Origin of the sequence: Pedobacter panaciterrae, from assembly GCF_013204795.1 — a bacterium.
In the GTDB taxonomy this organism is placed as follows: domain Bacteria; phylum Bacteroidota; class Bacteroidia; order Sphingobacteriales; family Sphingobacteriaceae; genus Pedobacter; species Pedobacter panaciterrae.
Genome location: NZ_JABMKW010000020.1, coordinates 980418 through 1038088 on the forward strand (window position 1 = coordinate 980418; position 57671 = coordinate 1038088).

The window sequence follows — 57671 nt, forward strand, 5'->3', positions numbered from 1 at the left end:
AATGTCTTCGTTCGGGGCATTGAGCAACACAGATCTTAAAAAATCCTCAGTTACCCTAATTTGATTAAAATTTACAGTAATTATGGTAATTCGACTCATTTTGCCTCTATAAAAATTGGGGTCTCTGTTACTTCCACTTCCAACAGCCCATTTTTAGTCGCTACCTCCTTGGTTATCATCTTATCAGAACCAGGATTCAACTGATGTATTAAAGCTTTTTTTGCCCGATTTAAATCTAACAAATATTTCTCCTTTCTATCTATTTCATCAGGAACAACCAAAACATACATTCTTTTTTGCCCATTCTGGTAAATATCAACTACTGGATCCTCATTAATAGAATTGAAATAATAGTAGTCGCCCATTAGGTTAGTAACCTGATGAATATAATCTGCAGCAGGCCTCCTTTTTTTACTTTTTTCTACAAGTCCTGAATATCCAAATGAAGTTCCGGGATCGGTCCCTGGATCATTGTTATCATATAATTGGTAATAAAACACCTTATCAATTCCTAATCTGGCATACAATAAACCTAAACGGAGCAACCAATCTGCCTGGGTAATAAGATTAGACTTTGATCCTATCGGAATAGCTCTTTGAACACTTTTTTCACTTATGTCATATCCGGTTTCAGTAGACCATACTGGCATGTTTCCTAGTTTTGACGATAAATCAGTGAAACTTTTCGCAATTTTAGTCATTTCATTAGTTTCAGGAGCAACTCCTCTCTTTTTACTTTTGAACCTTGCAAACCATCCTGTATAATCATTAGAATACATATGATAATTTATAACATCAAAACATAAATCAACCTCACCATTCTTTTTATATCCCCTATTCTTTTTACACCACTCAACCATCCGCTCTACAAACTCTACATTTGGTTTTGCTAACCCTCCCATAACAACATTCATAGTAGAATCGGCTGTTTTAACTCCTACACCTTTTCCTAATTTGCCTTTGTGGCCATCGTAAAATGCTGAAAGCTGAGCTGCATATTCTTCAGGACTTTGTTCACAATCTTTACCTTTCCACCATTTATCAGGCTCGTTACTACTTTCTATGTATTTTATATAGCCTAAACCTATAATTGGTTCATGAGATTCCTTAGGAACTTTTATCAGGTTTTTATTGATTTTCTTATTTTGTCCGTATCTGGCGGCAAACTGAAAGCCGGCCTTTCCAATTTCTATGTATGATAATGGTGCATCTCTTTTGTCTCCGAATTTTATTGGCATCAAATCTCGCTGACGCCTGTGTTCAGGGTACGTATTTATTAGCCAGCTGGGTGTAACCTGTAAATCTACTACCACCAACATACTATCTTTAAAACACTTTTGATAAATTTCATCATAACTCCATCCGCCCTCGGGCTTATGGTTAAATCTAAAAACATCTTTTTCAGGTTCAATCCTTTCCCAATCCAAAAAATGTCTAAATCCATTAAAATTGGTTATCAGATTATATTTTGTGGTATCAAAATTATATTGCAGATCATAAAAATCCCATTCAAAGCCATTAATACCAAACATATCCTTAATCTTGATATGCTTATCCCTAAGCGGGCCAACTTCTACATACTCCTTCCTATCGGGGGTACAGCAAGTAAAAAAAACGATAAATGTTATTAAAATGCTATTAATAATTTGGTTTGTTTTTTTCATCTTTTTAATATAAAATTCATTAACAATATAATCATTTCGGCAGGGCCATAAACGCAAAACCATACGGCCTTAATTTTTACCTTCTAATTAGCTTTTTAATTACTTTTCTTAATAAAAATTTAGATTTCCCCATACTATTCGGGAAAACCATTTTTCTTTCATCGGTACAATAAACAGGCTTACCTGAAAGGTCAGCTATCTGTTTTGCTTGCCAAATTGAGCTTTCAATAAATAAATAGCAATCATATTTCACATATACAGATGCTTTAAAACCGCCATGATTATTAGCCTTTAATCTTGCTGCCTTATCAGGAAGATCTAACATAATCAGATGATTGTATTTTACGTTGTGCTTCGCTAACCAAGCCTCTGTTAACGCTCTGTACTTTTCTAACCTATTGGTAACTAAATAACCTATGGTTTTACTTGGTCTAAAAAATGGTTCTACATTTTCTAAAAAATGTTCATACTTAGGTCCATCATCATTTTCTTCTTCTGTTGGATCTATGCACAATACGCCGTCGATGTCAAAACAACAATTTTCAAGTAGATCATGATGCATCATATTCCATTCAAAAATTCTTGGTCCTGGGCATATTTCAAAGTAAAAGTCAATATTATCTTTGGTCTCTTCTACAGCATATACAGCTGTATATAGCACTTTCTTTTCCGGATAAAGTCCTTTAAGCTTATTTTTAACGTTAATTATGGAGCTGCCAGACCAAATACTATCCTCAACAATAAGTACATTTTTATATTCACTAAAAGGCTTGATATACGATTTTAATCGCTCCCCTGATTGAAGGATTCTTCCATTAACATATCCTTCTACGTCAGTAAAGGGAAGATTTAAATGCAGGGCCAGCAAATTAGCCGCAAGCAATCCACTTCTGGGAACCCCCACAATTAAATCTATCTCCAAAGGTACTTTAGAAAGATTAGTAGTAATTGCATGATTTAAATCTTCAATTGATCTGTAGTTCATTTTTTAGATTATTTAAGCTTTTAATTTATTCTTATTAATTAGGAACTGACCAATCTCAAGAATCCTATTCATTTTATTTCTCGTAAACTTTGTCAGAAACCATAGTCCTATATAAATAATGGCTCCTGCAAGAAAACCAATTATACAAATCAGAAACGAATTGGTCCCCGCTAGGTTTGCTCTTACAAAAAACATACCTGCACCACTAATTAGCGCAAACACCGCAGGCAGGCAAATTTCCTCTAGAAATTGTAAAATTGAAAGATGCGAATCCTTTAAACTATAAAGCAGCAAGGGAATAAACAACGCGTAAGTTACAATTGCATACGATATGGCAATACCTGTGGTGCCCCAATTTATTCCAATACAGAATCCGGCTACAACTAAAGTAGAGTTAATAATACCTAAGTAAAAGTATTTTTTTGCTTTCCCGGTAGTTATCAATAGTAATCCCTGAGTACTCGCAACAGGCTGGATAAATGCAGATATAGCTAGCAATTTAAATATAGAAGATGCTGCGATCCATTTATCTCCTAAAACAATAAAGATAATTTCGTGCGAAAAAATTGCAAAATAAATCACAATAGGCATAGAGAAAAATGCTAATGTAAACAGGTACCTGCAAAAAAAATGATTGTATTTCCACTTATCGTTTTGAAGGTTACTTAAAGCCGGCAGCGCAACAGCATTTAGTGGATCCCGTAATTGAGTAATCGGCAAAAGCAACAACTGATAGGCTTTTGAGTACATTCCCAATGCACTTGGCCCCGAGAACTTTCCGATTAAAACATTATCCATGTTTCTGGAAAAATAATTTACCAGATCAAATCCTGTTAAACCAGCGCCAAAAGATACCAATGTTTTTATCCCCTTTGAATTAAAACCAAGTCGAGGCCGCCAATCGCATAAAAACCAGAGTGATATAGTTGAATATATTGGGCTGGAGACTGAGATAGCTACAATTGACCAGTAACCAAATCCTTTCCAAGCTAAAAACATACCAGTAAGTAAACTACCTACAGTGCTTAAAATCTGAATTCTCGACAAAGTTTTAAACTTCATCTGCCTCTTCATTAACGCATTATGCTGAAGAGAAAATCCTGTAATAAAAATACTTGCGGCAAACACAAGAGTCATATTCAGAAGTCGCTCTTCCTTATAAAAGGCAACTAAAAGTGGTGCTAAAAGCGACACAATTAGTGCTATAACAAAACTAACACCGATGCTTATCCAAAAGATGGAGTTCACCTGGTCATCTTTTAGTTCCTTTGTTTGAATAACTGCCGAGGATAAACCTAAGTCTTTAAATACAGTGATAAACCCAGTTATTGTAGTTACCATAGCTACCAGACCATAATCACCCGGCACCAATAATCTGGCTAGGATAATGGTAGACAGCATATTTATTCCAAAAGACAATACCTGGCCGGCAACAGTATTAAAACCACCTGAAATAGAATGCGACTTTAAATCTTGCGTCAGATGGGACGTTTCTAGCCATTTATTATACTGTTTGTCTCGGTTCATCTATGAGCGTAGTAGTTTAGGGTGCTGATTAAAATATAGTAAATCAATATTTATGCTAACATTTAGATCAGCGTTGGATTATTGGTAGTACAAGATCTTATTGATTCATTTAATAATGAAACAACCTTATCCCAACTAAAGCCCTTTGCAAAAGAAATCCTTTCTGAATGCAAGGCAGAATTATCTTCAGACAAGGCCTTAGTTATTAGATCTGCGAACTCTGGCGCATCATTAGCAAGATAAGTATGTTCTGAAAATACTTCTTTCATTGTATTAGTCGACTTTGCAACTACAGGTTTCCCCATCGCAAGATATTCTACTATTTTTAAAGGAAAGTTACCAATAGTAATTTCATTAAGTAACTGTGGATTTATACAAACGGAAAAATATTGCACATAAGAAGGAATATTTTTCTTATCTATTTTACCAAAAAAATGAACATTTTTCATTTCATGTAAAATACTCTTACTAAATTCCTTGTCCTCTTCACCAATTAAAACGAAGTTATATTCTGGTTTTGCAGTTGCTATATTGATGATTAAATCCAGGTCAAGTCTTAAAGAGCTTAGCGCCCCAACATAACCTATTATTGGTTTATCCAGATTTTTTAGCCGCGCCGGGATATCATGCAATATATCATTATTAAAAAGCTCAAGATCTACGCCGTTTCCAATGTAAAAACTATTTGGGTTATATTTTTTGGCGCTTCTAACGAAGTCATTGGAGTTACAAATCACAAGATCCGACTTTTTTATCAATTTAGGTTCTAGAGCCTCACCATGTCTTTTCCAATAATCAACACCAAGCGTATAATCCCTATCAAGATATATATATAGGTCTGGCTTCAATAATTCCTTTAAGTAAAAGCTCCTGAATATATCTTTATCATTGATAAGAATAAAGGAGTCAAAGTTTAGCGCCGACAATGCTTGTTTAATGTCCCTGGCAAACCGCCTGTTATTTACATAATTGAAAAGAGAAAATACTTTTGTTGAGGGGATCCAATTAATTGACTCTAACAAGCTATTCGTATTTAATACGTATAGATTATCAGTTAAACTCCTTGTTCCGGTGCCTCCATTTTTTATAAGCTTAATATGCTCTTTTACATAACGGTCGTTGTCCTTTGACAGTAATGTTTTTCTATCAATAGGAGGATTTACGAATAATACTCTGTGCTTTTTTGCCAATTCTTTAGCTAAGCTTGTGGAAGTTGACTCCCGATCTGTATTTATTCGCTGCAAACTGACAAAAACAAAATTCATTAAAATACGCTTTTATATCTATTAATAACTGGTAGATCGATAAGATACAATTAAATTCAAAACAATAAGCTATCCAAAACAAGTCTGTTTTCCACGATTGTTTTTAATATCCATTAAAGATAACCTAAACTAAGTAATACCGCAACTCTTTCTAATAGATAAAGCTTTCACAATTAACAACTTAAATTAGACCCGACAATAATTCATTGCCGCGTTTAATTAATGATATAAGTTCAAGGAAAGTTGAATTTAGGAGAAAGAAATAATAAAAATTGGGGAAAATTTTCCACACAAAACACATATTATTACTGCTCCAAACTATCAAATCAAGTGCTAAATGCTTTTAAGCGTAGAAAAAAAATAAAAAAACTTTCTTTCTCAATAAAAAAAACTATTTTTATTGAGAAAAACATTCCCCATTACAAATATTACGCCACTTATTATAGGATAGGGATTTATAATTAGACAGTGTCGCAATGGTAAATGTTATTTGTTTAGAACGAAAATCAACAGTAATTAAAAATTATTTTACATGTAAATTATGACAGTGAAAACAAGGAGTTACCTATTCTTATTTACAATTATCATTTTATTAGCCTGTAAAAAAAGTACAATTCCTGTAGAGGAAGTTCCACTCCCCAAAACCGAAAAACCTGTCCCTCCACCAAAGGATACGGTTGCTGCCCCCGAAAATGCAACTGTCTTAAATTTAGGAACCGGCTCAGGTAATCTATCTATCGATGGAAAAACACTGGGAATAACATCAAATACTATAATAAAAATAAAAGGTGGTTCATATAATGGTATACAAATAAGTAATATCAATGGTACTAATAAACCTGTAATAGTTCAAAACGACGGACTTGTTCAACTAATTGGAAACAAACAAATAAAACTCTCCAATTTAAACAACGTTACTATAAGTGGAAATGGAACCCCCGGAATTTCAAGAGGATTTCTCTTTAAAGACAGAACTGTAGATGGAGCCCCATTCCAATTAACAGATAACATCAACAACTTCACAATACAAAATGTATCATTTCAAAATCTTGTGACCTATGGTTGTATTCAATATACCCCGCAAAACATCTACAATGGGTCAGAAAGTTCTTATAGCAAAAATTTAAAATTCCTGAACATTGATTGCGACAACACAGGTACCTTAATCAGGTTTAGAGGATCTGCTCAAGACAATATCATAAAGGGGCTGATAAAGGATATTGAAATTGCTTATGTTACATTTAAAAACTCCACAAAAGTAGGAAGTGCGGTGGTATTAGAGAGCGTAGATTCCTATAATATTCACCATAATGTTATAAAAGACATCAATCAGGAGAGCAGCAATCATAACGGAATTTTCTATCTGATTGGTAATGGTAAATTTTATAATAATTACGTAAAAGATCACCAGGGAAATGCAATAAGAGCGTGGTGCTTTAGCTTAGGAGATAGTCCTAAAGAGGTTTTAATTTTTAATAATATTGTTGCCAATTCAAGAGAGTATAGTGCCTTTGAACTCCAAACGTTCAAAAGAAACATTATGCCGGGAAAAACAACATATGTAAATGCGAAAGTCTTTAATAATACATGTGGAAATTTACTGCCAAAATCAGGTACCTTCCCTGCTCAGATTTTAGACTTGTATACACAGGAAGGTGGAAAATGCGAAGTTTTTAATAACCTCGGATATCAATTCCCTTTGGTTGGCCAATATAACACAAACCCAATTTGGAACCAGCTGGGTAACACAAAACCTTCCTCTTATTCCAACAAATATTTCAAAACCTATGCGGATGCCGGAATAACAGATAACGTAAAATTCAGTTTAGCTTCCAATTCAGCAACCAAAAGTTCAGGAGGAGCAATTTCGCTGCAAAATTTCGATCCTTCTTTAATCAAACTAATAAGCGTAGACTATTACGGTAAAGCCAGATCAACAAGCAATCCTTCAATTGGGGCAGTAGAATAAAAGATTTTCTTATTTAAGTTGATATTTCTTACCAAAAAACTTTGAGTAATATCTTTTTAACAATAAAACTATCTCTCTATACCCGTTTATAAACATATCAAAGAAAGTAAATTTTTGATAATAATAATTTAAGGCAAAATAACCTACTATAAGTCCTGTAAGTGTAGAAAAAACAGAAGCTGCAGCAACTACATAAACATTTCCTGTAATCACTATTGCAAGCCAATCGGTTAAAACTGTTACAAACAGCATAAGTATAATCTTCAGTAAATTAACCTTAGGCATATGAATTACATCTAATGTAACAGCAAAAAAACGTTCAGCTGGATAAAGAAATGCGATAACCATAAATATCCTCAATATATTTGGTGCCTCGGTTGCAACATACTTAGGCCCACTAAATATCAATATGGCTACATCTGCAAAAATGATGACCAACACACTAACCGACATCAGTGCTACCGTTATCATTCCAATGTACTTTTTCATCACAAGAATAACCTTCGCCTTTTCATTTGAATTAAAGCAAGCCGATAAGGTTGGCATAGCTGTATAAACAAAGCTTCTTAAAGGAATCTCAATAATCTGCACCAATTTAGTTCCTGCATTATATACCGCCAGAACCGATGGACCAAGAAAAAATTTGATGATAAACGAGTCAACAGAACCTAACAGATTTGCACTCAGGTTTGTTCCCACGCTGTATTTCCCAAAATTATAGATTTCGGATATAGCGGATCTGGTTTTATATTTCAACATGCTTATATCGGTCCATCTAAAAAACAAAGCTATTGAGCTCGACACAAAATTTGCAGACAAATAGCAATACAAAACCGTGTGTATGGTAATTCCTTTTAAATTCAGAAGAATCAACAACAAGAAGCAACCTTGATTAGCAAAGTTTAAAAATAATAAGCGGTCATATCTTTGTTTTCCCTGCAAAATGCAATTTGAAACAAAAAATGGTAGTGATAAGATGTAATTAATACTAAAGAATTGGAGAAAAAGCTTAAAGCTAGGATCCGCGATATAACCCGAAGCAAAATAAGCAGGAACATTCAGTATCGCAAAAAACAGCGTTATCATAATCGCGATAAACCACGTTGAACCTATTATTTCCTTTTTCCTGTCCTCAGTTGATCCCGAAAAGAACTTTACAAAAGCGGTAGATAAAAAGCCAGACCTAAAGGTATCCACTAATAACAAAATCGTTAAAAAGAAACCCCAATTACCCATATCTTCCCTTGTTAAATGTCTAAAAAGAATAGACAGGGTAACAACCCCAATTACAGCGTTTATGCCGTTGCTGGTCAGAGATAAGATATGTTTACTTTTAGCTAAACTTAATAAGAAGGCAATCTTCGATTTCATTGTATTGATCTACTTTAGTAAGCTAAAATTTAAATATTCCCCTTTTTCATTTCACTAACAGCATAATCACATGCACGGGCAGTTAACGCCATATAAGTCAATGAAGGATTTTGGCATGCAGATGAAGTCATACAACTTCCATCTGTAACAAACACATTTCTTACAGCATGTATTTGGTTATGTTTATTTAATACAGATGTTTTAGGATCATTACCCATTCTGGCAGTTCCCATTTCATGCACTGTCGCTCCACCTGGTGTGTTATAAGAGAAAGTATTAACATCTTTAAATCCAGCCTTTTCAAGCATAATCGCTCCTGTATTCTGAATGTCTTTCATCATCAGGTGCTCATTTTCTCTAAATGAGAAATCTATCTCAATCAATGGTAATCCCCATTTATCTTTCTTATTCTCCGAAAGCACTATTTTGTTGTCAAAATACGGAAGGCATTCACCCCATCCCCCCATCCATACAGACCATGAGCCTGGTTTAGTTAATTGATCTTTAAATGTGGCTCCAAACCCCTTTAAATTGTTTTTTTTCTCCTGCCATCCCTCTCTTTCGCCTCTTCCCTGAAAATTGTATCCTCTTAAAAAGTCTACTTTTTCTCCCTTTCCTATATTCCTAAATCTTGGGATAAGAAAACCACAGGGTCTCCTCCCCTTGTAATATTCATCTTTAAAGCCCTCATGTGTTCCCGAGGCACCTGAAGAAGAGTGATGATCCATCAAGTTATGCCCCAATTGCTCACTATCATTACCAATTCCATTTGGAAATCTCGATGATTTAGAATTTAATAGAATCGAAGTGGTATTAATTGTCGAAGCATTAACAAAAATAATCCTCGCATTAAATTCAAACTCCTCACGTGTGTTCAAATCTATTATCCTTACCCCTGTGGCCTTTTGAAGTTTTTCATCATAAATAATTTCCTTAACAACTGAAAAAGGCCTGATTGTCAAATTTCCTGTTGCAGCTGCTGCTGGTATTGTAGCGCTATTACTGCTAAAATATCCGCCATAAGGGCATCCCCTGGTGCATAAATTTCTATTCTGGCAAGGTCCTCTATCAGTCAGTCCCCTTGTTAAATTTGCAACACGGGCAATAGTTAGCAACCTATGCTCCTCATTCTTTTTTATAGATGCAGCAAGATGTTTTTCTATACAATTAAGCTCCATCGGAGGCTGATAGCAACCATCAGGTAAATACGGAAGGTTTTCATGCTTACCACTAACACCAATAAACCTTTCCACATAGTCATACCACCCAGAAACATCTTTATATCTTATTGGCCAATCGATGGAAACACCATCTTTAATATTTGCTTCAAAATCAAGATCACTTAACCGATAACATTGTCTTCCCCAGATTAGAGATTTACCGCCAACCTGATAACCTCTTATCCAATTAAATGGTTTATGCTGAATATAAGGATGCTCCTTATCGCTCACATAAAACATCCGGTCACTTTCGTCAGATGTTCCACTTCGTATCGGATTCTCTGTTGACTCCTTATTTGTATTATTTAATCTATATTCAAAATCCCATGGATTCAAATTGGCAGTTGGATAATCTTTAATATGACGTACATCTCTTCCTCGTTCCAGCATGAGTGTTTTAAGACCCTTCTCACACAATTCCTTAGCTGCCCACCCACCGGTAATTCCTGATCCGATTACTATGGCATCATAAGAAACAGACTTTTCAAAAGTGTTTACCATTTATAAATTATTTTGTTGCCCAAGATTTTTGTTTATCCCCAATTGTAATACATGCCTCAAAAGTTGAGGGTAAATAGTCATATGATAATCCTTTGGTAGCGCCCAGCTCCGAAGTACAATAGCCAGTCACCGTGTAAGACTTAAACATATGAAAGAAATTGTCTCCCAATATTTTCTGTTTTAGTTTACGAATCAGGTAATGTGATTCTTCTAAATTCTCAAAATGAGTTAGTACAGCTTCCCGTTCTTTCACAGTACATGCTACATACGTCTTATTGTAATTCTCTTCGGTATACGTTTCTAAATCAGCTAATCCTTTTATAAAGTTATTTTGGGATTTTGTTGCTGTACAATCTCTTACCATCTTAATAATAAAATCTTCAACCTTTGCTATTTTAGCCCCGGGGGTATCCGTAGTTGGTATAATAGTCTCAGCTATTTCTGCTATAAGCGATTTTTTACTCGTTAGATATAAAAGATCTGGTTTCTTATAAATATTCCAATACTTCCAAAAACCGGCTCCACTTACAGCAATTGCTGAAATTCCTAATATCCTATATATGACCTGTCTCCGATTCATAGCATTCTTTTATTACAAGCTAAAGGATAAATGAATTATAAATAGAGAGCAATTGCTCCGCTGCAGATTTCCATGTAAAGCTCGCAGCTCTTTTCAATCCCAATTCCCTCATTTCCGACCGTAAAGCAGTATCGGCAAAAAAACGAATCATTGCGTCTTTTATCTCATTATGATCAAAAGGGTTTACGAACAATGCTGCATTCGAAGCGACCTCTGGCATAGACGAAGTATTTGAAGTAATAACCGGTACCCCGCAAGCCATAGCTTCTAAAATAGGCAGTCCAAAACTTTCACGCAAAGACGGATATAAAAATAGGCTGGAGCAATTATAAAGCAGAGGCATCTCGTCAGACGGAATGTATCCCGGAAAAATAAAGTGCTCAATAAATTGTTCTTTACCCAATTCCTTCAGGGTATCTTCAACTAATTTCTTATCGTAATCTAAAATAACCAGAGGTAAGCCCTCGCTTATAGCAGAACGGTATTCAGTATATGCCTTAATTACATTTAAAGTGTTTTTTTTAGGGGCAGTATTCCCTAAAAAGAGGATAAATTCTTCTGGTAACCGATTAGCATTTCTAAAAGCAAGGAGCTTTTCTTTAGAATAGGCCGCATTAAATTTAGGATTCACAGCATTATAGATCACTTTAACCTTATCCTCCGGCAATTTCAGTTTGTTCAGAATCACCTCCTTCTCAAAATTCGAAACGGTGATGATCAACTTACTCTTATCAACAATTTTAGGTACTATAAACCTTCTGTACAGATTACCAAAATTTTGGTATGAAGTCCCCTTAAAGTCCGTTTTCTCAAGATAAATAATATCGTGTAAAGTAAGCATTAATGGAACCGAAAGGCTAAGCGCAGAAGTATTGCATGTTGAATGAAGAAAATCCAGGTTGTCTTTCTTTACAGCATTTGGTAAAGCAAATTGCTCCCATGTTGGGTACGAACTTGAAGAAAGCGTCCTGATTTTAAAATTGTCCTGCTCTTTAACGCAGGTATTATCTACATCGTTTCTTGCATATAGAATATATTCATTGTACTTATCTAACTTCTGGATTTCATTTATCAGTTCTAATGCAACAACCTCCATCCCGTGTTTTTTCGCTCTGAAAATACGTTGAACTTCTATTCCAATACGCAACTTCTTTTTCATCTATCGATTCTTTACTTTATAGTCTATTTCTTTATCTCTTCTTTATAATAGTGTTCTGTAGCTACCGAAATTTTATTGGCTTTTCGAACTTTCAAAAGTGCTAAAACCTGATAATACATAAATTTGTGCACGTTTTTTAAAGAACTATAGATTCTTTTATCCGCCTTGAAATATTTCAGCGCCGAAAACACAGAAACAATAAATACGATTGCTCCAAGTATCCAATAAATTGAGAATAGCGGGATAAAAAACAAGTCCAGCACAAAAAAAGTAGCTGAGAGAATGAGCAATATAAATAGTGGCGGTCTAAGCAGCATAAGGCTAAACAACCCCTGATTCAGATTAAAATTCACAATAGATTTACCAAATAGATTCAGGCCGAGAAAAAAATACTTAAACCAGGTATTCAGCCATCTTGATCGCTGATTTACCAACTGACCGGTTTTACTTGTTTTTTCGTCATACACAATCGCCTTCTCAGCAAATGCTATTTTGTAACCCCTATTTAAAATTTCATATTGCAATATTTTATCAAAACCTGCACCGGTAATTAGCGTATGTTCCAGGCAATCTCTGTAAACAGTTGTCGTAAAAGCCATCCCAGATCCAGAAAGCGCTGCAGATGATCCAGCTTCAAATAAAAGTTTTCGATCAATCAGCCTGTAAAATATATCTCCTGCCTCATCAAGGCACGCATATGGGGTATTTAAATTTTTAGCTGCCCTTACCCCTTGAACTGAGGTATAACCCGCTGAAAAGAACTTGTTCAATTCAATAAAATATTCGGGATGAACTAAGTTGTCACTATCAATTATGGTTATTATTTCATGATCTCTTTGAAACCTGTCTATTGCATAAAAATGGGATTTGGTATTACTGGCCAATACTTCTTCCGGTTTCAAAACAACAACCTTATTGTCTGTAAAATTCAAATGACTAACATCACAGTTATCTGCCACAACATAAATAATGTAATTGGTATAATTCGCCTTCAAAATAGAATCTACCACCATTGGAATTAAAGTGGTCTGCTGGTATGCGGTAACAATAACAGCATAATCAAAATCGGTTCCGGTTAACTTATTAGTTATGCTTTGCTTATTAAAAAACTTAAAAAAACACAAAATTAAGGGGGTAAATAAATGTATCCCAATTAGAACTTGAATAACAATAAAGAGAGTATAAATTATATCCATTAAGATTCTTTTGTTTTTAAAGATTTAAAAATAGCTTTATAGATTTCATTGGCACAATTTTCCCAACTATGACTTGAGGCAAAAGCTCTTCTCGCCACCTGCAACTCTTCAGTATTTTCGTCGATAGCTCTTTGTATAAGCAGCGCAAAACTTTCTTTATTCTCTGCTAAATATACGTACGAAGAGAAAATTTCCATTGCTCTTGTTTGTGTTGCAACTATTGGCTTACCCATTGCCAAATATTCATCCACCTTTCTCGGATAATTACCAATTGTTACCATATTCACTAATTGAGGATTAATACATACATCAAAAAAGCTCATATACAAGGGAAGCTCTTCCGGTTTCTTTATTCCTGTAAAAATCACGTTTTCCAGATCATGTAAATTACTAAACGCAAAATCATCATCTTCTGGCCCTACCAAAACAAAAGTCAAATCCTTCCTTTCATTTGCAATATGGTATAATAGCGATATATCTAATCGTATGCTATTTAAAGCGCCAACATAACCAACAACCGGGGTACTAATATTTGCGAACTCCTTAGGTTTATCACTTACATCCGCATTCTTGAACATCTCAATATCACAACCCTGGCCAACATAATAAGAATTCTCATTATAGCTTTTGCAATAGTCAGTCAGGTACAGAGAATTTGCCAAACACAAATCATTTTGAGCAATAATTAAAGGTTCAAGTCTTTTCCCATGTTTTTTCCAGTAGTCAACAGCCAGAATATAATCCCGGGAATAATAAATACTTAGTGAAGGATGTAATAGATCTTTTAAATAAAAGCCTTTTAATAATTCATTGTCATTAAACAACAGAAAATCTTTAAAACCCAATTCCTCTAAAGCCCTTTTTATCGAATTAGAGAACTTTTTATTGTTTCTCTTGTTCAAATAATTAAATATGGATGGATTTGCAATCCAGTTTATTGATTCAACCATGCAATCCGGATACAGATTCCAAAGGTTATCCTTAATTTTTATTAATCCTTTCTCTTTTCCCTCAATTACCCGCAAACGTTTTTTAACTTTTAAATTGTCATGATCTTTATAACGGGTAATTCTATCAAGCGGGGAATTCACATATAATACAGTATTATTTTTTGAAAGTTCGAGTGCAATATTTTTGCAATTACTGCCAATTTCAGTATCCCAGGGTTGCTGTCCAATAATAATTACATTTCTATTGATCATCTTTAATTAATTACTTGCTCCTGTTTAGAAAAACTAAACAGACATCCAAGATTTAGTATCTTCAGAATACTTTTTTATTATTCTTGCCGGGTTACCTACTGCTACACAATAATCTGGAATATCCTTAGTTACTATACTGCCTGCCCCAATAACAACGTGTTTCCCTATTTTTACGCCAGCAGTAATCACACTGTTTGCCCCAATCCAAACATCATCACAAATCGTAATTTTCTTCCTGATCTCCTTCTGCTTACTTGGCGGAAGGTCAATATCCTCATAACCATGGTTCAGTCCCGAAACAACTATATTCTGTGCCAACATCACATTATTCCCTATCTCAACCGGACCAATTACCACACTGCCAATTCCAATAATCGTATTATTCCCTATTAACACATTACCTACTCCATTATTGATGGTTACAAAATCCTCGATTATAGATTTCTCACCTAAACTGAATTCATTAAATGGAAAAACATCCATTCTATTTCGACGCCTGATAATGCTCCCTGCTCCTTTTTTATGTATAAAAGGATTCACAAAAAGCCTAACCCAAAGTCGTGGCTTATGATCATTTTCAGGTATCAACATCTTATGCAACAGCTTTTTTAGCCTTGGATTTGATTTTATTTTATTGACTATCGACATAAATATTAAATTCTATTGCATTAGGACATGAAAATTAGCCCTTGTTCTTAATTTCTAAAAAAAAGGCAATCGCAAAACATATTACACCAGGAATAACAAAGATTTCAAATGGCATTAGCTGTAAATTATTTTAAGATCATTATCATTACTTCCTTCAGTATCCTTACTTGGTTCACTATTATTATTTGATGGCAAGGGCTCCCTTTCATCAAAATTCACACTCTGAAAAATAAGTGCAAAAGATAAAGCAGCTACAATAGCCGATGGCATCGAATTAATCACTTCATTACCATAGCTGCATAAAAAAATACCCGCTGTAGCCGAAAGCATTGCAATACACTTATACCTCAGTCCCACATTCCTGATCTTCCAGATTATTCCACTACATTTACCCAGAATATACATCATCATAGAAAACCATATTGTTAACCCAACAACACCATACATGGCCCAGACCTTAACCCAGTAGCTATCCGGTTCAATTGTTGAAAGAAACTTATCCTTATTATAGAGTTTACCCCAGGTACCAATTACGCCTAGTCCTCCACCAAAAGGTTTGTTCTGCAAACGCTCACTAAGAACCTTTTGGTTGTTAAACCTAACATTTAATGAGGCTTCTTTAAAGTTCAATGCGCTTCGCAATCTATACAAACCATAATTACCATTACCAATGGTGGTGAACTTTAAAAACCCAAAAAACAACACAGCTACAACTACCCCAAGAATGATTACTTTCAAATTTTTGGTCAGAAAGAAAACACATAATGCACCTACTGCCAAAGCAAAAAATGCACCTCTGGTTCCCGAAATCAGCATTCCGTAAAAAGATAATCCGGCAGCAATCAGGGCAAGTACCCTTTTCCATGATTTGAACGGAGCTATTGCAAGCACAATAGCAATCATTACAAACGAAGCCTGGGAAACACCAAACTGTCCCGAATCACCATAAAAAGAAAAGACCCTTAATCTTCCCCATAATAAGTGGGTAACTGCTCCAACTTCATCTAAAAATTTTTGCTCACCAGATGAAACACCTATATGCTGTTGCTTCATACCGTTCAAAGTTGCCAGTAACGACAAAGCAATTAACAATATCAACACCCAGTTTAGTTTCTTCTCAGAGTCAATCAACAGAAATACCAGGGGGATGATCAGCATAGGAAACAGCGCAGTACTTCTTATCTCCTGCAACCACCCTATCACACTGGCTCCTTCAGGGTTTATAATTTCAACTACACTAATGATAAACCACATCAGCATTAGTTTGGTAAGCGGATTATTTAAGCGCGTCCAGTCATATCGCTTGTGCTGAATAATCACAATTACCCAAATCAGCAACAAAAGAGCCTCTATTCCTATACCATAGGCTATACCACCAACCTCACGTGATAAGATCCCAAATAGAAAGCAATAAGCCGTTAAGGCGTATAGACCTATATAAGGTTCTTTAAAAAGAAAGATCATAAAAACAACAAACAACGCCGCTAAAATCAAAAGCACCGCGCCCATTGGATTAATATATGTTATCAAACTAACTCCAAAAGCAACCAATATCCCTAAAACCGACAAAATAATTGTACGCCATGTTTGTGATAATGAGGATAAAAACTGGTACATAGGTTGTTATTATTTCACTTTGTTAAGAACCCAACCAATAAATCCAGGTTGCCCCTTAATATATGTCAACAGCTCTTTTTGAGGATCAGATATAGATCTGCCAGATTCAAAAACAGCTAAGTTCAGCTCTGTAAAAAGCAACCACTCTTTCGCTTTGTTAATGTCCTTAAGCCCGTCTACATCTATAATGATCACATCAAACTCGTCTTTTAAAACCTGAAAGCCTTTTCTTAAACTTGTGGTACTCTGGCTCTCCAGTAAAGATGAATTCGCATCATTCTTATTCAAAATTGTAATCAGGTCTTCTGTCTGAATTTCACGTTTCACTAAAAAGGTCTCAAAATCCTGGTTTATAGCCAACGCTTTTGAATCCGACATCACCTTTTTTGTCTCCCCGCCAATTAGCAGCACTTTTTCTCCCATCATCGCAAAACCATAGGCCAAACTGCCCGACAGAAAGGATTTGCCCTCATTGCTGTCAAGACTTGTAATCCCCAATATTTTGGCATTGTTCTTTTTCAAGGCGTCAGAAATCTCAAAACGTAATGACCGTAAAAGGTTTTTAAAAGATAAAAACTCAGGATCATTCTCTTTGCTCTTCCATAACTCCCTGATGTTAATATCTGAATATGACAGGTATGGAACCGAACCTAAAACCGCTGACTGGGTTGCCTGCGCAAGTTGTTTTGAATCCATTATACTGCGGTCCAAAAGGAACATCGTTAAAATCCAGGTAAAGCACAGGAACAAACTAGCTATGTAAGAAAGCGCTATATATACTATGCCTTTAGAGGCAAGAGGTAAACCAGGCAATCCTAACTGTGCCAATTGCAGTTTCAAGGCAACATTCTGCCCAGTCCTGTTTTGGTTATAGGTATCCAAAGAGTTCATGTAATCTTTGGTAGCCAGTTCCGCATCACGTTCATAATTCTGAATCCCTGCATCAAAAGGAACCATGGTATTGTATTTGGCCTTCAAAACAGACAGCTCATTGTCAATAGACCTTAAGCTTCCTTTGGCCTGGCTAACAGTCGTTTCAAGTGCTAATTTCCTTTCAATCAGTCCTTGTCTTGAAGCCTGCGGATTGGTCACATTCTCATCAGATATCTTTGAACTTACGCGGTCTATCAACCTGGTCAAAGAATCTATTCTGTTTTTATCTGCTGCTTTAAAATTACCATCAATATAGGCACTGTTCGCAGATTTCAATTGGTTTTTAAGATTTATGATCGTCCTGTTGTCCGCTGTAGAATTTCCCGAACTTACATTATCTATCCCTCCTCTTAGCCTCGCATCAATATCTGCTATCGCTCTCTGGTTTGCCTGAATATCCCTTATCGCCTGCGCTTTACGTTCTTCATTTTGTGAGATCTGCGAGTAAACCATTTCCGACTGCTTGTCCAGGTTTAGCACACCGTTCTTCATCTTAAACGATTTCAAAGCCGCATTCTTCTGGTTCATGGCAGCCTCTTTTTTCTTCATCAACGAATCCAAAAGCTCTATAGAGTTATTCTGATTCAGATTAACATCCTCGCCATAGTTGTTAATAAAATTTGTCGCCAGCGTATTTACAACAAAAGTAGATAGCAAGGGGTTCTCCGAAACATAGTATACGTTTACAAAATCACTGTTATCAGGGCGGTATATTTTTAAATTATTGTTAATGCTTTCATCATCATAGCCCATAGAACTAATGATGTCATATAACGGATATTTACCAGAATTATCACTAATGGTAATCACCTGTTTATTCAGCAACCGTTCTCTGTAAAGTCTTACCACTTCATCAATACCGGCCTGCCTTAATGAAGCTACTTGTTTGCTGTAAGGCCTGAATGAAGCTTTCGGACTTTCCAGATCATGGAGTATCAGGTTATAAGAAAGGATACTCATGATCCGCCTCATTTTCATCCGCTCAATGATGTTCGAAAACTGCTGGTTGATCTTAAAAATATCCGCATTCCTATTAGAGTTAACCACAACCTGCTTAGATTGATCCACTAAACCAGTAGCAATCTGAGCCTCAGAACTGTATTGTCTGGGAAGGTTCTTTACCAGAAAATAAGTAATCACCCCCGTTAGTAGAGGTACTAATATCAAAACCCATTTATACTTGCCTAGAAGTCGTAAAAATGCTTTTATGTCCATTATAACTGTTAAATTATATTTCCTATTTAATCTTTCACAAGATATTACTTAATTGAGTCCAATACAAGTTCGTAATTAGACCAAAGCAAAATTTATTTTTTGTCTTTTATCTCCAAAAAAAAGGCGATTATAAAACATATTACACCCGGAATAACAAAAATTTCAAATGGCATTAGCTGGTTAGTTTAGGTTCGTTATTTATTGATGGTAATGGATCTTTTTTATCAAAATACACGCTCTGAAATATAAATGCCAACGATACAGAGGCTACCACTGCCGATGGCATTGAATTGATTACTTCGTTACCATAGCTACAGAAAAAAATACCCGCTGTTGCCGAAAGCAGTGCAATACACTTATACCTAAGCTTTACATTATTAAGTTTCCAGATTATCCCACAGCATTTACCCAGAATATACATCATCATAGAAAACCAAATTGTTAGCCCAACAATGCCATACATTGCCCAAACTTTAACCCAGTAGCTATCAGGTGCTATTGTTGATAAAAATTTATCCTTATTATATTCCCTGCCCCAGGTACCAATTACCCCCAAACCTCCTCCAAAAGGATTATGTTTAAGGTATTCGCCAAGGATCATTTGATTATTAAACCTAACATTCAGTGAGGCTTCCTTAGGATTTACAGCACTTCGTAGCCTGTAAATTTCATAACTGCCATTACCTATGGTGGTAAACTTTAAAAACCCGACAAACAATAAAGTGATGATCAAACCATACATTAATACTTTCACGTTCTTTGTCAGAAAAATCAGAAACAACACCCCTACCACCAAAGCAAAAAATGCACCTCTGGTTCCCGAAATCAACATTCCGTAAAAAGATAATCCGGCAGCAATCAGGGCAAGTACCCTTTTCCATGATTTGAACGGAGCTATTGCAAGCACAATAGCAATCAGCACAAAAGATGCCTGCGAAGCACCAAACTGTCCGGAATCACTATAAAAAGAAAACGCTCTTAATCTTCCCCACAACAAATGGGTAACCGCCCCTCCTTCATTTAAAAACCTTTGTTCACCTGGCGACAAGCCAATATGTATCTGCTTAATACCATTCAAAGTTGCCATTAACGACAAGGCAATCAACAATATCAACACCCTGTTTAATTTCTTTTCAGAATCAAACAATAGAAATACCAGGGGGATGATCAGTATAGGAAACAGCGCAGTACTTCTTATCTCCTGTAACCAACCCATCACACTGGCACCGGCAGGATTTATGATCTCAACTACACTAATGATAAACCACATCAGCATTAGTTTGGTCAGCGGGTTATTTAAACGTGTCCAGTCATACCGTTTGTGCTGAATGATCACAGTTATCCAGGTTAGCAATAAAAAAATCTCTATTCCTATACCATAGGCAATGCCACCAACTTCACGCGATAAGATCCCAAATAGAAAGCAATAAACTATCAACACAAGAAGCCCTACAGAGGGCTCCTTAAAAAGACAGATCATAAAAACAACAAATAGTGCTGCCACAATTACCAGTACCGGCCCTATGGGCCCCAGATACGTCAGCAAACTAACTCCTAAAGCAACCAATATCCCCAAAACCGACAAAATAATTGTACGTCGTGTTTGTGATAAGGATGATAAATACTGGTACATAGGTTGTTATTATTTCACTTTGTTAAGAACCCAACCAATAAATCCAGGTTGCCCCTTAATATACGTCAACAGCTCTTTTTGAGGGTCTGATATAGATCTGCCAGATTCAAAAACAGCTAAGTTTAGCTCAGTAAAAAGCAACCACTCTTTCGCTTTGTTAATGTCCTTAAGCCCGTTAACATCTATAATAATCACATCAAACTCGTCTTTTAAAACCTGAAAGCCTTTTCTTAAACTTGTGGTACTCTGGCTCTCCAGTAAAGAAGAATTCGCATCATTCTTATTCAAAATTGTTATCAGATCTTCTGTCTGAATTTCACGTTTCACTAAAAAGGTCTCAAAATCCTGGTTTATGGCCAACGCTTTTGAATCCGATATTATTTTTTTTGTCTCCCCGCCAATTAGCAGCACTTTTTCTCCCATCATCGCAAAACCATAGGCCAAACTGCCCGACAGAAAGGATTTGCCCTCATTGCTGTCAAGACTTGTGATCCCCAATATCTTGGCATTGTTCTTTTTCAAGGCGTCAGAAATCTCAAAACGTAATGACCGTAAAAGGTTTTTAAAAGATAAAAACTCAGGATCATTCTCTTTGCTCTTCCATAATTCCCTGATGTTAATATCTGAATATGACAGGTATGGAACCGAACCTAAAACTGCTGACTGTGTTGCCTGCGCAAGTTGTTTTGAATCCAATATGCTACGGTCCAAAAGGAACATAATTAAGATCCAGGTAAAGCACAGGAACAAAGTCACTATGTAAGAAAGTGCAATATATATAATGCCTTTAGAGGCAAGAGGTAAACCCGGCAATCCTAACTGTGCCAGCTGGAGTTTCAAGGCAACATTCTGCCCAGTCCTGTTTTGGTTATAGGTATCCAAAGAGTTCATGTAATCTTTGGTAGCCAGTTCCGCATCACGTTCATAATTCTGAATCCCTGCATCAAAAGGAACCATGGTATTGTATTTGGCTTTCAAAACAGACAGCTCATTATCAATAGACCTTAAGCTTCCTTTGGCCTGGCTAACAGTGGTTTCAAGTGCTAATTTCCTTTCAATCAGTCCTTGTCTTGAAGCCTGCGGATTGGTCACATTCTCATCAGATATCTTTGAACTTACGCGATCTATCAACCTGGTCAAAGAATCTATTCTGTTTTTATCTGCTGCTTTAAAATTACCATCAATATAGGCACTGTTCGCAGATTTCAATTGGTTTTTAAGATTTATGATCGTCCTGTTGTCCGCAGTAGAATTCCCTGAACTTACATTATCTATCCCACCTTTAAGTCTGGCGTCAATATCTGCTATCGCTCTCTGGTTTGCCTGAATATCCCTTATCGCCTGCGCTTTACGTTCTTCATTTTGTGAGATCTGTGCATAAACCATTTCCGACTGCTTGTCCAGGTTTAGCACACCATTCTTCATCTTAAACGATTTCAAAGCCGCATTCTTCTGGTTCATGGCAGCCTCTTTTTTCTTCATCAACGAATCCAAAAGCTCTATAGAGTTATTTTGGTTCATATTAACATCCTGACCGTAATTGTTAATAAAATCAGTCGACAGCGTGTTCACCACGAATGTAGATAACAACGGGTTCTCCGAAACATAGTATACGTTTACAAAATCACTGTTGTCAGGGCGGTATACTTTTAAGTTATTGTTAATGCTTTCATTATCATAGCCCATAGAGCTAATGATGTCATACAGAGGGTATTTACCAGCGTTATCACTAATGGTAATCACCTGCTTGTTCAGCAGACGTTCTCTGTAAAGCCTTACCACTTCATCAATGCCGGCTTGTCCCAATCCCGATACCTGTTTGCTGTAAGGCCTGAACGAAGCTTTCGGACTTTCCAGATCATGAAGTATCAGGTTATAAGAAAGGATACTCATGATCCGCCTCATTTTCATCCGCTCAATGATGTTCGAAAACTGCTGGTTGATCTTAAAAATATCCGAATTCTGGTTAGAGTTAACTACCACCTGTTTAGATTGATCAATTAAACCAGTAGCAATCTGGGCCTCAGAACTGTATTGCCTGGGAAGGTTCTTTACCAGAAAATAAGTAATCACTCCAATTACTAAGGGTACTAATATCAAAACCCATTTGTACTTGCCTAGAAGTCGTAAAAATGCTTTTATGTCCATTTATAACTATGTAAATATATCTTATTTAACCTCTGATAATTTCATTCCTATTATCTCTTCCAATGCATCTTTTGCACTTAACAAGTTAACTTCAGTTTGAATTTTAGAGGTACTGGCAATTGTAAGATTTATTCTCGATTGATTATAAGTATCTAAAGCTACTTCGCCCTTTTCAAACTTGTTTTTTAAATTGTCGGCTACGTTTTGATTATCCTGTACACTTTGGGTATAAATTTTCAATTGGTTAATTTGTTGAATGTACGCATAATATCTTTTCTTTACTTCTGTGGCAAGTGTTAATCTGAAATCTTCTGCCTCTAGTTTTGCAATTTTATAATCTGCCTTGGCTTTTTTTCCTGCTAAAGGTTTTTGAAGGAAGTTCCCAAGATTCAAATTAACACTAAATTGGAAACCGTTTACCGCATAAGGGTTAATTACATCAATAGCTGTCTTATTATTCGGTCTGTAAAAGTATGAAGCATTAAATATGTCAAGATATGATATTGCGTTCATTGAAATGTCTGTTTTCGCTTTTTCAACATTTATGTCAGTAATCTTTAACCTGGGATAGTTTTGTACCGCCAGATCAATGTACTTTTCAAGATCAGAATATTTAATTTCGCCAATTATTGACTCTTGTGAAAAACTATCCAGACTTAGAAACATCAGGACAATTAAAGTGAATTTTGATAGATTTTTCATTTAATTTTATATTTTGTTGTTAATATTAGATGATTTAAAAAAATAGAAGGGTTTAAACATTCTCCTTTTGGATCAATGCAGGTATAGTTTTAAGTATTATTTTCATATCAAGGAAAATCGAATAATTCGAGGCATAATAATTATCCAGCTCCTTACGCTCACGTTCCGACATATCATCCTGACCTCTTTTACTGATTTGCCATAATCCGGTTAATCCGGCAGGGCCCAGGAATCTGGTCGACCATTCGTTTGTAGTCAATTGTTCAGCTTCATACAATGGCAACGGTCTGTTACCTACTAATGACATATCGCCAATTAGCACATTTATCAACTGAGGTAACTCATCAATACTTGTTTTTCTTAAGAACGATCCAACCCTGGTTATTCTAGGATCATTTTTAAATTTCACAAAGGCCGATTTATTATCTTTATTCTCCTCAGAATTAGCATATTGGTTAAGGTTAGCCATCGATGCAAGCATTTTATCAGCATCGCTTCTCATAGATCTGAACTTGTAAAAATCAAAGATTTTATATCCGGCGCCAACCCTTTTGCTCTTGTATATAATTTTGCCTTTAGATTCAAGTCTTACCAGTATTGCCACAATTACAAACAATGGTAGCAAGCACAATAAAGCAAATCCCGATGCAACTATGTCAAATACCCTTTTGGTTCTTGGAATCTTATATTCCACTTCCATTTGCTGGGCAATGTCCATCAACTTTGGCTTAATCAGCTTAAACTTCACCAAAAAGTTCATGCGTTCGCAGAAATCTTCATATGGAAAAGGATAAGTATAGTAGTCGTTAACTTTCAGCTCCAGTGCTTTTTTCCTCCAAGCTTTATCTTCTTTAACACCAAGCAATACAATGATAAGTCCTTGCAATAAAGGGTTCTTTTTTATGTATTTTACCTGATCAAAACACTGATTGTTTTCATCAACCTCTATCAATACAATATCAGGCACGCTCAAAAAAGATTGATTGTCTAAATACCTTTTAAAATCAGCAGGATCTTCAAGGTAAGTGATATCGCCATCAAGTTCTTCAGATATCACTTCTTTCAGTAGCTTACCAAAATACACGATTTTGGCACTTACTTTATGAAATTCAATGGTTGGGGATGTCATATTTTAGTTGGTTTGGCTTCAGTTATTTGATTTTAGTTTATTAGTTGCGCTATTTTCGATTTTAAAATAGCAGGATTAAATGGTTTTTCAAGGTAGCTATCTATTTTAAAAGGCATATTTTTCACTTTATCTTCTAAATCTTCTGCACCCGATAATAAAATAACGGGAGTATCTCTGTAAAGGCCGCTAATTTTCAGATTTCTAATCAATGTGCTGCCATCAAAATAAGGCATCATCAAATCAGATATAATTAAATTAGGATCATTCCCTTCCTCTAACCAGCTTATTGCCTCTATACCACTCTTCTTAATCACAAGATCATAGTCGGCAGACAATATAAATGTTAATAGTCTAAGAATACTTAGCTCATCATCAACAACCAGTATCTGTTTTCTATTTGTTGTATTACTTTCCATAATCTTGTCTCCTTTCTTAAAATCTTTAGTTAATTATCTCAATCACTTTCCAATTTCTACACTTTAATCCTTATTACTTTGTTTTAATAGCAAACTCCATTTTACTAACTTCCCCTTTTCCTCTTGTGTTCAATTCATTTGAAACCACACGTCCAAAAGAATCAATAACCAGTACTCTTATATTTTGATCTTCGTTTGATACTACTTCTGTTTTTAATTTAAAGTCACTCGTATAATAAAATGGGATATCATTACTTCCGTTAGAAACACTAACATTAAAATCCTTGTTATTAATGTGATAGTTCACATCACAGTTCTCACATTCAATTCTCAGTATTCCTTCATTACTTATAGCGATTTCAGGATTGCTAAATGTCGAATTTTTTGTGCAACTGCTCAAAGAGATGAAAATTAATACTAATAAACTGATGTTAAGCCTCATTTTTTTTACTGTTTTTAATTACCTAATTGAAAAAATCAAGCCAGCAATAATTTTTCACAGTAAAATCAGCCTTTATTGGTGTTTTTCGGCTGTATACACACTAAATATAAGTTTCACACTTATTACACACTTTTGTGTACACAGTATAAATTAAATCAAAAACACCCTTATTGTAGAATATATTCCACAGTCCTTAATTAAAAATAAATACCACGAAAATTTAAACAAAAAAAAACGGCTGTTATATAAATAACAGCCGTTTTTTTTAAAAGATAGTAAAATCTTAACCTGTATTAATTTTTAGGTTGTACTCTTCCAGATTTTCTGTCTTTATCCCTTCCTATTAAATATCCTGCACCCGCACCAACAACACCACCAATAATGGCACCTCTTCCTTTTTTCTTGTCAATTAGCGCTCCGCCAAGTGCTCCTGCTCCGGCACCAATTGCGGTACCTTTAGCAGCTTCACTCCATCCTTTTTTCTTTGAAGCAGCCGGCTCTTCATAATTTCGGTTTCCGGAAGATTGAGAAGCAGCTTCATTTCTTTCAGCTAATAGTAAAGTTCTTTTTTCTTCTTTCACCTGAGCAGCAATTTTTGCATCCTCTTTTTTCTTCACTTCTGCTTTTTTAAAGCTATCTAGTTTCAAGCTGTCTTTTACTGCGGCAATTGCCTGTTGCTTAATTAGTGCTTGTTCTTTTTCATTGTTATTCGAGCATGCCGATAATAACATTGTCCCTGCTATTACTATTGAAAATAAATATTTCATGACTATAAAATTTAGTTTACTACCCATATCTAGAGAAAATGGTGCCAAAAACGTTATTTATCATCTAACGGACTGTAAACTACGCTACTATAATTTTCATCAACATCATTTTCTCCATCCCTATTTCCTGAAATCCGGTCATTATCGTCGTCTAATCTTGTCATTAACGATGGTGGGTCCGACGAATGGTCAGCATCCAATCCTAAATTATCATCATCCAAATTATTCTTCTTCGGTTTCAGATCAGCCTTCTTTTTCATTTTAGCAGCCATAAAAGTTCATTTAAGTCATTACATATAACAAAAGTTGAACTTTTAAGTTTCAAAAATTCAACAAAGCAACTCCAAATGCAACATTTTGATTTTAATATTCAATTGATTACTTTCACATCGAAATAACATTAATACTATGCGTACAACAGGAAAAGTTAAATGGTTTAATTCTGCAAAAGGATTTGGATTTATAACTCCAGAAGATGGAGGAAAAGATATTTTCGTACATTTTTCTGCAATAGCAGGAGATTCATTCAGAGAACTAAATGAAGGTGACAGTGTAGAATTCGAATTGAACGACGGAAAAAAAGGCCCGGAGGCTCAGAATGTAAAAGTTCTTTAATAATCCTCTTTCAATCAAAAAAGAGCCTGTATCATAAATCCTGATCAGGCTTTTTTCGTATAAAACAATGTCGTGTCATACTGCACCCTCCCCGTCATCTCGACGATAGGAGAGATCTCCTGGTTATATCAATTCAAGAGATCTCTCCTATCGTCGAGATGACGAAAGCTTTAGGGTAGCGACGGCAGCTTTAAATTAAAATATATAAACATGCAAAAAACAATCAGCATACTAGGATGTGGCTGGTACGGCCTCGCATTAGCAAAACACCTACTCGCCAATGGCTACAACGTAAAAGGATCAACAACCAGTGCCGATAAACTACCAACCCTTCAAACAGAAGGAATAGAACCATATTTAGTCAGTTTTAACGAACAAAGCATAAACTACAACCCTGCATTCTTTAATAGCCACACATTAGTCATCTGTATCCCGCCTAAAAGAAGCAGTGCTGAGCAGGCCAGCTTTCCAGATAAAATAGCCGAAATCTGCAAGGCAGCAGACAACAGTGTCAAAAACATACTATTTATAAGCTCAACCTCAGTATATGGCGATCGCAATACCGAATTATCAGAAACTGATGAACCAGATCCCGATACCCCATCCGGTAAAGCAATGAAACAAGCCGAGACCATCCTCAAAAACCATCCATCTTTCAAAACAACTATACTCAGGTTCGGTGGGCTCATTGGCCCTGGTCGGGATCCGGGCAAGTTCTTCGCAGGCAAAATAAATTCCCCAAATGGGCAATCCCCAATAAATCTAATTCATTTAACAGATTGCGTTGGCATCAGCACCCATATCATAGAAACAGAAAGTTTCGGGTACACATTCAATGCCTGCACAGCCCACCATCCAGAAAAGCAAGCGTTTTATACACAAGCAGCCATCAACTCCAGGCTGGTGCCACCAACATTCATAAACGAACTTACCAGTTGGAAAATAATTAACTCCAATCAATCATCAACAGTATTAAAATATAATTACCAGATAACCAATTGGGTACAGTGGCTGCAAAAAGGTAAATTCTAATTTTAGTTTACGCTTAACTGTTAAAATGATATCTTGCCCTAATTAGGATAACCAAAAACTATGAAATTGACCATTTGGGGAGCAGCTAAACAGGTAACCGGAAGCATGCATCTTTTACAATTAGAAAATTATAATATATTAATTGATTGTGGGCTCGACTATGAAAAAGAAACCTTTCAGGAAGAAAACCAATACTTCCCTTTCGATCCGGCTTCTATAGATGTAGTTATCCTAACCCATGCTCATATAGACCATTCCGGTAACCTGCCAACACTGGTTCGGTTGGGTTTCGAAGGGCAAATCCTAAGCACACCACCAACAGCCGATTTAACCGAATTACTTTTACACGATTCCGTAAATGTATTTATTGGCAAGCAAAACAGACGCCCTAAAGGCCGAAGAGGCGGCAGATCAGGACCTCAGCCCTTATACCTCCAAAAACATGTAAACGACACCATGGACAGGTTTGTTACCATAGCCTTCCACAAAGAGTTCCGTTTAAATGACAATGTCTCATTAACCTTTATCCCCGTTGGGCACTTATTAGGCGCTGCAGCAGTAGTTTTAACCCTTCATGATAAAGGCGTAGAGAAAAAGATTGCCTTTACCGGCGATATAGGCCGTACCAACTACCCGGTTTTAGTAGATCCGGAACCACTACCACAGGTCGATTATCTAGTATCCGAATCCACCTATGGTGGCCGGTTGCACAGTACCGATGTAACCCTGCAAGAAAAGTTAATAGAAACCATAAACGAATCATGCGTTAAATACCCGGGCAGGCTAATCATTCCCGCTTTTAGCATCGGTCGTACACAGGCATTGGTATATTCCCTAAACAAAATCTTTAGCAGCGGACTGCTTCCACCCGTAAAAATATTCGTCGATAGTCCACTTGCTACCATTGCAACAGATATTTACAGAAAACATCACCACCTGTTAAACCAGGAATCTCAAGACTTCTATCGCAAACAAGGCGATGAATTTGAATTTGAGGAACTCTCTTACGTACATGATAAGCGCGAGAGCCAGTCGGTCTCCAATTATCACGAACCATGTATTATCATCTCGTCTGCCGGGATGCTGGAGGGTGGCCGTATTCAGGATCACCTTTATTATAATATACAAAATTATTATTGCACCATCCTATTTATCGGCTATTGCGCCAAAGGAACACTTGGCGACAGGTTATTACGGGGCGATCCAATTGTCCGCTTAAGGAACCGCGATCTCATGGTTTACGCCACCATACAAAAAACAGATCTGTTAAGCGGTCATGGCGATCATAACGACCTGGTTAATACCGTTAAGCAGCAAGATTCCGAAAAACTTAAATCAGTATTTCTGGTTCACGGAGAAATAAAAAGCATGAACATGCTTGGCGAAGCATTAACAGCACTTGGCTACAAAGTTAATTTACCTGAAAAAGGTGAAACTTTCGAGTTATAAAATATCCGTTCGGGCACAAACTGTATTAAATACTATACAAAAATCTTTACGTTTTAACGTTCGTTTCCTTTTTTTGGTATAAATTGAAAGCAAAACTAATCTACTGATTATTAGCACATTCAAATTTAAAATTAGATAAAACTGGCTTTGGCAGGATTATTACAAGCAGATAATCATTCAGTATTAAAATGAAACTGAAGAGAACTCAAATATCTAATTTATAAAAAACATGAAATCAAAAATTACAAAAGCAGCAATGATATTATCCATGGTGGGTCTATCAGCGCAATTATTTGCACAGGAGGCTGACTCTCAATCGTCGGAAAAATTCGCTAAGAAATATTTCCGCACCTGGTCTGTAGGACTTAACGGTGGTATGTTAACGCATTATACCCCTTTCAATAACAGAACTAATGGAAACTTCAATACTCCTTACGAATCTTGGGGTTACGGTGGTTACATCAAAAAACAAATAGTACCGGGATTTGGTATCCAGGCCGATTTCCTTGCAGGTAAAGTTAAAGGTGCCAACGTTATTGCCGGTACTAAATCAACTTTCGAATCTAGAATCGACTGGTCGGCAGCTGTTAGTGGTAACTTTACTATCGCCAACATGAGCTTAAACCAAAAACGTAATTTCCTTTCACCATATGCAACAATTGGTGCGGGTTACATGTCATCTGCAGCAACAACCGATCATCCGGGCGGTGCAAGCACAGGATATGATCAAAATTGGTTTGTTCCAATTGGAGCAGGTTTCAAATTGGGCGTATCAAAAGGTGTTAACATCGATTTAGGCTACACAGTTAGCTTCATGAAATCAAATAACTTTGATGGGGTAACAGCTGGTGCTAACGACAGATTCTCATATGCTCACGCAGGTATCGAGATTGCTTTAGGCAGAAAAGGAACTTCTCAATTACAAAACTTCAGCCCTATCGCTGCTATCCGCGAAGAAAGTGCTGCTGAAAGTGCAGAATTAAGAAGAGCATTATCAACTGCTGAAGAAAACGCAAGAAGAGACAAAGAAGCATTAGAAGCTCAATTAGGTGATGATGATGGAGATGGTGTAGCTAACAAATTCGACAAATGTGCTGGCACTCCTGCAAACACAGTGGTAGATGGTGCTGGATGTCCATTAAAAGCTCCTGCTCAGATCATCAAAGAAAAAGTAATTGTTACTGAGGCTGACCGTAGAGTTGTTGACGAAGCAATCAAAAACTTAGAGTTCGATTTAGGTAAATCAACTATACGTTCTACTTCATATGCAACTTTAAATAAAGTAGCTGAATTACTAGTAGCTAAAGACTTTAGCTTGAAATTAGCTGGTCACACAGATAACACTGGTTCAATGGCGTTAAACTTACGTTTATCTAAAGACAGAGCAGAAGCTATCAAAACTTATTTGGTATCACAAGGTGCAAACGCTTCACGTATCGAAGCAACAGGTTACGGTCCAAACCAACCTATCGCATCTAACAAAACTGCTGATGGTCGTCAGAAAAACCGTAGAGTTGAATTTACTTTATACTAGTATCTCACTAGTCTAAATACCTCACTAGTTTAAATACTAGTCTCGTTAAATAAGAAAGCCTGGTCAAATGACCAGGCTTTCTTATTTAACGAGACTCCAGGAGAGATCCCTTGATTATGCCAACTTACCTCTTACCCCTCAACCCCCTTCTTAGGCGAAAACACCAGCGAAGCCACTACACTCAACACCAAAACGCCTCCAACAATAGACAACGACAACGGCGATGAAATATGATAAAAAGGTGCAATCACCATTTTAACCCCAATAAACGCCAGTATAACCGCCAAACCATATTTCAGCAAACTAAACATATAAATAAAGTTAGCCAGCAGAAAATACAAAGCCCTCAATCCAAGAATAGCGAAAATATTAGACGTATATAAAATTAGCGGATCATCAGGTGCAATGGCAAAAATTGCAGGAATAGAATCTACTGCAAACAATAGATCTGTAAATTCAATAACCGCTACAACAACCAATAAAGGAGTAGCCAGTCTTACACCATTTTGTACCGTAAAAAACTTGGCACCATCAAACTCCTTACTCACTTTAAAGAACTTGTAAATCAGGCGGGCGCCAGGGCTTTTGCTAAAATCTTTGTCCTCATCATCATGATCATTTGCCAGGCCAGATTTAATACCGGCATAAATAAGAAACAACCCAAAAATCAGTAAAACAACATTAATGCGTATCAGTTCGCCAAACACCGTCATTTCAGGCAAATAAGTTAAATTAATCAACCCAACACCTGCAAATATGAAAATGGCGCGAAACACCAATGCCCCAATAATTCCCCAAAACAACACTTTATGGTGCAATTCCTTAGGCACATTAAAAAACCCGAACACCAGAATAAACACAAAAAGATTATCAACCGATAGCGCCTTTTCTATCCAATAGGCCGATTGAAATTGTGTAAACTTTTCAAAACCCGAAGTCAGGTAAATTACCCCACTAAATATCATGGATAAGCTTATCCATACCACAGACCATATAGCGGCTTCTTTACTACTTACAGCATGTACTTTTTTATTAAATACACCCAAATCTAAAAGCAGCATCACAACAACAACAACTGCAAATCCCGTAATCACCCCGGGGTGATCAATCAAATTATTACTCATTTTAACTTCTATTTTGAAATTCCACTAAAATGCTAAAAAAGATCGGTTTTAAACATGTCATTTAAAATTTCTGCAATCATTTAAAATGATCAAATACTGACAACCATCTTCCGCTTATACTGTTATTTAGATATAAAATTATAAAACACATATTATGGAAAAAGTATGGCTCATAACAGGCTGTTCAACAGGCTTTGGCCGGGAATTAGCAAAACAAGTACTCGAACTTGGCTACAAAGCTGGAGTTGCTGCCCGTAACATTGCCGACGTAGAAGATATCGTTAAACAATACCCGGAAACCTCAATAGCTATAACGCTTGATGTAACCAGGCAAGATCATATTACTGATGCCGTAAAGCAACTAACCGAAATATTCGGACGGGTTGATGTATTGGTAAACAATGCCGGCATTGGCTACTTTGGTTCAGTAGAAGCCAGCGACGAGCACGAAACCAGAAGAATGTTCGATATCAACTTCTTCGGGCTGGCCAACATGACAAAAGCAGTGCTGCCCCATATGAGAAAACAACGGAGTGGCCACATCATCAATATCGCTTCAATCGGAGGCTTAATGGCCTTTCCAGCATTAGCTTATTACAATGCAACTAAATTTGCTGTTGATGGGTTTTCCGAATCACTGGCAAAAGAAACCGCCCCCCTTGGCATAAAAGTAACCATTGTAGCACCAAGCGGCTTCCGTACAGATTGGGCCGGGCGTTCGGCCAACGAAGTACAAAACGAAATTGAAGATTACAAAACAACCGCAGGTGCGAATAAAGACAACATCAGGGCTTACAATGGCAACCAACCCGGCGACCCGGTACGCGCCGCTCAGGCCATCATTAAAGTAGTAGAGACCGAAAACCCTCCATTACGCTTATTATTAGGTGCCGCAGCATTAAAAAATGCCCGTAAAAAAATCGAAGAACTGGCACATGATTTTGATGCATGGGAAGAAACCACCGTTGGTGCAGATTTCCCCAAACCTTAATTTAAACCGCCTACATACACACTGTTGGCCACATCGCAACCCGGTGTGGCCATAAATGAAATATAAGTTTCCATTCTCGCTAACCTCAGTTCTAAAGGTAAAACAAATAGCTCCTTTCCCTCACTTCGCTTTGCACCATCAATACTGTAAAGGCCAATTTCCAGGTCAGGGAAATAAACCAGTATCATCACCCTTTGGCTTTTCTCAGCTAATACCATTTCCGGCAATACCGTCCACCTAAATCTTAACCCTTCCGGCACCATCTCAACCGTCGGATTCGCTGCAACACGCAAACTCCCCTGCGAAACCATTACTTTAGGATAATCCATTTTAATATCAGGATACAAGCCTTTTAAGGTGTTCATTTTATTATAGCTTAGGGCTATATTGTACGGATATTTTACCGCAGCCCTGGCTTTGAGCATAAAACCAGCATTAATAAACTCAGTAAACGGATATAAAAACTTTACCACTACTGCCATTTCCTGCCTGCAAATCAATTGTTTAATAGAAGGCGGTTTTGTAATCATACCCACCATCCTAACCACATTTTTATCTAATATATGGTAGCTCACCAAATTCCCAACTTTACCGGTATACCGGTAAGATTTATCACTATTAAAAACCCCCATTTCTTTCCCTTTTAAATAAATCCATTTCTATCTCTTTTTAAATAAAAAAGAGGCTCCCAAAAATAGGGGCCGTCATCTCCTTTGGTTAATCAAAGGAGATGACGGGCATCGCCCGTCTCCACCGCACTACCATCGTTATACTTCAAATTAGCGGCATCTATAACAACTCCGGTTTTAGCATCGCTAAGTTGAATGGTTTTACCGTTGGCAAGAGTTATAGTTGCTGTGTTACGGCCGGGCTCAATGTCATGAGATCCTGAAACAAGTTCAGGATGACGGCCACCTTCAGGGCGGGGTGCGTAGTAGGATGTATAAAAGAACAACCCGGCGCCAACAACCAAAAATATTGCTGCTGCCGCAGCTATACGCGGCCATAGCTTATAACTACGAGGCTGTACTTTACTTTCCAAAGACAGCTGGTTCTAGATGTCATATCCAACTTCATCAATTCGGCTCTCATTTAGCTGAACCTCGTCTTTCAATTGGTAATACCATCTTTCCACAACTGCCTTTTCAGCAGGCGTACAAAGTCCCTTTCTGTATTTATCAAGTAATGTCTTAGCGTCTTTTTCCATTGCTTACAAAGAGGTTTATATTCCCTCATATATAACCAATACGGCTAACTAAGACCTAACAGGTAGAAGAAAACAAAAAAACTTTACATGATTTTCAAATCTTTCATCACCGACCTGGTAATTTTCTTACGGCACTCAGAAAAATCAGGTCGGTTATTTTTTCGATCCTGCAGTAATCTTGTCGCAAAAAAATAAACATCATTTTGTTTTTCCACGTAACCAACCCACCATCCTGTGTTGATCTGATCTGCCATCGTCCATCCTGTTTTGGAGCGGATGGTATAAGTTTTATTTTGCTCGCTTATCATTACCCGCTTTACGATATCCATATTCTTTTTAGAGAACGGGAGTTTCCCATCGTACAGTTTTTTAAGAAATTCAACCTGGCTTACAGGTGAAATACCAAGGGGACCAAAGTTCCAAAAGTCTGCATCAGGTTCCGAAAGGCCTGCATTGCCGTATCCGCATTGAGTAAGGTATTTCTTGTATACACTTCTGTCAATCTTTTTTGCAAGCTCTATAAACGCCCAGCCGGCAGAAACTTCAAATGCGTTCTTTACACTTATATCATGATAAATTTCAGGTCTGTAGCCGTATTTTGTGGTATCGGTTTTTCCTGGCCATTTAACCATATAGTTCTCATTCGGTATGGTTCCTGTTTCAAGGGCAATCAGCATATTAATGATTTTGAATGTAGAAGCAGGCAAGGTTTCCCGCCTTGTATTAATGGTATCAGAAAGGATCCATTGATGCTTTTTGTAATCATAAATTGCTATACCACCTTCCACTCCACACTCATCAAAGTATTTTTTGAAATCAGAACGAACGATGGTCTGTTTTGACTGACAAAACACTACCGGGCTAATTGCCAGCATGTATAAGGCTACTAAAAGGAATCTTTTCATTTTATTTTTAAAAATACACATTTCTTATCGCTTCCTCTACCGGGCTACATGGGCCTGTACTACTGATATCAAAACCGCTCCTAAGCAACAACGGTGGCTGCGCCATAAACTTAGGCACAGTACCGCGATGTCTTTGCGCCGCATGAACCAAAAAAGGATGACAAAGGTATACCGTTCCGGCCTTGCCGACAGCCAAAGCTTCCTCTCTCTTGGGTAATTCAGGCAACCTATTTGCCAGTTCCATAAAAGATAGCCCTTCTTCACCTTCGGGTTTCAGCAATCTGGCAACATCCATATGCGAACCTTTTAAAATCCTGGTCGGCGCATCTCTCTCGCTTACATCCGAAAATAGAAACAGCATCAGCAAGCCACGGCCTTTTGAATATACATTGATTCGGGCGGCGAAAAAGTCATTAGGATCTGCTCCGGAAAAACCTGCATCTACGTGCCAGCCGGTATCATCCGAATCAACTTCCGATGGGAAACGAACTGGAAAAGCTCCCATGCTCATGCACGGTATCCATTTTTCTTTACCAACCAGCTGATCGAATGCAGCATGAAGAATAGGGGTATTCGCCGCCTTAATAAATGGCGCCTGCGTATACATACCCAGCCACACCACCGGTTTCGCCCATGTGCTACTGTCATTAGGATCAGCAGGAATGTCTTTCCAAAGGATATTTCTCGCCTCAGCGGCAAGATCGGCAGGAAAAGCGTTATCAATACGGACAAAGCCATCTGCAATAAAAGATTGTATTTGCTGTGGATTTAAGATGTCGTGCATAATGTTTTATATAAAAATTCAGACAATAAAGAATTAGTGTCCCTCCGGGACATTAGCCTTACGACTTGAAAATTTATATTATAACATTACGGTCATTCTCATATTCCAAATATATTAATTTTCCTCCTACTGTCGCAAACGCCCCCTCAATAAGTCGTCTTTGCAGGTTTTCTACCCCATTCCTCCAGATTACCTTTGGATATACAAAAACAACTAAGTATGAGAACAATCATCTACCTCGCTGCCTCTGCCAATGGCCTGATCAGCAATAACAGAAACGTACCCGACTGGTTGTCGCAGGAATACGGTGAAGGCTTTATGGCCATCAGTCTGCGCACACAAGCCGTGATCATGGGAAAAACAACCTATAATGTACTTGCACCAGACTACCTACCCATTAAAGAAGGATCACTGGTTGTGCTCACTCACAATACCATGGCCGAACCTGCCCAATCCAATGTACTTTTTACTGATGACAGCCCGGAAAAAATCATAGAACAGCTTGCCGCAAGAGGACACACCGAAGCCGTTATTATAGGTGGTACGCAAACCGTAAGTGCATTTGTCAAAGCAGGCCTGGTGAATGAAATCATCCTGGTTGTAGAACCGGTACTATTTGGCAACGGCCTGCCATTGCTCAAAGACATCGAAGAAGCAGAGTATAAACTTTCCCTCCTCGAAGTAAACAAATTGAACAACAATACTGTTCAGTTACATTATTCAATAACAAACAATTAATCAACACTATAAAACTAGATACCATGAGACCAACAAAAATCTGGGCCAATTTGGGCGTAAAAGATGTAACCACTACCAGGAATTTTTATAGCGCCTTGGGCTTTAAACCCAATGAAGGCTACGACAAAACCGATGAAATCACCAGTTTTCTATTTGGCAATGATGATTTTGTGATCAATTTCTTTGTACAAGATTCTCTAAAAAATGCGTTGAGAGGAGAAGTAGCAGATTTGTCTAAAGGAAATGAAGTGATTTTCACACTTTGGGCAGATAATAAAGAAGAAGCCGATAAATGGGCTGTTGAAGTCAGGAATGGCGGCGGCAAGATCTTTGATGAACCTGCTGAATTTGGCCCGGGTTATTATGGCTTTGGATTTTCAGACCCTGATGGGCATAAATGGAATGTATTTAACTGTTAAAATAAACAGGGCATACTGCCCTGTTTATTTGTAATCCTAATTATTCTTTAACGACGCCATATCAATTACAAAGCGATACCGCACATCGCTTTTCAGCATACGCTCATACGCTTCATTAATCTCCTGCATCTTAATTACCTCTATCTCCGAAACAATATTGTGTTCCCCACAGAAATCAAGCATCTCCTGTGTTTCGGCAATTCCACCAATTAACGATCCTGCAACAGATTTCCTCCCCATAATCATAGGTACAGAGTTCAACAACGGATCAAGCCCACCAAGATACCCTACCAATACCAACGTACCATTTATATTCAGTGTAGGTACATACTCATTTAAGTCATGCACATAAGGAACAGTATCAACAATCAAATCAAATTTTCCTGCTACACCCTGTATCTGCGCCGGGTCTGTAGAAATAATAACCTGATCGGCCCCCAATTCAAGCGCATCTTTTTCTTTTCCGGGCGATCTTGAAAATAATGTTACATGCGCACCAAGTGCTTTAGCCAATTTTATCGCCATATGGCCTAATCCGCCCAAACCCACAACGGCAACGGTGCTGTCTTTCCCAACATTCCAGTGTCTTAATGGAGACCAGGTCGTAATACCAGCACATAGTAATGGCGCTACAGCAGCCAGATCAAGGTTTTCGGGCACCTTTAAAACAAAATGCTCATCAACCACAACTTTTTCAGAGTAACCGCCAAAAGTGCGCCCGCCTAAATGTTTGTCCTTTCCGTTATAAGTTCCCGTAAAGCCAGGAATACAATATTGCTCCAGGTCTTGTTTACAGCTGGCACATTCTCTGCACGAGTCTACTAAACACCCTACCGCAGCCAAATCTCCTACTTTAAATTTGCTTACTTCAGATCCCACCTTGGTTACCCTGCCTACTATTTCATGACCGGGAACTGCCGGATAAACAGTCCCTCCCCAGTCGTTTCTGGCAGTGTGCAGGTCCGAGTGGCATACCCCACAAAACAGAATGTCAATCTCTACATCTTTAGCCGTTGCCTCCCTCCTGTCAATACTCAATTGTTTTAATGGCGCTTCAGCCGACTGAGTGCCATATGCTTTTACTTCAAACTTTTCCATTATCGTTGTTGGTTTACGTTGTTATATTCTTCGTCTGTTACAGGTTCCAGCCAGGTTACCGGGCCGTTTTCGGTGATATTGCTGATCGCAATATGTGTAAGGCTTTTATCGGCAGTTGCGCCATGCCAGTGCATTACATCAGACGGGATCACTACCACATCGCCTTTACTCAACGATCTGGCAGGTTTTCCTTTTTCCTGGTAATACCCTTCGCCATCGGTTATTAGCAAGATCTGCCCTGCAGGGTGTGTATGCCAGTTGTTTCTGCAGCCCGGCTCAAATACCACATCCCCAACCGAATAATGTCCCGTTTCATCTTTCGGGACTAAAATATTAACCCATGCCGTTCCGCTGAAATAATCTGCCGGGGCTTCATCTCCTTTCGGGAAAATGGCTGTTCTGTTTTGTGTTGTTTCCATCTATGATTCTTTAAATAGCTGTGCCTGTTTATTGTTTAACAATTGCAGGCTAACTTTGTGTCTCATCGGGAGCAATTTATTTTTGCTCCATTAATGCTCACACAAAGGTCTAAGCTATTCTCTAATAGATGGGTATACAGATTACTGGATTACTTACCAAAATCACTGATTGGTGAACAAGTGTAAAACAAGTTTACGAACAAGCTTAATTGCAGTGGTTAAGCCAATCAACTAACCTGTTGATGGCATTTTGAACTGGCTTATTAGATGATAGACTTTGCGCTGCATCAGCACCCCAGATCGCCGTAAAACGTTTCTCCGAAAAACGGTTCAGCTTTTCGCAAACTGTATCGGTTCCACATGCTTCATTGCTATGAATCTGGAAAACTGGTTTTCCTTTGCTGTCAATATTTACACGAGAATAAGCGATCACTTTGCCGCCCTTTTCTGCAATTCCAATGGGTAATCCAAAATCAGAAGTAAGCACCTTACCAGAACCATTTGCATGTTTAACAAGCGCTAAACTATTCTGGTAAAGGTTTATAACCGATTTCAAATCTTCCAAATAAACTTCTCGAAGCTTGATATCCTCTTTTTTTATTTCTGTTGCTCCCATAACGTTAAACTTATTCCACAAAATTATAGAATAAGAATAAAGGGATACAGATACAAAAATGTTATTATTGAGCGATACAGATTTAAAACATACGCCAAAATCTTCTTTTCTCCAGAAAGCGAAACTCAGATTGTGATTGTTAAGAACAACTTTTAGTAAATTTGAATTATGACTACGTTAACAGTAAATATTGACAACAAAAAATCTGAAAAAGCAGTTAAAGCTGTTTTAGAGGCTTTAGGACTAGATTACAGCGTAGCTTCAAATTCAGAAAAAGTTCTACGGCCGTTAAATAAGACCGAACAGAACATTTACAACAATCTAGTACGTTCCTTCGAGCAAATCAAATTGCATCAGGAGGGAAAGATTAAACTTCAAGATGCAAAAGCAGCTATATTGGAGATTGAAGCGGAACTTGATCAATAATGGCATTCGAGATTGTTTTAACCTCCGATTTTAAAAAAGAATTAAAGCAAATAGCAAAAAAACATAAAGGAATTTTAAAAGACCTAAATGCTTTAATTGAAGAATTAGAAGAGAATCCGATTAAAGGAACTGATCTAGGTCAAAATTTGTATAAAATAAGATTAGCAATTTCTGGAACAAATAAAGGAAAATCTGGCGGTGCTAGAATCATAACCATGTTTTAATAATTAGTGAGACTGTATATTTTACCGACATTTATTTAAAAAACGAACACGATACGGTTGATGTCTCCTTAATTATTCGACGTCTAAAGAACACCGGTTTGCTCTAAAGCATTCCTGCAATTTTTTTCATTTCTCTTACTTTGTTGCTTTCTCCTCACCCTTCCCCTCCTTTTCCTCAACCCCATCCTTTCCATTATTAAATTCCCTTATCCCCTTGCCTAAACCACTCATCAATTCCGGGATCTTCTTTCCACCAAAAAGCAAAAGAACTACAACCAAAATAACCAGGATCTCTTGTGTGCCCAATGCCGCCAGTAATGTATTATGTAACATGTGTTATAAAATTTATGATATTAACCTGATACAAGAATAACAACCCCAGATTAAAATGGCATTAAAAACAAATCCATGTTGCGTAACTTTACCTATATTATCGCACAATATGAACTGGATCACAAGAGAGCGACCAAAAATAGACAGGATTGCATGCCCATGGCTAATCAAAAACTTCATTGATAAAGACGCTCATTTCTTTTACGTGCCTTTTGATCAGGTTATAGAAAAAGCTGCAGCGTTAAACGCCACACCTTTTGACGTTCCCGGCGTGGAGCTTACACATAAAAACGACCTGTGCACCTTCGATGCGCTTATAAAAAAATACAACCTCGATGACCCTGCCCTCGCCATAATGGCCCCCATTGTTAGAGGTGCAGATACCGACCGCCATAACCTGGCAAGTCAGGCATCCGGCCTATGGGCAATAGCCGCCGGAATGGCTTACAACATTAAAGACGATCAGGAGCTTTTAAAAGCAGGCATAGTAATTTACGACGCCCTGTACACCTGGGCCACACACCTCCAAAATGTAAAGCATACAGAAAGCCCCGTAGAGCAGCTATTAATAGAAGTATACCAGAAGCTCCTTAAAAAAAGCAGTACAGATAAAGTACCGGCATGGGCAAAAGAGCTGAAAACAATTATTCAGGATCAGATAGATACGAATCTTGCTTTAAGCTTAACCGGGATCTCTAACGAATTAAATGTGAATCCCGCATATGTATCCAGAGAGTTCTCCAAATACTTTGATGACCTTTCATTTGGCGAGTACATCAGGAAACTTCGCATAAACAAAGCAATTGCCTACATAGAAACAACCGATTATTCGCTTTCAGAAATTGCTTATCTCACAGGTTTTTCAGATCAAAGCCATTTCACCCGAATTTTCAAACTGGAAACGGGTATTAAACCTTCCCAGTTCAAAAAGAACAGGAAAGTTTAGTTCTTTTTCTGCTGACCAGGTGCGTATGGTTTTGCAGATTTCGATCCCGTACGTTTTTTCGCTTGCCCCGGAGGTACTTTACCACTATTTCCTGCGGTTCTTTGCGTATAGCACGACATTAAAAACATCATACTGCAAATAGTCAATACAAAATATATCTTTTTCATATTCATTTTTAGTCTGTATTGCTAATAACATGCCACAAATAGTAAATTCTGTACCAACAGTTAAATCTGTTCTATTTTAATTTTTCGCGATGCAGTACCATTGTTCATGCAAATTCAAATCAACAAAATACGTTTCGCAATATGCTGTATCTGCAGCCTGTTTATTTCTACAACCACTTCAGCTCAAAACCCGCAACCAACTTATCCAAAATTAGCTGGTTATGTAGGCATTGTTCATCCTATTGTATCCTTCAGTTCCGATGGCACCCATACCAACTTTAAAGACAGTTATATAGTTGGCTTGCCCATAGGCATCAACATTTGGAAAAGCGCTAAAATCGGTTTTTCCAGCGAAATAGTGCCGCTTATAAAGGCCACAAGCGCAAGCAGCAAGGTCAACAATGTGCTGTTTCACCCAGGCATCTTAGTTGCCCTGGGCAATGGATTTACTTTTGCCGGTCGACTCGCTTTTGAAACTTCAGGCCGATATGGCCTTACCCCAGTGTTCAACAAAGTTGTAAAGAAAAACAAAGGCAGCAGTTACTTTGTAGCCATTCCCCTTCCTGCACGTTTTGGTAACGATCAATCTTCGTCTTACGGCGTAGGCTTTCAGTTTGGGATCGCATTTTAACAAGGACATGAAAAACAACGCAACATATAAATTAACCGACCTGGTCGTCTACTTTTTAAAGCTTGGCACCTGGGGTTTCGGCGGACCAGTTGCACTAGTTGGCTACATGCAGCGGGATCTGGTTGAGCAAAAAAAATGGATCTCTGAGGAGGAATACAAAGAAGGTCTTGCACTCGCTCAGCTGGCACCTGGGCCTTTGGCCGCGCAGCTGGGTATCTACATGGGTTTTGTTCATTACGGATTACTGGGCGCAACATTAGCAGGACTTGCTTTCGTAATCCCTTCCTTTACTATGGTGGTTATATTGTGTGTTGCTTATAAGCTCTATAGCGGTTTACCCGGTATGCAAGCCGTATTTTATGGGGTAAGCGCCTCGGTAATTGGAATTATCACGGTTAGCGCTTATAAACTGACCATTAAATCTGTAAGTAAACCAAACCTCGAAGCTGTTAAATCAAATTGGCTGCTTTGGGTATTTTACCTGTCCGGTGTGATCATTACTGTGATCATCAAGAGAGAAGATATTTTATTTTTTATCATCTGCGGTGTGGTTTACATGTTGGTTAAAGCGCCACCGCAATGGATTAAACGACCAGCCTCAGCTTCTTCCCTGATTTTACTGAGCGTTGGTTTCTGGCAATATGAGGGTAAAACACTGCAGCAGATTGGCTGGTTTTTCTTAAAAGCCGGTGCGTTTGTATTTGGCAGCGGACTGGCAATTGTTCCTTTTTTACATAGCGGCGTAGTTCAGGAATTTGGATGGCTTAATGAGCAGGAGTTTTTGGATGCTGTGGCTGTAGCAATGATTAGTCCCGGTCCCGTAGTCATTACAGTTGCCTTTATCGGCTATCTGGCAGCGGGTTTTCCTGGCGCTTGTGTGGCGGCATTGGCTACTTTTTTGCCTTGTTACCTTTTTACCGTTGCCCTGGCTCCTTCTTTTAAAAGGATTGCAAAAAATCCCAGTATAAAGGCTTTTGTTGATGGCATCACGGGTGCTGTAATTGGCGCACTGGTAGGTGCAGTGATCATTATAGCTACACGTGCAATTATAGATATACCAACTGCTACCATTGCTCTATTTTCTGCTCTTGCTTTAATTTACATCAAGCAGATCAAAGAACCCCAGTTAATACTACTTGCGGCAATAATTGGTGTGGCTATAAAAGTCTTGTAAAGCCCCGCAAAAGACCTAAATATGAAATAGGAAGAACACAAACACCGATGCACCCATTTTGTACCTCAGAACTTTAAGCGCATTAGAGATCTGCTTTGAAACATTTTGTTCCGAAATCCCCAGTTGCTCTGCAATTTCCTTATGTGATAAGTTCTCTTCCCTGCTCAGCAGAAAAACTTCCCTCATTTTAGGAGGCACCGTACCGATTTATATAAAAAGGCAGCGAAATTGGTATCCTGTAATATGGTTTCTCGTTTAGTCCATAAGGTTGTAAAAAACTCCTGAATGATATCTTTTGCTTCTTCCTCGTCATTTAATTTCTTAAGTGCATGAATGTACAACAAGCGGTAATACCGCTGATAGATCATGGCATAAGCGGTCTGATCTCCATTCTTTAAAAGTCCGGTTAGCTCCTGATCCGAAAGCGTTCTGTAGTCTGCCATTTGTTAATTATACCTTTACAAATTGTTAACCCTTAGTAACAAAGTTGTGTAATATTTTAATAATCACCACTATACAGAAGCAATATTTTTTCGCACTTCAATCACATATTCTAAAATTCATTTACCTTTACCACGCTATTTATTATGGAAATACTGATTGTAGAAGATGAACCAAGAGTTGCCAGCCTGATTAAAAGAGGGCTAGAAGAGCAGGATTTTAAAGTTACCCTCGCATTTGATGGTGAGATGGGAAAAAAACTAGCCCTATCTAAAACCTACGACCTCATTATCATGGACATCATCCTTCCCAAAATAAACGGACTCGATCTCTGTAAGGAAATAAGAGCTGCCCACCCCCATCTTCCAATAATAATGTTAACCGCTTTAGGCACTACCGACGATAAGGTTGACGGCTTTGATGCCGGTGCCGACGATTATCTGGTAAAACCGTTTGAGCTCCGAGAACTTCATGTACGCATTCGTGCGCTGCTTAAAAGGAACAACAACAGCCTGGCAAAACAAAGCACTTTATTAAAATATGCCGACCTGGAATTAAACAACCAGACAATGACTGTAACAAGATCCGGAACCGAGATTGCGCTTACCCCAAAAGAGCTAAAACTGCTCGAATACATGATGCAAAACGCAGAAAGAGTGTTATCCAGAGCAGAAATAGCCGACAAAGTTTGGAACACTCATTTCGATACAGGCACAAATTTTATTGATGTTTACATCAACTACCTCAGAAAGAAAATAGATCGGGATTATCCCAATAAACTGATACACACCAAACCTGGATTAGGCTTTATATTTAAATCAGAATAACCACGCTGATGAAAATCCGTAATAAACTAAGTCTCCTCTTCACCGCAATAATAGCAACCCTGCTGTTTGTTTTTGCAATGGCAGTATACCTATCCTACAGCCAAAACAGAGAAGACGAGTATTACAAGGAACTGCACAAAATTGCCATTACAAAGGTTAACCTGCTGCTCGATGCCAAAGTAGAGCCATCGGTTCTTCAACTCATCTACAGAAACTCACAAAATGTATTGTTTCAGGAAGAGGTGGCCATATACGATACCTCATTTCACCTTCTTTATCATGATGCTGTTGATATAGACAAGGTAAAAGAAAACTCAAATATGATCCACAAGATCATAGCCGAAAAACAAATACAGTTCTATCAGGGAAAAATGCAGGTAATTGGCCTATTGTACCAGCATAAAAATGGCAATTACGTAATTACCGCAGCAGCAACCGATCAGTATGGTTACGCCAAACTAACAAACCTGAAATACACATTAATTGTAGCCTTTTTCATCAGTATAATCCTCATTTACTTAGCCGGGCAGTACTTAGCCAGCAGGGCGTTAAAACCTGTTTCTGATATGGTAGATGAGGTGGAAGAAATAACGGCTACCAATCTCGATCTTCGCATTAACGAGGGCGGCGGCAAAGATGAAATTGCCGAACTGGCCGTTACTTTTAATGCAATGTTAAACCGATTAGAAAAGTCTTTCGATGCCCAAAAGGAGTTCGTATCCAATATTTCCCATGAACTGCGCACCCCGCTAACAGCAATGCTTGCCGAGCTTCAGCTTACTTTAGGTAAAGAACGCCAAAATGCTGAGTATAAAGAATCAATACAGCATGCAATCAGCGATGCGCAAAAAGTAGTGCGCCTATCCAATAGCCTGCTCGACATGGCTAAGGCAAACTACGACCATACCGAAATTACATTTAAAAAACTACGCCTCGATGAAGTTCTTCTGGATGCCAGAAACGATGTATTGCACACCTACCCCGATTATAAGGTAAACATCATATTCGAAAAAGAAATAGAAAACGACCATTCCATTTCCGTAAAAGGAAACGAATACCTGCTTAAAGTGGCCTTTATGAATCTGATAGAAAATGGCTGTAAATTCTCTGCGCAACACGAATGTACCATTGCCATAACCTACCACATGGATCATACCATATTAAGATTTCAGGACAATGGAACAGGCATCTCTGCCGATACAGTTTCAAGAATATTTGAACCATTTTATCGGGGTCAGAATCAGGAATATGCAGCCGGAAACGGAATTGGACTATCCCTTACAAAAAAGATCATAGACCTCCATCAGGGTACAATAACTGTAATTTCTGAACTGAACCAGGGCAGCGTATTTACCATCGAATTGAAGCATGCCTAAGCAACCATTAAAATTCTAATGGTTTTCTAATAACATTCTAAAACTCCTCTAACCTTCCCTCCCAAGGGCTCTCAATACTTTTGCGGCACATTAGAAATAAGTAGTAATCTTAAACTATTATGCCATGACATTACATGAGATCGCCGTAAAAGACACAAGCCAGTACCTTCAAATCCTGGACAGCAATGAAAACGGACTTCAAGCCTCAAACATCAGCGCCAGACAACGCCAGTTTGGGTTAAATGAGATAGAGCACGAAAAGCCGCCATTATGGTATAAACAGCTCTTTCATGCGTTTTTAAATCCCTTTATTGGAATTTTAATTGTACTTGCTATAATTTCATTAATAATGGATGTAATTCTGGCCGATCCGGGTCAGGAAGAGTATAAAACTGTAATCGTGGTAAGCATTATGGTGATGCTCAGCTCTCTGCTCAGGTTTACACAGGAATACCGCAGCAATAAAGCCGCTAACCAGCTAAAAAGCATGGTTAAAACCACTGCAACAGTTTTAAGACAGCCCAGCGGAAAAACAGAAACAGATATTAAAGATCTGGTTCCGGGAGATATTGTTTTTATAAGCGCCGGAGACATGATCCCCGCTGACTGCAGGATCATACAATCTAAAGACCTGTTTATCAGCCAGTCCATATTAACCGGTGAATCCTTACCTGTAGAAAAAAGCAGCAATCCGCTTAAAACCACGGACAACAGATCAACCCTCGACTTCGAAAATATTTGTTTTATGGGCACCAACGTGGTAAGCGGTACAGCAAAGGCTATTGTTGTAAACACCAGCAACCTAACCTATTTTGGATCTATAGGCAAAGCAATTCTGGGCACACGCACCCAAACCAGTTTCGATAAAGGCGTAAACAAAGTGAGCTGGCTGCTTATCCGTTTTATGTTCATTATGGTTCCGCTGGTATTCTTTATCAACGGTTTAACTAAGGGCGACTGGATGCAAGCGCTTCTGTTCGGGATTTCTGTAGCTGTTGGCCTTACGCCGGAAATGCTTCCAATGATTGTTACTGCCAACCTTGCAAAAGGTGCAATAAACATGAGCAAGCGTAAAGTAATTGTAAAACGACTTAATGCCATACAAAACATAGGCGCTATGGATGTGCTGTGCACCGACAAAACAGGCACCCTTACAATGGACAAAATTATACTGGAGCGTCATCTTAACGTATTTGGAAAGGACGACGACGAGGTGCTAAAATGGGCTTATTTGAACAGCTATCATCAAACCGGATTAAAAAACCTGCTTGATATTGCCATTCTGGAACATGCAGAATTAAAAGATTTCATTAAAACAGATAACTATCAAAAGATTGATGAAATACCTTTCGATTTTAACCGCAGAAGGCTAAGCGTTATACTCGGTACAGATACCGGCAAACACTTACTGATTTGCAAAGGAGCCGTAGAAGAAATGCTGGACCTGTGCAGCCATGCCTTTGACCCTGGCGAAGACAAGCAGCTTCACATAGAGAACGATGCCATTGTTCCAATGGATCAAAAAATGAGACAGGCTATAATAGACACCTCCAGAAAGTTAAACGAAGAGGGATTAAGGGTGTTACTGGTTGCCATTAAAGAATACGAACCACGCCCGCTCAACTACGCCGTTGCCGATGAATGTAATATGGTTTTAACCGGTTTTATAGGCTTCCTGGATCCGGCAAAACCATCGGCCAAGCCATCAATAGCAGCGCTTCAAAAACTAGGTGTAAACATTAGAGTACTAACAGGCGATAATGAAATTGTAACCAAAAAAATATGCCGCGACGTGGGTATACCGATAAACAGTATCCTGCTGGGCAATCAGATCGAAATCATGAGCGATGAGGAAATCATCAATCAAATTGATGACATCAGCATTATGGCCAAGCTTAGTCCAATGCAAAAATCACGCATTGTAAAATTACTACAGTTTAAAGGCCATACCGTAGGTTTTATGGGCGATGGGATTAACGACGCGCCTGCTCTTCGCAATGCGGATGTTGGAATATCTGTTGATACAGCAGTAGATATTGCTAAAGAAAGTGCCGATATCATTTTATTGAAGAAAGATCTGATGGTTTTAAGACAAGGCGTAATTTATGGTCGCCGCACTTTTGGCAACATCATTAAATATATAAAAATGACTGCCAGCAGCAATTTCGGCAATATGTTTAGCGTATTGGGTGCCAGTGCATTGCTCCCTTTCCTACCCATGCTACCTATCCATCTGCTGGTACAAAACCTGCTATATGATGTTTCTCAGATTTCTATTCCGTGGGACAGTATGGACAAAGAATTTATTGAAAAACCTCAAAAATGGAGTGCCAGGGGGATTAGCAAATTCATGATTTTTATAGGCCCTATTAGTTCGATTTTTGATTATGCAACCTTCGCGGTTATGTATTATGTTTTTTCAGCAAACACCATTGAAAAGCAAACGCTGTTTCAAAGCGGCTGGTTTATAGAAGGATTGTTATCGCAAACACTGATTGTTCACATGATCAGGACAAGAAAAATACCTTTTATACAAAGCTGGGCAACGGCTCCGGTAACAGCACTTACATCATTGGTAATGGTTATTGGCATATGCATTCCATTTTCGCCACTTGCCGAAAGTTTAAAAATGCAGGCACTGCCATTAGTTTATTTCCCATGGCTTATTGGAATACTGATAAGTTATTGTCTGCTTACCCAATTGGTAAAAGTTTGGTTCATTAAAAAATTCAATCAGTGGCTATAATTCGAAAAGAGATGAAAACAAAAAACAAATTAAATTACACACTCGGTTGCATCATAAGTGTAAGTTTATACGCTTGTAAATCTTTAGAAACCAATGGTGGTTTAACAACAAATATTATTTCTGTTCCTTGTAAAATCAGGCCTTCGGTTAAAGGTGTTCCGGAGCAGTTAAATACAAATTTTAGTGCGGCCTTGTACCTTGGCAGTAGAAAAGAAGACGCAAAGAATGGGTTTAGTTACGGTGCTTTCAGCGGTCTTAGTGCCATAACTGTAAATCCTCATGTTATGGAAGATAAGATTGATTACGAATATGATGGGCTTGCCTTAAGTAATGGCATTGCCGGAATATACGACAATAAGAAAATCAATATAGGCCTTGCCTTGGGCATCGACATGCTAACTGATAAAAACAGGGCAAACTGGATATATCAAGGCAAGCCCTGGATAGGGATCCTGTTTGGGATTACACTAAATTAATTCCTAACGCATTTATGTACACACCGGGAGCAATTGCTTAACAATTGCTCAGGATCATCTTCGGGGTTCGTTCGGTTGCAACCGAATCAACCCCGAAGATGATGCGACGTAACTGCGAACCAATCACGAGAGCAATAGCTAAGCAGGTGCTCAGCTATTAGTTCAATTTATCAAGGGGTTTTCTGTTTTTAACGGCTGAAGCTTTGTATTTGCTCGGAGAAAGTCCTGTTAATGACTTAAACTGTGCCGACAAGTGGGCGCTGCTGCTATATCCCATTTTAAAGGATATTTCATTCAGGTTCAATTCGCCGTACTCTAACAGTTCTTTTACTTTTTCTACTTTTTGCTGGATGATGTATTTCTCGATGGTTAATCCCTCTGATTCTGAAAACAATCTACTCAGGTAATTATAGTCTTTATTTAATTTATCGGCTACCAGATGCATCAGACTTTGATTAATCTCGCCCAGATCTGAATAGTGAACTAAATTGATTACTTCGTTCTTAATCTGCTCTACCAACTGGTTTTTTTCCTTTTCAATAAGTTCAAAACCTAAAGCCTGAAATTCGAAAGCAATATCTTTCAATTGTTCCTGATTGGGATCCGGAGCAACTTCTACTTTACCTAAGGTTATTTGTTTAACCGAAAAACCAAGGTTCTGCAACCGCTCATTCACGATCATAATACAGCGGTCGCAAACCATATTTTTTACATATAAAGTCATATCTAATCAACTAGTATCATACTTCTTCGGCTTTGTAACCGGCTTTTTCTAAGGTACCAATTATTTCTGTTGCTTTAAGCTCATCCTCGGCCTCCACTTTTAAAATTTTATCCGGGTTTTCAAGATCTACTTCCCAGTTTTCTATGGTATTTAAGCCGTTTAAATGAGGCGTTACGGTTGCAATACAACCTGTGCATTTAATATTTGTTTTGAATTTTAAAGTTTGCATTTTTTTTGAGTTTAATTGTTGTTATTATGTTATGTTTTGAATTGTTGTTGTTGTTGTAATGGTACTATGCCAGTCATTCGGCTAACACACTCGTCGTCATCCCGAGGAACCGAGGGATCTCTTGGTTAGGCTAGTTTGCTTCAAGGCTACTTCAAGAGATCTCTCCTATCGTCGAGATGACGATCGAGCTACATGACGAGCGCATCCATTACAACTTCGCAAATTTCAATCTTAAGCTATTACTTACTACCGATATAGAACTTAACGCCATAGCCGCACCGGCAATCATTGGGTTCAATAAAAACCCATTAACCGGGTACAATACCCCTGCAGCAATTGGAATTCCTATCAGGTTGTAAATAAACGCCCAGAACAAGTTTTGTTTAATAGTTCTAACAGTTTTCTTAGACAATTTTAACGCCTTTGGCACCTGCAAAAGATCTGAAGATATCAGCGTGATCTTTGCCACATCTATGGCAATATCAGAACCCCTGCCCATTGCGATCGACACGTTTGATTGTGCCAATGCCTGGCTGTCGTTTATACCATCGCCTATCATGGCAACCACCTTGCCTTCAGCCTGTAGTTTTTTAACAAACTCAGCCTTATCAGATGGCAATACTTCTGCTACAAAGTTTTCTATACCAGCTGCAGCAGCCACCGCAGCAGCAGTTTCCTTATTATCACCGGTAAGCATATAAACCTCAATGCCCTGCTTAATAAGTTTTGAAACCGCCTCTTTTGAGCCTTGTTTTATCTGATCAGCAATTGATACTACTGCCAGCACCTGCGTTTCATTGGCAAAATAAATTACCGTTTGGGCCTGATCTTGTAATACTTTAGCCTGATCTTTCAATTCACTGGATATTACCTGATTATGATCAGTTAATATTTTATGGCTTCCGGCCCAGTACTTCTTACCGCTGTAAACTGCGGATACCCCTTTCCCGGTTAAACTATCGAAATCTGTAATGCCTGCAGGTTTTACACCATCCTTTTTAAGGTGATTAAAAATTGCTTCGGCCAATGGGTGTTCCGAGCTTTGTTCCATAGCAGCAAACACCTGTTTTAACACATCTGCATTTTCTGGTAAAGTACTGGCCCAGTGTATAGAAGTAACTTCTGGTTTACCCTCTGTAATGGTTCCGGTTTTATCTAAAACAATGGCGTTTACTTTGTAGCCAAGCTCAAGCGCTTCGGCATCTTTAATTAAAATACCGCTCTCTGCACCTTTGCCTATTCCAACCATAATTGCTGTTGGTGTTGCCAGTCCTAACGCACAAGGACAAGCAATCACCAATACAGTAACCATAGCCAGTAACCCTTGCGTAAAGGCATGTTCGCCGCCAAATAACAGCCACACACCCAGCGTAATTATAGCAATCAGCATCACTATAGGTACAAATATCCCGGCTACCTTATCAACCAGTTTCTGAACCGGTGCTTTAGAGCCCTGGGCTTCCTGTACCAGCTGAATAATATGTGCCAGCATGGTTTCGCTGCCCACTTTTTCGGCTATAAAGCGGAAACTTCCCTTTTGATTAATGGTACCTGCAAAAACGTTATCGTCCTTTTGTTTAGAAACCGCGACAGGTTCACCGGTAATCATGCTTTCATCTACAAATGAATTTCCTTCGTAAATCTTGCCATCCACCGGGATTTTTTCTCCTGACCTGACCAGTAGTTTATCGCCCGCTTTTACATCCGCAACCTCTATTTCTTTTTCTCCCTCATCCGTAATCAGCATCACCGTTTTTGGCTGTAACCCAATCAGTTTCTTAATGGCAGATGAAGTATTGGATTTAGCACGTTCTTCGAGTAGTTTACCAAGCATGATAAACACAATAACTACCGCAGCAGCTTCGTAATAAACATGTGGATGCAAGCCTCTTTGGTGCCAAAATTCAGGATAAAAGGTATTAAACACACTGAAAATAAAGGCGATACCGGTACTTAATGCCACCAGCGTATCCATATTTGCCCTGCTGTGTTTTGCTTGTTTAAAGGCGTTTATAAAGAAGTTTTTACCGAAGTAAAAAACTACCGGGGCAGATAATACCAGCATAATGTAATTGGCATAAGGCATATCCATAAAAAGCATGCCTATTACTACTACAGGTATGGTTAATATTCCTGCGGCAATTATTCTCTTTTTTAACGCTTTATAATTGTCGGCCTGTACTTGCTCTTGTTTTTCGTTTCCTTTCTCAGTATCCAGAATTAAGTCGTAGCCTATGGATTGAACAACCTTTTGCATTCCCTCTGGTTGGATCACCCCTGCATCATAGGTTACTTTTACCTTTTGGGTAGCATAATTTACTTCAGCTTGTTTTACACCGGTTTGTGCGCCTATCATAGATTCTACACTTACCGCACAACTGGCACAAGTCATCCCCAGGACGGGAAAAGAAGTGGTTTCTATATTTTCTTGTAATGCCATAATCTTTTTATTATTTACAATACAAAGGTACCATGGCAGGGGCTCGAAGGGGTTACATAATATGGTAATTAGTTTATATAATTCTGCACCACACAAAAAGCAGCCTTAAACTACATTAATGTCAATCGAATTTCGTGTTTCATAATTAATAAAGAGTTTTATGTTTAATAAACCGTTTTAAACTTGCCAAATGTTACAGACAAAATTAAAAGCCCAAAGCCAATACCTACTAACGAACCTTTTAATAAATCAGACAATCCTACGTAACGAGAAATGATTTGTGTAATAGCAATTACAAACAATCCAATTGACAATAGAATTAGTGCATTTCTTCTTGATATTCTTTTCATTTTGCTTCCTTTATCTATTTAAAATTACCATTTTATTAAACTAATTTAGCTTTCACCATCATCGCTGCTTTCGTATAACCTCCTTCTGATCCATCTACAAAATGAACATGTCCATCCACCAGATCCCGCACATAACAAGACATGATCGCATCATTACTAATGTGAACACCATATATAATCTCTCCTTCTTTTTCCAATATATCCAGTGCACGGAGCAGTTTCAATCTTTGTGTATCATTCCCAGAAATTACGGTATTTATTTTTCCATCAATCACCAACGTATCGGACATTTCTACCAGACGGTTCAGATAATCCTTGCCATGTGCTGTAAGAAAATAGATGAAGCCATAAAAATTGATCAGCCAGGTACGGATCAGTTCAAAAAACCTGATCTCTCCCATCCTTGCACGCATTTCTCGATTTAGGCGGTTAAATGTAGTATTGAGTTTAAGTTTGGCAACTGAAATTGGCTGCCGCTTCCGTGGTTCCCCATAAATATCATCTAACAATGCAACCACTTTACTAAACACCAGTGATTGCGTCCTGTTTTTGCCAGAGACAACCAAAAGTGTGACCACCTCACTACTATTTTCAGGAGGCCCGATCTTATCCCATCGGCATTGCATCCCGCTAAGATCCAGAACCTCAGTAACATCCCCCTGTTGGGCAAACAAATAGTCTTCAGCCTTGATCAGTCGTTCGGCATAACTTAATCCAGTTCCCAGAACTACAGGAATGGAAAAAGATCTTGCAATGTTGAACTTACTGATCCTAAGTTCATTCCCTTTGCTATAAATTTGCTGTACGGGCAAGGTACCCACCCGGAGTTCAAGCCCAAAGTTAAGCAGAACATTTTCTTTATAAAGCAGTAGCAAATCCATCAACACATCTAATACCGATGGAGGAACTATAAAGGTCGCGCCATCCCCGCCAAAAAAGAACGGAACCGTTATCCCTCTTTTAAATACGAAATTCAGCACTGCCACAATGCTACCGGTAGCCAGTAGATTAACAGTTTCATGCTGTCCCTGAATTACAGCTTTAGTAGATCCCTTAATGTCAGTAATGATCACATGCCAATCCTGGGGCACCTGATAAAACAAGTCCTCATTTCTTATCAATTCAGCCAGAGGCAGTTTATATTCTGGCAATTGATTATAAAATAAATCACTGGTTACCTGCATAATAAAAAAACCAGAAGGGTTGATTTGAAATTACAACAAATCCACGACAAAACAACACACCAACAAAAACGTAAAAATATAGTACCCTCTGAGACATCTATGTGAATTAACCCGGTATTGTGTTTTGGTTTTGGATAAGATTTAAAAAACCGTTTTTCTAATTTTGAAAAGATAAACCAGAAGAGTTAAGTCATACACAATAGTTATTAATAGATATGACCACCTGCTTGGCAGTATTGAAGAGTTTCAGGAACTAGCTTCCGTCTTCATTAAAAGGTTCTTCTCCATATAGCATGTGGTCGCAAGCAATGATGATCTTATCCAGATTAGCTCGGAGTGCGATGGATTGTTTTTTAACACCGAGAAGCCCTTCCTGGAGGGTTTCAAAGTTTTGTTGTTCTATCAGATCGGGGTTAGTTTGTTCGCACATTGATTTTAGTAAAAAAAAGGTTAAATGCTGAATTAACGGGTTTTTGTAGTTTGTTTTCTATTTGAGCATCTGAATTATGATTTCCGGTACCATTATATACGGTTGTTTAAGCGAATTGGTTTTAAGGCCGAATTTTTCTTAATGGACAGGCGGATTTACTCTAAAGCTGCCCTTAAGTGTCCATTTTTTCAGTAAGATATTTCCAATATCTTTTTGGGACATGCTGCACATGTAATTTTGTGTTTTTTCTGGCCGCGATATTGGTGCTTTTAAAATAATCTTTCCATAATGTGGCATAGAGATTTTCTTTGATGGCATGCAGTTCCCCGGTTGTTTTTTGCAAGTTCTTTTCTTCTTCTGGAGTGAGGTTCACTTCTTCAGCTTTTTCCAGGTTATAATATAATCCATAATGTCTTTTCAAGTCGTAAATGATCCACTGCTGATCTGCATAACGGTTCTTAAAATGGTTCATGATCAAAGGGAGCACATTGAAGTCCGGGTCTATAACGCAGTAAAAAATTCCATCAGCAGAATGTTGAAATCGTATGAAAGCTTCCATCCTGTGTTTCTCTCTTTCAACCTTCCTGGCTGTTTGTGCTACCGCCAAGACATGGGCATTACCATAATTGCCCTCTGATCCGGCTGGGTTTGAAAATATATAACAAGTAAACTCAAATAGACTGCTGTAAGCCTGAGCTGATTCTGAGAGGAAGGTGCAGTAGAATCTTCTCATCCAACCTCTGTCTAATTTCTTTTTTAATCCTGTCCATACCCTATCAGCCTTTTTCCGATCCTTATATACATGGAATTCCGTGGTGAAGGCATCCGGTTGGTAGTATTTTTCCAATTGCAGCATAATCTTTCCTGGTTTTCTTTCAAACCATTCAAAAACTGCACACAGCAAACTTTCTAAACTGCCATCGATCACGTATATCATTAAAGTTGCAGGATTAAAATAAAATCAATTGTTGAACATCATTCTTTAAATATTTACTCTGGCTCTCCGCTAATATAAATGACTTGATCTGCGTACCCTGGTAATCTTTAAGCTGATAGGGAGTATCTGCGCATTTGATAAAATGTTTTGCCCTGTTATAGGCAACCCCTATTTTCTTAAGCTGGTCGATCCGTAACTTTCCGAATTTTCTGGCTTGTACAATTTTTTTTGCTGAGCTCACTCCAATTCCAGGGATGCGCAGAATCATTTTATAAGCGGCCACATTGATATCTATTGGGAAAAACTGAAGGTTTCTAAGCGCCCAGCTAAGTTTTGGGTCTATATCCACATCCAGGTGTGGGTTGGCATCGTTCAGGAGTTCGTTAACGTTAAAACCATAAAAGCGCATGAGCCAGTCAGTTTGATATAATCTGTTCTCACGAATTAGCGGAGGCTGAGTGCCAATAAGCGGCAGACGATTGTCATGGCTAATCGGAATATAACCTGAATAATAAACCCTTTTCAGAGAGAAGTTTTTATAAAATGCATCTGCGGTATGCATAATGTCTTTATCTGTTTCAGGTGTTGCACCGATTACCATTTGGGTGCTTTGCCCCGCAGGTACAAATTTAGGAGTACTTTTAATCAGCTTTTTTTCGTCGTTGAATTGTACGATTTGATTTTGTACAAATCCAAGTGGGCGCTTTACGTCTTCATGGCTCTTTTCCGGGGCAAGTAATTTTAGTCCCTTTTCTGTAGGCATCTCCAGATTGATGCTCATTCTGTCTGCATAAAGACCAGCCTCCCTGATTAATTCTTCGCTTGCACCGGGAATCGTTTTCAAATGAATATATCCATTGAAGCGTTCTTCCAGTCTTAATTTTTTAACGACTTTGAGTAAGCGCTCCATCGTAAAATCGGCGTTTTTAAAAATTCCAGAGCTTAAAAAAAGTCCTTCAATAAAGTTTCGTCTGTAAAAATTGATGGTTAGGGATACAACTTCTTCTACAGTAAAAGCTGCGCGTTCAATGTCGTTACTTTTTCTTGAAACACAGAAAGCACAATCATAAATGCAATGGTTGGTCAGGAGAATTTTTAAAAGAGAAACACAGCGTCCATCCTCTGTATAGGTATGACAAATTCCAGAAGCATGGCTATCACCAAGTCCTTTATTGTCGTTTTTTCTCGTTCCCCCGCTTGATGAGCATGATACATCATATTTTGCTGCATCAGCCAGTATATTTAACTTTTCTCTAATCCGCTCAGACATCTTTCTAAATTTTACTAACAAAAGTAGTCATATTTGCTAATAACATTAGCAACATCAATAAGGTTTAAAATATTTTGCTTAAATCATTCCGATTATTCATATAATTCAGGAGTATGATTATTTTACCTTTAACATATAGCCAAGGCCATAAACATTCTCGATAGAGATTTCTTTGGATGCTCTAAATAACCTTCTGAGCCTGGAGATGAAGACTTCGAGGCTTTTTCCGTTAAAATAATCATCATTTCCCCACAGCGCCAACAGAATATCCTTTTTCTTTACCAGCTGGTTGAGATTACCTAAAAGATAATCCAATAATTCTGATTCTCTTAAAGTGAGTGATACCTCGTTGTTATCTGGCAGCAAAACATACAACTGCTTTTTATTGTATTTGATGTCGGCAATACCGATAAATTCCGGTTGGTCACCGGATCTGTCAGAAGAATTGTTGGATAACTTATCGATGATATTCCCAATTCTCAGTACGAGCTCTTCAATTTCAAAGGGTTTGGCAATATAATCTATTGCCCCTATTTTGAGCCCCCTGAGGCGGTTATCTTTCTCGTTATGGGCTGTTAAAAAGAAAAAGGGTTGGTTTTTATTGATTTTCATGATCTCGGTAGCTAAATCAAATCCGTTTAGATCTGGCAGTTGAACGTCAATGATGATCAATTTATTGGTCAATTGGTTAGCCGCATAATAAGTTAATGCCTCATTAGCAGTTTTAAACCATTGCACACTAAAGCCCCTTAACTTAAGATATTCAGAAACAACATTTCCTAAATCTATTTCATCTTCTATTATAACAATATCGTAAATCATATATAGACCATAAATTCTGTGCCCTCACCTATTTTTGTTTTCACGTCCATTCTCCAACCATGAATATCCAGACATTCTTTTACGTAATATAATCCAAGCCCAAGCCCGGGAATGGTACTGTCCTGGTTTGACCGGAAGAACTTATCGAATATTTTCTCTTTAACATCATCTTCAATTCCGGTTCCATTGTCGGCAACATGGAGCACATAATTTCCCTGCTGTTCATCAATAAATACTTCGACATGCTTATGGGCACTATGGTTATATTTAAAAGCATTATCAAACATATTATTCAGCA

62 protein-coding genes (2 of these 62 cut by a window edge) are annotated in these 57671 nt (G+C 38.0%); 17 read left to right on the plus strand and 45 right to left on the minus strand.

The window, feature by feature from the left end:
* The 5 genes from HQN86_RS23045 to HQN86_RS23065 form a co-directional block, all read right to left on the minus strand.
* Positions 1-99, minus strand: partial view of a glycosyltransferase family 2 protein gene (locus HQN86_RS23045; protein WP_172663209.1) — the beginning only. The gene continues 813 nt to the left of window position 1, outside the view; only the first 99 of its 912 coding nucleotides appear in the window; the start codon lies at positions 97-99; its stop codon lies off the left edge, out of view.
* Complete coding sequence (locus tag HQN86_RS23050) at positions 96-1664, minus strand: hypothetical protein (protein ID WP_172663210.1); 1569 nt, start codon at positions 1662-1664, stop codon at positions 96-98. Before HQN86_RS23050 ends, HQN86_RS23045 begins: the two co-directional genes overlap by 4 nt.
* 76 nt (positions 1665-1740) lie before the next feature.
* Positions 1741-2649 carry a phosphoribosyltransferase gene (locus tag HQN86_RS23055; RefSeq protein ID WP_172663211.1) on the minus strand — a complete coding sequence of 303 codons (909 nt, stop codon included), beginning with the start codon at positions 2647-2649 and terminating at the stop codon, positions 1741-1743.
* A 12-nt stretch (positions 2650-2661) separates the two neighbouring features.
* A complete protein-coding gene (locus tag HQN86_RS23060; protein WP_172663212.1) occupies positions 2662-4176 on the minus strand; it encodes a lipopolysaccharide biosynthesis protein in 1515 nt (504 codons plus the stop codon).
* Between the two features lie 62 nt (positions 4177-4238).
* Positions 4239-5441 carry a glycosyltransferase gene (locus HQN86_RS23065; RefSeq protein WP_172663213.1) on the minus strand — a complete coding sequence of 401 codons (1203 nt, stop codon included), beginning with the start codon at positions 5439-5441 and terminating at the stop codon, positions 4239-4241.
* 541 nt (positions 5442-5982) lie between these two features.
* Here HQN86_RS23065 and HQN86_RS23070 point away from each other — a divergent pair.
* Positions 5983-7410 carry a hypothetical protein gene (locus HQN86_RS23070; protein ID WP_172663214.1) on the plus strand — a complete coding sequence of 476 codons (1428 nt, stop codon included), beginning with the start codon at positions 5983-5985 and terminating at the stop codon, positions 7408-7410.
* A 9-nt stretch (positions 7411-7419) separates the two neighbouring features.
* Here the strand turns inward: HQN86_RS23070 and HQN86_RS23075 are convergent, their stop codons facing one another.
* The 17 genes from HQN86_RS23075 to HQN86_RS23155 all read right to left on the minus strand — a co-directional run bounded on the left by HQN86_RS23075 (position 7420) and on the right by HQN86_RS23155 (position 26561).
* A complete protein-coding gene (locus HQN86_RS23075; RefSeq protein WP_172663215.1) occupies positions 7420-8781 on the minus strand; it encodes a lipopolysaccharide biosynthesis protein in 1362 nt (453 codons plus the stop codon).
* Positions 8782-8810: 29 nt separating this feature from the next.
* Positions 8811-10502, minus strand: a complete 1692-nt coding sequence (locus HQN86_RS23080) for a GMC oxidoreductase (protein ID WP_172663216.1) — start codon at positions 10500-10502, stop codon at positions 8811-8813.
* 7 nt (positions 10503-10509) lie between these two features.
* Positions 10510-11082 (minus strand): gluconate 2-dehydrogenase subunit 3 family protein, encoded by a 573-nt coding sequence (locus tag HQN86_RS23085; protein WP_172663217.1) that lies wholly within the window; start codon positions 11080-11082, stop codon positions 10510-10512.
* 19 nt (positions 11083-11101) lie between these two features.
* Positions 11102-12241: a glycosyltransferase family 4 protein gene (locus HQN86_RS23090; RefSeq protein WP_172663218.1), complete on the minus strand. Its 1140-nt coding sequence runs from the start codon at positions 12239-12241 to the stop codon at positions 11102-11104.
* Between the two features lie 23 nt (positions 12242-12264).
* Positions 12265-13365, minus strand: coding sequence for a glycosyltransferase family 2 protein (locus HQN86_RS23095; RefSeq protein WP_246269718.1), 1101 nt, complete (start codon positions 13363-13365; stop codon positions 12265-12267).
* A gap of 71 nt (positions 13366-13436) precedes the next feature.
* Positions 13437-14639, minus strand: coding sequence for a glycosyltransferase (locus HQN86_RS23100; RefSeq protein WP_172663220.1), 1203 nt, complete (start codon positions 14637-14639; stop codon positions 13437-13439).
* Positions 14640-14672: 33 nt separating this feature from the next.
* Entirely contained in the window at positions 14673-15230 is a 558-nt protein-coding gene (locus HQN86_RS23105) for an acyltransferase (protein ID WP_246269719.1), read from the minus strand.
* Positions 15231-15401: 171 nt separating this feature from the next.
* Positions 15402-16904, minus strand: coding sequence for an O-antigen ligase family protein (locus tag HQN86_RS23110; protein WP_172663225.1), 1503 nt, complete (start codon positions 16902-16904; stop codon positions 15402-15404).
* Positions 16905-16913: 9 nt separating this feature from the next.
* Positions 16914-19052, minus strand: a complete 2139-nt coding sequence (locus HQN86_RS23115; RefSeq protein ID WP_172663227.1) for a GumC family protein — start codon at positions 19050-19052, stop codon at positions 16914-16916.
* A gap of 172 nt (positions 19053-19224) precedes the next feature.
* Complete coding sequence (locus tag HQN86_RS23120; protein ID WP_172663228.1) at positions 19225-20685, minus strand: O-antigen ligase family protein; 1461 nt, start codon at positions 20683-20685, stop codon at positions 19225-19227.
* A 9-nt stretch (positions 20686-20694) separates the two neighbouring features.
* Positions 20695-22833 carry a GumC family protein gene (locus HQN86_RS23125; protein ID WP_172663229.1) on the minus strand — a complete coding sequence of 713 codons (2139 nt, stop codon included), beginning with the start codon at positions 22831-22833 and terminating at the stop codon, positions 20695-20697.
* A gap of 21 nt (positions 22834-22854) precedes the next feature.
* Complete coding sequence (locus tag HQN86_RS23130) at positions 22855-23535, minus strand: TolC family protein (protein ID WP_172663230.1); 681 nt, start codon at positions 23533-23535, stop codon at positions 22855-22857.
* A gap of 52 nt (positions 23536-23587) precedes the next feature.
* Positions 23588-24664, minus strand: a complete 1077-nt coding sequence (locus HQN86_RS23135) for a sugar transferase (RefSeq protein WP_172663231.1) — start codon at positions 24662-24664, stop codon at positions 23588-23590.
* A 32-nt stretch (positions 24665-24696) separates the two neighbouring features.
* Positions 24697-25080, minus strand: a complete 384-nt coding sequence (locus HQN86_RS23140) for a response regulator (protein ID WP_172663232.1) — start codon at positions 25078-25080, stop codon at positions 24697-24699.
* 73 nt (positions 25081-25153) lie between these two features.
* Complete coding sequence (locus HQN86_RS23145; RefSeq protein ID WP_246269720.1) at positions 25154-25480, minus strand: hypothetical protein; 327 nt, start codon at positions 25478-25480, stop codon at positions 25154-25156.
* A gap of 335 nt (positions 25481-25815) precedes the next feature.
* Positions 25816-26289: a YMGG-like glycine zipper-containing protein gene (locus HQN86_RS23150; RefSeq protein WP_172663234.1), complete on the minus strand. Its 474-nt coding sequence runs from the start codon at positions 26287-26289 to the stop codon at positions 25816-25818.
* 53 nt (positions 26290-26342) lie between these two features.
* Positions 26343-26561, minus strand: a complete 219-nt coding sequence (locus HQN86_RS23155) for a hypothetical protein (RefSeq protein ID WP_172663235.1) — start codon at positions 26559-26561, stop codon at positions 26343-26345.
* Between the two features lie 136 nt (positions 26562-26697).
* Here HQN86_RS23155 and HQN86_RS23160 point away from each other — a divergent pair, with 136 nt between their 5' ends.
* The 4 genes from HQN86_RS23160 to HQN86_RS23175 all read left to right on the plus strand — a co-directional run bounded on the left by HQN86_RS23160 (position 26698) and on the right by HQN86_RS23175 (position 30919).
* Positions 26698-26904 carry a cold-shock protein gene (locus HQN86_RS23160; protein ID WP_108204027.1) on the plus strand — a complete coding sequence of 69 codons (207 nt, stop codon included), beginning with the start codon at positions 26698-26700 and terminating at the stop codon, positions 26902-26904.
* Positions 26905-27114: 210 nt separating this feature from the next.
* Positions 27115-27936, plus strand: a complete 822-nt coding sequence (locus HQN86_RS23165) for an NAD-dependent epimerase/dehydratase family protein (RefSeq protein WP_172663236.1) — start codon at positions 27115-27117, stop codon at positions 27934-27936.
* Between the two features lie 60 nt (positions 27937-27996).
* Complete coding sequence (locus tag HQN86_RS23170; RefSeq protein WP_172663237.1) at positions 27997-29385, plus strand: MBL fold metallo-hydrolase; 1389 nt, start codon at positions 27997-27999, stop codon at positions 29383-29385.
* A 229-nt stretch (positions 29386-29614) separates the two neighbouring features.
* Positions 29615-30919, plus strand: coding sequence for an OmpA family protein (locus HQN86_RS23175; RefSeq protein ID WP_172663238.1), 1305 nt, complete (start codon positions 29615-29617; stop codon positions 30917-30919).
* A 131-nt stretch (positions 30920-31050) separates the two neighbouring features.
* On the opposite strand, the gene HQN86_RS23180 is transcribed toward HQN86_RS23175, so the two are convergent.
* Positions 31051-32043, minus strand: coding sequence for a TerC/Alx family metal homeostasis membrane protein (locus tag HQN86_RS23180; protein WP_172663239.1), 993 nt, complete (start codon positions 32041-32043; stop codon positions 31051-31053).
* Between the two features lie 154 nt (positions 32044-32197).
* Between HQN86_RS23180 and HQN86_RS23185 the strand changes: the two genes are divergently transcribed.
* On the plus strand, positions 32198-33034 hold the full coding sequence (locus tag HQN86_RS23185; protein ID WP_172663240.1) for an oxidoreductase: 837 nt from the start codon (positions 32198-32200) through the stop codon (positions 33032-33034).
* Here HQN86_RS23185 and HQN86_RS23190 read toward each other — a convergent pair.
* From HQN86_RS23190 to HQN86_RS23210, 5 genes are all read right to left on the minus strand, one after another.
* Complete coding sequence (locus tag HQN86_RS23190) at positions 33031-33666, minus strand: DUF6266 family protein (RefSeq protein WP_172663241.1); 636 nt, start codon at positions 33664-33666, stop codon at positions 33031-33033. The two genes, HQN86_RS23185 and HQN86_RS23190, sit on opposite strands and share 4 nt — an antisense overlap.
* Positions 33667-33755: 89 nt before the next feature.
* The gene (locus HQN86_RS23195; protein ID WP_172663242.1) at positions 33756-34076 is read right to left on the minus strand and encodes a hypothetical protein; all 321 of its coding nucleotides are present in this window, start codon (positions 34074-34076) and stop codon (positions 33756-33758) included.
* Between the two features lie 12 nt (positions 34077-34088).
* Positions 34089-34241, minus strand: a complete 153-nt coding sequence (locus HQN86_RS23200; protein WP_172663243.1) for a hypothetical protein — start codon at positions 34239-34241, stop codon at positions 34089-34091.
* A gap of 83 nt (positions 34242-34324) precedes the next feature.
* The gene (locus HQN86_RS23205; protein WP_394367899.1) at positions 34325-35116 is read right to left on the minus strand and encodes a penicillin-binding transpeptidase domain-containing protein; all 792 of its coding nucleotides are present in this window, start codon (positions 35114-35116) and stop codon (positions 34325-34327) included.
* Positions 35117-35153: 37 nt separating this feature from the next.
* On the minus strand, positions 35154-35930 hold the full coding sequence (locus HQN86_RS23210; RefSeq protein WP_172663245.1) for a phytanoyl-CoA dioxygenase family protein: 777 nt from the start codon (positions 35928-35930) through the stop codon (positions 35154-35156).
* Positions 35931-36149: 219 nt separating this feature from the next.
* On the opposite strand from HQN86_RS23210, the gene HQN86_RS23215 reads away from it, so the two are divergent.
* Both HQN86_RS23215 and HQN86_RS23220 read left to right on the plus strand, forming a co-directional pair.
* Entirely contained in the window at positions 36150-36668 is a 519-nt protein-coding gene (locus HQN86_RS23215) for a dihydrofolate reductase family protein (protein WP_172663246.1), read from the plus strand.
* Between the two features lie 23 nt (positions 36669-36691).
* On the plus strand, positions 36692-37087 hold the full coding sequence (locus HQN86_RS23220) for a VOC family protein (protein ID WP_172663247.1): 396 nt from the start codon (positions 36692-36694) through the stop codon (positions 37085-37087).
* A gap of 36 nt (positions 37088-37123) precedes the next feature.
* On the opposite strand, the gene HQN86_RS23225 is transcribed toward HQN86_RS23220, so the two are convergent.
* The 3 genes from HQN86_RS23225 to HQN86_RS23235 form a co-directional block, all read right to left on the minus strand.
* The gene (locus HQN86_RS23225; RefSeq protein ID WP_172663248.1) at positions 37124-38185 is read right to left on the minus strand and encodes an NAD(P)-dependent alcohol dehydrogenase; all 1062 of its coding nucleotides are present in this window, start codon (positions 38183-38185) and stop codon (positions 37124-37126) included.
* Positions 38185-38604, minus strand: a complete 420-nt coding sequence (locus HQN86_RS23230; RefSeq protein ID WP_172663249.1) for a (R)-mandelonitrile lyase — start codon at positions 38602-38604, stop codon at positions 38185-38187. The genes HQN86_RS23225 and HQN86_RS23230 overlap by 1 nt, the downstream gene beginning before the upstream one ends.
* A 205-nt stretch (positions 38605-38809) precedes the next feature.
* Positions 38810-39220, minus strand: coding sequence for a hypothetical protein (locus HQN86_RS23235; RefSeq protein ID WP_172663250.1), 411 nt, complete (start codon positions 39218-39220; stop codon positions 38810-38812).
* A 168-nt stretch (positions 39221-39388) separates the two neighbouring features.
* On the opposite strand from HQN86_RS23235, the gene HQN86_RS23240 reads away from it, so the two are divergent.
* The gene (locus HQN86_RS23240; protein ID WP_172663251.1) at positions 39389-39646 is read left to right on the plus strand and encodes a hypothetical protein; all 258 of its coding nucleotides are present in this window, start codon (positions 39389-39391) and stop codon (positions 39644-39646) included.
* Entirely contained in the window at positions 39646-39870 is a 225-nt protein-coding gene (locus HQN86_RS23245; RefSeq protein ID WP_172663252.1) for a hypothetical protein, read from the plus strand. The genes HQN86_RS23240 and HQN86_RS23245 overlap by 1 nt, the downstream gene beginning before the upstream one ends.
* 135 nt (positions 39871-40005) lie before the next feature.
* Here the strand turns inward: HQN86_RS23245 and tatA are convergent, their stop codons facing one another.
* A complete protein-coding gene (gene tatA, locus HQN86_RS23250; RefSeq protein WP_172663253.1) occupies positions 40006-40203 on the minus strand; it encodes a twin-arginine translocase TatA/TatE family subunit in 198 nt (65 codons plus the stop codon).
* Between the two features lie 109 nt (positions 40204-40312).
* Here tatA and HQN86_RS23255 point away from each other — a divergent pair, with 109 nt between their 5' ends.
* On the plus strand, positions 40313-41149 hold the full coding sequence (locus HQN86_RS23255; protein WP_172663254.1) for a chromate resistance protein ChrB domain-containing protein: 837 nt from the start codon (positions 40313-40315) through the stop codon (positions 41147-41149).
* Here the strand turns inward: HQN86_RS23255 and HQN86_RS26925 are convergent.
* Positions 41146-41316 (minus strand): hypothetical protein, encoded by a 171-nt coding sequence (locus HQN86_RS26925; protein WP_172663255.1) that lies wholly within the window; start codon positions 41314-41316, stop codon positions 41146-41148. The genes HQN86_RS23255 and HQN86_RS26925 overlap by 4 nt on opposite strands.
* Before the next feature lie 106 nt (positions 41317-41422).
* Here HQN86_RS26925 and HQN86_RS23265 point away from each other — a divergent pair, with 106 nt between their 5' ends.
* Together HQN86_RS23265 and HQN86_RS23270 are read left to right on the plus strand one after the other, a co-directional pair.
* On the plus strand, positions 41423-41947 hold the full coding sequence (locus HQN86_RS23265; protein WP_216854492.1) for a hypothetical protein: 525 nt from the start codon (positions 41423-41425) through the stop codon (positions 41945-41947).
* Between the two features lie 7 nt (positions 41948-41954).
* Positions 41955-43121: a chromate transporter gene (locus tag HQN86_RS23270; RefSeq protein ID WP_172663256.1), complete on the plus strand. Its 1167-nt coding sequence runs from the start codon at positions 41955-41957 to the stop codon at positions 43119-43121.
* A gap of 15 nt (positions 43122-43136) precedes the next feature.
* On the opposite strand, the gene HQN86_RS27095 is transcribed toward HQN86_RS23270, so the two are convergent.
* Both HQN86_RS27095 and HQN86_RS27100 read right to left on the minus strand, forming a co-directional pair.
* Positions 43137-43307: a sigma factor-like helix-turn-helix DNA-binding protein gene (locus HQN86_RS27095; RefSeq protein WP_317171734.1), complete on the minus strand. Its 171-nt coding sequence runs from the start codon at positions 43305-43307 to the stop codon at positions 43137-43139.
* Entirely contained in the window at positions 43304-43564 is a 261-nt protein-coding gene (locus HQN86_RS27100; RefSeq protein WP_317171735.1) for an RNA polymerase sigma factor, read from the minus strand. The genes HQN86_RS27095 and HQN86_RS27100 overlap by 4 nt, the downstream gene beginning before the upstream one ends.
* Before the next feature lie 144 nt (positions 43565-43708).
* Between HQN86_RS27100 and HQN86_RS23280 the strand changes: the two genes are divergently transcribed.
* From HQN86_RS23280 to HQN86_RS23295, 4 genes are all read left to right on the plus strand, one after another.
* On the plus strand, positions 43709-44389 hold the full coding sequence (locus HQN86_RS23280; RefSeq protein WP_172663257.1) for a response regulator transcription factor: 681 nt from the start codon (positions 43709-43711) through the stop codon (positions 44387-44389).
* Positions 44390-44397: 8 nt separating this feature from the next.
* Positions 44398-45765: a sensor histidine kinase gene (locus HQN86_RS23285; protein WP_172663258.1), complete on the plus strand. Its 1368-nt coding sequence runs from the start codon at positions 44398-44400 to the stop codon at positions 45763-45765.
* A gap of 124 nt (positions 45766-45889) precedes the next feature.
* Positions 45890-48511: a magnesium-translocating P-type ATPase gene (mgtA, locus tag HQN86_RS23290; protein WP_172663259.1), complete on the plus strand. Its 2622-nt coding sequence runs from the start codon at positions 45890-45892 to the stop codon at positions 48509-48511.
* Between the two features lie 11 nt (positions 48512-48522).
* A complete protein-coding gene (locus HQN86_RS23295) occupies positions 48523-48987 on the plus strand; it encodes a hypothetical protein (protein ID WP_172663260.1) in 465 nt (154 codons plus the stop codon).
* A 157-nt stretch (positions 48988-49144) separates the two neighbouring features.
* Here HQN86_RS23295 and HQN86_RS23300 read toward each other — a convergent pair whose 3' ends face one another.
* The 10 genes from HQN86_RS23300 to HQN86_RS23345 form a co-directional block, all read right to left on the minus strand.
* Positions 49145-49711, minus strand: a complete 567-nt coding sequence (locus HQN86_RS23300; protein ID WP_172663261.1) for a helix-turn-helix domain-containing protein — start codon at positions 49709-49711, stop codon at positions 49145-49147.
* A gap of 16 nt (positions 49712-49727) precedes the next feature.
* Positions 49728-49940, minus strand: coding sequence for a heavy-metal-associated domain-containing protein (locus tag HQN86_RS23305; protein WP_172663262.1), 213 nt, complete (start codon positions 49938-49940; stop codon positions 49728-49730).
* A gap of 208 nt (positions 49941-50148) precedes the next feature.
* Positions 50149-52380 carry a heavy metal translocating P-type ATPase gene (locus tag HQN86_RS23310; RefSeq protein ID WP_172663263.1) on the minus strand — a complete coding sequence of 744 codons (2232 nt, stop codon included), beginning with the start codon at positions 52378-52380 and terminating at the stop codon, positions 50149-50151.
* Between the two features lie 164 nt (positions 52381-52544).
* Positions 52545-52730, minus strand: coding sequence for a hypothetical protein (locus HQN86_RS23315; RefSeq protein WP_172663264.1), 186 nt, complete (start codon positions 52728-52730; stop codon positions 52545-52547).
* Between the two features lie 35 nt (positions 52731-52765).
* Complete coding sequence (locus HQN86_RS23320; protein ID WP_172663265.1) at positions 52766-53914, minus strand: DUF3095 family protein; 1149 nt, start codon at positions 53912-53914, stop codon at positions 52766-52768.
* A gap of 253 nt (positions 53915-54167) precedes the next feature.
* Positions 54168-54344 (minus strand): hypothetical protein, encoded by a 177-nt coding sequence (locus HQN86_RS23325; protein ID WP_172663266.1) that lies wholly within the window; start codon positions 54342-54344, stop codon positions 54168-54170.
* A 172-nt stretch (positions 54345-54516) separates the two neighbouring features.
* Positions 54517-55281, minus strand: coding sequence for a TIGR03915 family putative DNA repair protein (locus HQN86_RS23330; RefSeq protein ID WP_172663267.1), 765 nt, complete (start codon positions 55279-55281; stop codon positions 54517-54519).
* A gap of 13 nt (positions 55282-55294) precedes the next feature.
* Entirely contained in the window at positions 55295-56551 is a 1257-nt protein-coding gene (locus HQN86_RS23335) for a putative DNA modification/repair radical SAM protein (protein WP_172663268.1), read from the minus strand.
* Positions 56552-56668: 117 nt separating this feature from the next.
* A complete protein-coding gene (locus HQN86_RS23340) occupies positions 56669-57373 on the minus strand; it encodes a response regulator transcription factor (protein WP_172663269.1) in 705 nt (234 codons plus the stop codon).
* A protein-coding gene (locus tag HQN86_RS23345; RefSeq protein WP_172663270.1) for a sensor histidine kinase crosses the window boundary here: on the minus strand, positions 57370-57671 show its 3' portion. It continues 1096 nt past the right edge of the window; 302 of the gene's 1398 nt are visible here — the last part of the coding sequence; its start codon lies beyond the right edge, outside the window; its stop codon occupies positions 57370-57372. The genes HQN86_RS23340 and HQN86_RS23345 overlap by 4 nt, the downstream gene beginning before the upstream one ends.

What these genes read in the sequence shown, in the direction of transcription:
- HQN86_RS23170 (WP_172663237.1), top strand. Translation starts at nt 27,997, where the DNA reads ATGAAATTGACCATTTGGGGAGCAGCTAAACAGGTAACCGGAAGCATG.
- HQN86_RS23075 (WP_172663215.1), bottom strand. Translation starts at nt 8,781, where the DNA reads ATGAAATCGAAGATTGCCTTCTTATTAAGTTTAGCTAAAAGTAAACAT.
- HQN86_RS23220 (WP_172663247.1), top strand. Translation starts at nt 36,692, where the DNA reads ATGAGACCAACAAAAATCTGGGCCAATTTGGGCGTAAAAGATGTAACC.
- HQN86_RS23330 (WP_172663267.1), bottom strand. Translation starts at nt 55,281, where the DNA reads ATGATATACGTGATCGATGGCAGTTTAGAAAGTTTGCTGTGTGCAGTT.
- HQN86_RS23070 (WP_172663214.1), top strand. Translation starts at nt 5,983, where the DNA reads ATGACAGTGAAAACAAGGAGTTACCTATTCTTATTTACAATTATCATT.
- HQN86_RS23245 (WP_172663252.1), top strand. Translation starts at nt 39,646, where the DNA reads ATGGCATTCGAGATTGTTTTAACCTCCGATTTTAAAAAAGAATTAAAG.
- HQN86_RS23055 (WP_172663211.1), bottom strand. Translation starts at nt 2,649, where the DNA reads ATGAACTACAGATCAATTGAAGATTTAAATCATGCAATTACTACTAAT.
- HQN86_RS27095 (WP_317171734.1), bottom strand. Translation starts at nt 43,307, where the DNA reads ATGAGGGAAGTTTTTCTGCTGAGCAGGGAAGAGAACTTATCACATAAG.
- HQN86_RS23295 (WP_172663260.1), top strand. Translation starts at nt 48,523, where the DNA reads ATGAAAACAAAAAACAAATTAAATTACACACTCGGTTGCATCATAAGT.
- HQN86_RS23200 (WP_172663243.1), bottom strand. Translation starts at nt 34,241, where the DNA reads ATGGAAAAAGACGCTAAGACATTACTTGATAAATACAGAAAGGGACTT.
- HQN86_RS23255 (WP_172663254.1), top strand. Translation starts at nt 40,313, where the DNA reads ATGAACTGGATCACAAGAGAGCGACCAAAAATAGACAGGATTGCATGC.
- HQN86_RS23300 (WP_172663261.1), bottom strand. Translation starts at nt 49,711, where the DNA reads ATGACTTTATATGTAAAAAATATGGTTTGCGACCGCTGTATTATGATC.
- HQN86_RS23090 (WP_172663218.1), bottom strand. Translation starts at nt 12,241, where the DNA reads ATGAAAAAGAAGTTGCGTATTGGAATAGAAGTTCAACGTATTTTCAGA.
- HQN86_RS23130 (WP_172663230.1), bottom strand. Translation starts at nt 23,535, where the DNA reads ATGAAAAATCTATCAAAATTCACTTTAATTGTCCTGATGTTTCTAAGT.
- HQN86_RS23225 (WP_172663248.1), bottom strand. Translation starts at nt 38,185, where the DNA reads ATGGAAAAGTTTGAAGTAAAAGCATATGGCACTCAGTCGGCTGAAGCG.
- HQN86_RS23155 (WP_172663235.1), bottom strand. Translation starts at nt 26,561, where the DNA reads ATGGCTGCTAAAATGAAAAAGAAGGCTGATCTGAAACCGAAGAAGAAT.
- HQN86_RS23105 (WP_246269719.1), bottom strand. Translation starts at nt 15,230, where the DNA reads ATGTTGATACCTGAAAATGATCATAAGCCACGACTTTGGGTTAGGCTT.
- HQN86_RS23285 (WP_172663258.1), top strand. Translation starts at nt 44,398, where the DNA reads ATGAAAATCCGTAATAAACTAAGTCTCCTCTTCACCGCAATAATAGCA.
- HQN86_RS27100 (WP_317171735.1), bottom strand. Translation starts at nt 43,564, where the DNA reads ATGGCAGACTACAGAACGCTTTCGGATCAGGAGCTAACCGGACTTTTA.
- HQN86_RS23340 (WP_172663269.1), bottom strand. Translation starts at nt 57,373, where the DNA reads ATGATTTACGATATTGTTATAATAGAAGATGAAATAGATTTAGGAAAT.
- HQN86_RS23215 (WP_172663246.1), top strand. Translation starts at nt 36,150, where the DNA reads ATGAGAACAATCATCTACCTCGCTGCCTCTGCCAATGGCCTGATCAGC.
- HQN86_RS23305 (WP_172663262.1), bottom strand. Translation starts at nt 49,940, where the DNA reads ATGCAAACTTTAAAATTCAAAACAAATATTAAATGCACAGGTTGTATT.
- HQN86_RS23060 (WP_172663212.1), bottom strand. Translation starts at nt 4,176, where the DNA reads ATGAACCGAGACAAACAGTATAATAAATGGCTAGAAACGTCCCATCTG.
- HQN86_RS23150 (WP_172663234.1), bottom strand. Translation starts at nt 26,289, where the DNA reads ATGAAATATTTATTTTCAATAGTAATAGCAGGGACAATGTTATTATCG.
- HQN86_RS23080 (WP_172663216.1), bottom strand. Translation starts at nt 10,502, where the DNA reads ATGGTAAACACTTTTGAAAAGTCTGTTTCTTATGATGCCATAGTAATC.
- HQN86_RS23235 (WP_172663250.1), bottom strand. Translation starts at nt 39,220, where the DNA reads ATGGGAGCAACAGAAATAAAAAAAGAGGATATCAAGCTTCGAGAAGTT.
- HQN86_RS23125 (WP_172663229.1), bottom strand. Translation starts at nt 22,833, where the DNA reads ATGGACATAAAAGCATTTTTACGACTTCTAGGCAAGTACAAATGGGTT.
- HQN86_RS23265 (WP_216854492.1), top strand. Translation starts at nt 41,423, where the DNA reads ATGCAAATTCAAATCAACAAAATACGTTTCGCAATATGCTGTATCTGC.
- HQN86_RS23280 (WP_172663257.1), top strand. Translation starts at nt 43,709, where the DNA reads ATGGAAATACTGATTGTAGAAGATGAACCAAGAGTTGCCAGCCTGATT.
- HQN86_RS23320 (WP_172663265.1), bottom strand. Translation starts at nt 53,914, where the DNA reads ATGCAGGTAACCAGTGATTTATTTTATAATCAATTGCCAGAATATAAA.
- HQN86_RS23180 (WP_172663239.1), bottom strand. Translation starts at nt 32,043, where the DNA reads ATGAGTAATAATTTGATTGATCACCCCGGGGTGATTACGGGATTTGCA.
- HQN86_RS23050 (WP_172663210.1), bottom strand. Translation starts at nt 1,664, where the DNA reads ATGAAAAAAACAAACCAAATTATTAATAGCATTTTAATAACATTTATC.
- HQN86_RS23160 (WP_108204027.1), top strand. Translation starts at nt 26,698, where the DNA reads ATGCGTACAACAGGAAAAGTTAAATGGTTTAATTCTGCAAAAGGATTT.
- HQN86_RS23085 (WP_172663217.1), bottom strand. Translation starts at nt 11,082, where the DNA reads ATGAATCGGAGACAGGTCATATATAGGATATTAGGAATTTCAGCAATT.
- HQN86_RS23325 (WP_172663266.1), bottom strand. Translation starts at nt 54,344, where the DNA reads ATGTGCGAACAAACTAACCCCGATCTGATAGAACAACAAAACTTTGAA.
- HQN86_RS23315 (WP_172663264.1), bottom strand. Translation starts at nt 52,730, where the DNA reads ATGAAAAGAATATCAAGAAGAAATGCACTAATTCTATTGTCAATTGGA.
- HQN86_RS23115 (WP_172663227.1), bottom strand. Translation starts at nt 19,052, where the DNA reads ATGGACATAAAAGCATTTTTACGACTTCTAGGCAAGTATAAATGGGTT.
- HQN86_RS23185 (WP_172663240.1), top strand. Translation starts at nt 32,198, where the DNA reads ATGGAAAAAGTATGGCTCATAACAGGCTGTTCAACAGGCTTTGGCCGG.
- mgtA (WP_172663259.1), top strand. Translation starts at nt 45,890, where the DNA reads ATGACATTACATGAGATCGCCGTAAAAGACACAAGCCAGTACCTTCAA.
- HQN86_RS23100 (WP_172663220.1), bottom strand. Translation starts at nt 14,639, where the DNA reads ATGATCAATAGAAATGTAATTATTATTGGACAGCAACCCTGGGATACT.
- HQN86_RS23270 (WP_172663256.1), top strand. Translation starts at nt 41,955, where the DNA reads ATGAAAAACAACGCAACATATAAATTAACCGACCTGGTCGTCTACTTT.
- HQN86_RS23310 (WP_172663263.1), bottom strand. Translation starts at nt 52,380, where the DNA reads ATGGCATTACAAGAAAATATAGAAACCACTTCTTTTCCCGTCCTGGGG.
- HQN86_RS23135 (WP_172663231.1), bottom strand. Translation starts at nt 24,664, where the DNA reads ATGACATCCCCAACCATTGAATTTCATAAAGTAAGTGCCAAAATCGTG.
- HQN86_RS23230 (WP_172663249.1), bottom strand. Translation starts at nt 38,604, where the DNA reads ATGGAAACAACACAAAACAGAACAGCCATTTTCCCGAAAGGAGATGAA.
- HQN86_RS23065 (WP_172663213.1), bottom strand. Translation starts at nt 5,441, where the DNA reads ATGAATTTTGTTTTTGTCAGTTTGCAGCGAATAAATACAGATCGGGAG.
- HQN86_RS23110 (WP_172663225.1), bottom strand. Translation starts at nt 16,904, where the DNA reads ATGTACCAGTTTTTATCCTCATTATCACAAACATGGCGTACAATTATT.
- tatA (WP_172663253.1), bottom strand. Translation starts at nt 40,203, where the DNA reads ATGTTACATAATACATTACTGGCGGCATTGGGCACACAAGAGATCCTG.
- HQN86_RS23205 (WP_394367899.1), bottom strand. Translation starts at nt 35,116, where the DNA reads ATGCTGGCAATTAGCCCGGTAGTGTTTTGTCAGTCAAAACAGACCATC.
- HQN86_RS23210 (WP_172663245.1), bottom strand. Translation starts at nt 35,930, where the DNA reads ATGCACGACATCTTAAATCCACAGCAAATACAATCTTTTATTGCAGAT.
- HQN86_RS23175 (WP_172663238.1), top strand. Translation starts at nt 29,615, where the DNA reads ATGAAATCAAAAATTACAAAAGCAGCAATGATATTATCCATGGTGGGT.
- HQN86_RS23140 (WP_172663232.1), bottom strand. Translation starts at nt 25,080, where the DNA reads ATGGAAAGTAATACAACAAATAGAAAACAGATACTGGTTGTTGATGAT.
- HQN86_RS23240 (WP_172663251.1), top strand. Translation starts at nt 39,389, where the DNA reads ATGACTACGTTAACAGTAAATATTGACAACAAAAAATCTGAAAAAGCA.
- HQN86_RS23190 (WP_172663241.1), bottom strand. Translation starts at nt 33,666, where the DNA reads ATGGGGGTTTTTAATAGTGATAAATCTTACCGGTATACCGGTAAAGTT.
- HQN86_RS23335 (WP_172663268.1), bottom strand. Translation starts at nt 56,551, where the DNA reads ATGTCTGAGCGGATTAGAGAAAAGTTAAATATACTGGCTGATGCAGCA.
- HQN86_RS26925 (WP_172663255.1), bottom strand. Translation starts at nt 41,316, where the DNA reads ATGAAAAAGATATATTTTGTATTGACTATTTGCAGTATGATGTTTTTA.
- HQN86_RS23165 (WP_172663236.1), top strand. Translation starts at nt 27,115, where the DNA reads ATGCAAAAAACAATCAGCATACTAGGATGTGGCTGGTACGGCCTCGCA.
- HQN86_RS23120 (WP_172663228.1), bottom strand. Translation starts at nt 20,685, where the DNA reads ATGTACCAGTATTTATCATCCTTATCACAAACACGACGTACAATTATT.